Origin of the sequence: Pseudoalteromonas phenolica (assembly GCF_001444405.1) — a bacterium.
Lineage (GTDB): Bacteria > Pseudomonadota > Gammaproteobacteria > Enterobacterales > Alteromonadaceae > Pseudoalteromonas > Pseudoalteromonas phenolica.
Window position 1 is genome coordinate 461,372 of the sequence record NZ_CP013188.1, and the last position, 57,671, is coordinate 519,042.

Sequence of the window (57,671 nt, forward strand, 5' to 3'; positions counted from 1 at the left end):
GTATTGTTTTTTGAGTTCAGTAATATAATTCGTATCAGGGTGAAACGCATCTAGGTAAGTGAAAACTACATTGCCCTCAACCTGCCCAGGATCTTCAACTCGCAAGTGATTTGGGTCGGTATACATCGACTTTACCGCGGTACGAATATCTTTTTCACTTGCGCCCAAATTAATGGTGTTGCCCATGGTTTTAGACATTTTGTTTTTACCATCGGTACTTGGTAAGCGCGGCGCATTACTTAATAACGCGCGGCATTCATTTAAAATCGGTTTACCAGCAAGTGAATTGATTTTTCTCACAATTTCATTGGTTTGCTCAAGCATAGGTAACTGGTCATCTCCCACCGGAATAAGCGTGGCATTAAACGCGGTGATATCCGCAGCTTGCGAAATTGGGTAGGTTAAAAACCCTGCGGGAACACTGCGATTAAAAGCTTTACTTTGAATTTCACTTTTCACCGTTGGGTTACGCTCTAAGCGCGAAATGGTGACCAGATTACTATAAAACATCGAAAGTTCTGCAAGTGCAGGCAGTTTCGATTGCAAACAAATAGTGGTTTTAAGAGGATCGATACCCACAGCCAAATAATCAGCCACCACATTTAAAATGTTTTCGCTGACTTTTTTTGGTGTATGGGCGTTATCTGTTAAGCCCTGCATATCAGCGACTAAAATGGTTTGTTCGTGAATATGTTGAAGCTGGATACGTTGTTTTAGAGAGCCTACATAATGCCCCAAATGCAAAGGGCCGGTGGCTCTATCGCCCGTTAAAATAATTTCTTTTTGCTGCGATGTTGTTTGTTTCATTGTGTATCTCCAAGATAAAAATGGCTACTGGAGATACAGAAAAGACGCATTGCTTAAGCTACCTACCAGCAGCTTAAGAATGTAAAAATCCTGCGCCGCTCTATTGAGAGCGCCACCAAGGTGTGAATGATGTAATATTAGAAATGCGTAATGTATTTTTCATAACGCTCGTAACTTATCAAACCTATACAAACTTAACAATCAATGATTTAACCTAGCTGTCTTAAAAAATGGAACCGCGGTTCTGTATTGACTGTTAATAGCATTGGTTATGAAAAAGTAGAAAGGCAGATCTTAGATTAAATCGTTGCTTATAGATAAAAATGTATGTAAAGGTTACAGGCACGGTTCATAGTGAAAAATTAGTTTATTTAGCAAAATTTCAAGGAATTCAAATGCAAGTCGATGAAATTCGAGTATTCATACCGAGTAAAGATTACGCGGTAAGTAAACGTTTTTATCAAGCGTTGGGTTTTAACATGGAGTATGTTTCTGAAGACTTAACTCTGTTTGATAATGGCAACTGCTTTTTCTTTCTACAGCGATTTTATAACCAAGAATTTGCTGAAAATTTAATGATGCAGCTTTCGGTGCTTGATATTGAAGAAGTATTTGAACGAGTTGAAAGACTAGAGGGTTTTGATATTAAGTTTGAACCAATCAGCCAACAACGATGGGGTAAAGTGTTTTACCTATGGGGGCCATCAGGGGAGCTTTGGCATATTACTCAGTTTAATAGTCATACCAATCCTCAATAAAAATCCTCTAAGTTACTTAACTCAATCGAATTGTAGGTATTTCGCTGGCAAACCGTCACTTTGACGGTTTGATGTGCTGAAAGTAGGTGAAATTGCGCAGAATGTAATGAATAACATTTATATACTAGCCCCATAATAACAAGGGGTAACGAGAAATGAAAACAGATAAACAAGGTATCGGGCGCTGGCAAGGGGCGGGCATGATGGCCACCACTTTGTTAGGCACAGGGGTATTTATATTACCACAATTAACTGTGGCACAAGCAGAGTTCAGTGCGCTCTATGCTTGGATACTATTAACTCTGGCAATTGTTCCGGTTACGCTGATTTTTGGAAAATTGGCCGCACGATTTGCCCATGCGGCAGGGCCAGCGTATTTTGTCGAAAAAGCATTTGGCAAGGTTGCAGGCAGAGTGATTGGCTTAATGTTTATGTGTGTGGTGCCTATTGGCGCACCTGCTGCCATTGTCATGACCTTTATGTTTGTGCAGCAAATTGTGCCAGTACAAGGGCAAGCTTTACTTTTAGGTCAGCTCTCTACCTTACTGTTTTTATGGCTAATAAATTTACGCGGCATTCAAGTGTCAGCCAAATTGCAATTTGCGCTTACGCTAATCATTTTAACTTTGGTGATCTTACTATTTGGTAAAAGTAACCCAACTGCGGTCAATTTTAACTCCAGCTCATTCGATACCTATGCCATGCTTGGTGCTGCGGGTATCGCATTTTGGAGCTTCTTAGGTGTCGAGGCAATGTCGCATTTGTCGGATGACTTTAGAAACCCAGAAAAAGACATGATCCCAGCGATGCTCATCGGCACAGTATTAGTTGGTGCCGTTTACGTGGCCTGCACTTTATTAGTTATCGCCTATCCGAACAACGAATCGCTCAGTATGGTTGGTCTGTTCAATGCGTTCTTCGGCGAATTATTCGGTCACAACGGCCATTATATTATCGGTGTATTAGGCGTCGCTGGTGGACTGGCAACCGTTAACGTATATACCGCTAGCCTTGCCCGTTTGATCTGTAGCTTCGCTGAGCAGGGCGTATTACCAAGCTATTTGGCAAAACGAAACGAATTCAATGTGCCTTTAAGCGCGCTCACCACGCTTATGCTAGTCATTGCACTGGTTTTAATCGTCACATTTTATAGCCAACAAGACCTAGAAGACTTAATTAACTGGGTGAACGGCGTGTTTGTTGTGATTTACGCCGCGGCCATGTTAGCGGCATGGCGATTACTGAGTGTGAAAAACCGCCCAATGATTTTACTCGGTTTAGGGTTTTGCATAGCACTTGCCATCGGCATAGGCACACACATGATCTATGCATTCATTCTAATGGCCGTGATAACCCCATTTGTGATGCTGCAAAAGAAAAAGCAGCTTACTAAAGTGAGTAATGCTTAGCGTTGGGTTTGATGTTTAGAAATATTTAAAGTGATAAAGGCATGAGGTGAGCGCTTCATGCCTTTTTTGTAGTGCTGGAAACGATTTTATAAAAGTAAAATTTATCTACTTAATAAGGCTATTTTTATTATTTTTCATATTAAAAAATAATAAAAATGGCAATGACTTGGTTAATTTGGTAAAAGCATTTTAAAAATTTATTAAACCCTTATACGGAAAAATACAAATTACTCGTGTTTTTAATTATTGATATTGGGTTTCGCAAAAAATAAGGAAAAATTTTTTATGGCTGTAATTGAAACACTAGCAATTAAAGGTTTAACAACATTAACTTCAGGTATAGTTAAAAAGTTTGTAGATCTTGGCTGGAATAAAGTTGTAGATGAATTTGAAGCATCATTTAGTGATATTGAATTAAGGCGCTTTTGTTCTTCTTGTGATGAATATGTAAATATAAGAACACTCTATTCAAGTGATAAAGATGTGTTCATAAATGATGTATATGTTCCTTTGTTTATGCGTCCAAGTAATGGTGACCATGATAGATATGAGATATCAAACCTAAGTTATTATAGTGAGGGTATTACCAACATCATAGGAAAAGCAGGACAAGGGAAATCTACTTTCTTAAGGAAAATGCTTTTAAACGAGATAACTCAAGGAAACTGTATTCCGGTTTTTTTTGAGTTGAAATATCTAGAGACAGACAAAACATTATTAGAGCAACTATCAAAATGGTTTATTCGTCACAACCTTAAAATATCTGAGAAAGGTGTGGAGAGGCTTTTAAGATATGGTTATGTAAAGATATTTTTAGATGGGTTTGATGAGATTCATCCATCTAAACATGATGAGGCATTAATAACAATTAAAGATCTATCTAGGGCATTTCCAAAAGCTACCATTATCGTAACCAGTAGACCTGAAACTATAATTACGACTGAGCCATTTATTAGTAATTATACTGTGTTAGATCTTGAAATGGAGCATATCAAACAACTTTATTTAAATATATCTGGTAATAATAAAGAAAAAACCAAAGAGGCTATGGAGCAGATTGAGAAATACCCTAGCATTCAACAAATTGCTAGAACTCCAATTTTGGCAATATTATTATTCATGACATACAGAACATGGTCAAAAATCCCGGATAGTCTGTCAGATTTTTACAAAAAAATATTTACAACTCTTCTCACTCATCATGATTCTTTGAAAGCTGGAAAAAGGATTGATAGGGGTATCGACATACCATTAAACGATCATCAAATCGAAGACGTTTTTTGTGCATTTTGTTTCAGCTCCTTCAGTGATAATAAGAGTAATTTTAGTGCTAGAGAAGCTTCTGAATATATGCAGATAGCATTAGAGAGTGAATGTCAAGAAGATATAGAGCCTCAAAGTCTAGTAGAAATCATAAAAAAATGTACTGGCATTTTATGTAGTGACGGGTACGATCAGATCACATTCTCACACAAAACACTTCAAGAGTTTTATACAGCTGTTTTTATTTCAGAACAGTCAGAGGAAGATAAAAAAGAGTTTTATAGCTCTGTAAAATTTGCCCAAGAAGAAAAAAGGTATGAAGGAGTGTTAAAATTTTTGTCTAGTGTAGACAGAAATGATTATGTAGAAAATTATTATATAGCTTGTTTTAAAGAAATGTTTAATGCTGATAAAGTAACTACTTGCATAGACAATAGAACAATGATGATTGGCCTGAATAAAATCATAGACAGTATTAGTATTCCTTTTAACAACATTGAGAGAAAAGCAAGTGGAAATACGCTAACTGTTAGTTTAGGAATGAATCTTTCTGTAGATGATGAGAAAAGTTCATTTTTTTACTTAAAATTAACAAGACCTATTTTGAGTTGTCTAATTCAGAGTTCAATATACTTTGAATATCTAAAAAAACTTAAGGACTTGAACAAAGATAAGAAAGAACCAGATGATAATATTAAGGTTCCATTATCAGAAGTACTAAAATGTTCAGATAAAAAATTCGTTGATAAATTCTTTGAGTTAATGAAAAATTATTTCTTAAAGTTAGTTTCAGAAGAGCATGAATTTCTGATCGATTTTCATGAAAAGAAGAAGAGACCTAGCCTTTTGAGAAAAGTTTTTGTTAAGAAGAAAGAAGCAGAACCTTTAGTATAAAAATAATACTCCATTTGTATAAGCTAAGATGTAAGTTGTGTACTTTACATGACTTACTTTAGTGCCCTTTTAAAATAATATTAATAAGAACATTGAACTAAACAAGGCAACATTAATTTTGTTTAATAGTTCAAATTAATCATAAACACTACTCAAACCATCCCTTAACCTTCTTCATATTCGCTCGACTCACGGGCACTTTATCCTGATTTGATAACACCAATTCGCCTTCGCGATTCTTTCTGAGTAACTTTTCTGCATGATTGGAGTTCACCCAATAACTTCGGTGAGTTTGCCCTTCACTTAGTTTTTTGTCGATATTCGAGAGTGCTTCAATGGCATCTTTTAAGTTGTATAAGATCAGGTGTTGTTCTTGCTCTGTAACGACTTTCAAATAATGCAGTTCTGCTTTTAGGCAAATGAGTGAGTCTATGTTGCCTATTTTTGCGATTTTTAAAAAGTCATGCTCTGGCTGTGTAGTTGAATTGTCTTGTGGCTCAACTGTAGGCTCGGGAATATCAGGGTTAACCATTAAAGGCTCAATCGTCTTGCTTTTATTTTTATTAGCAATATTATCAATGGTTTGAGTGTCTTCTTGTGACGAGGAAGTCGTGTTGTCAGTGCGTTTTATCTGAAAGCCACTTAGCCAAGGTAAGTTTATCGCCACCCATGAAATGAGTGCCGCGGGTGCCATATTTTGCCACTCTTCAAACAGGGCATATAAGGTATACGCGGTTTCATGCTCTATATATACGTCGCGCAATAAAGAAAATGGCACATAAATAGTCACCGCTATCACTGAGCTGATGGCCAGTTTAACCAGATCGTTTTGTCTTGCTAATACGCCTTTCATTAAGGTGTGTGTGGCAATGAAAAACGCCAAACCAGAGAACACTTGCACTTGCCAAACGACAAAATTTAGCCAATGGGGCAGTGCATTGTCATCATCTGAGATACTTAAAAGGCATGCTAAAAAGAAGCCAATACAAGCAAAGTAGCGCCAAGGGCTAATGGAACCAATTGGAAATTGCCCATTCATACAAAAAACTGCCCATTCATACATAAATCAATGGCTTAATTAAACCAGAAAGCAACAACAGCGTAAATTACTGTCATTAAATAAACGCATATTGAGGATGCAAAAATGACTTTTATTAAATCCACCTTAGCTGTTTTAGTTGGAACCTTCGCGACAAACGCTTTAGCTAATACGCAAAATAACAATGACAACGACAAAACAAATATAGAAAGTATTACTGTGGTGGCTTCTAAGCCTGACGGCATAAAAATCAGTTCTGGTAAGTTATTGTCTTTACCCGGTACGGGTAACGACCCATTAAAAGGTCTTGAAGCCTTACCTGGTGTGGTATTAGCAACGCCCAGTACAGGTGGTCCAGTTGCTCAGCCGGCCATTCGCGGCAGCTCTGTGAGTGACAATTTATACTTAACTGACGGACTTGAGATGGGCTATGTGTTTCACAATGATGGGATCAGTGTCTACAATCCCTTGTTAATTGAAAGCTTTGAGTTAAAAACAGGTGCGTGGTCGAGCCAATACGCCAATGCAAATGGCGGTGTGATTTTAACAGAGCTGAGAGATCCTGATGCAGATAACCCAATCAATGTTTTAGATTTAAGTTTCTTTAGAAGTGGCTTTTTGTACGAGCAAGCCATTGCAAATAATGCAGCTTTTTATGTGTCTTTTAGAGAGAGTTTAGTGCATACCTATGTCGATAACTTTATTGAAGATGAAGACTTTTCTTTTGCGGTACCACCTCGAAATCGAGACTACCAAGCCAAACTGATTTGGGATTTAGACGACAACAATGTGATCAGAGCGACCGCCAGTGGTGCGAAAGATTACATCGAAATAGCCTTCGATGCGGATGGCAGAGACATAGGCAAAAACCCAGACTTGGCATCGGGCGAACGTTATCAAACGTATTTTCATAGCCAAGCAATAAGTTGGCAGAACTTTAATGGTGATTTCGAAACCACCACCAGCTTAAATTTACTGACGCAAAACCAACAAGAGCGAGAAGGGGATGTGTTTCGTTGGGATGCCGACATCACCAAAGTAATTTTAAAGGCTGACAGTCAGTATCAAGGAGAAGACGTTGACGTGCTATTTGGCGCCAAGGTGCAATCGACGGAAGTCGATTATGTCAGTAGTGGGCGTCTATTACCTTGTAACTTAGAGTTTGAAGTGTGCCCACCGAGTTATTTTAGCGATATGTTTGCCGAAGAAGGCACATTAAAATTTGAGCAGTATCACGCTTATGTTTCGGCGAACGGTGACTTAAGTGCAAATTGGGACTATCAAGTGGGTGTTGCGCTAATTGGTACTAATAACAACAGTCAAACTTATCTGGAGCCACGTGCACGTTTGGGGTATCGCTTAAACGACGCACATAAATTGAATTTAAGCGCTGGTATACACCATACATTGATTGATGATTATCAATACCTTATTGAAGGCTATGGTAATACTGAGCTCGAAGCCAGTGAGGCAACTCACATTGTACTCAATCTTGAATCGACCCTTGATGACGGGTTAAGCATGAAAACAGAGCTGTTCTATAAAGCGCTTGATAACCTAGTAGTTGCAAACCCGAATGCGCAAAAGCGCTCATTAGCCCAAGATGTGTCTGGTTTTACTCGATTTGAAGATGTTGCCAGTGGCACAGCCTACGGTATTGAGCTTTTGGTGAATAAGCAGCTTTCAGATGATTGGTTTGGTTGGGCGAGCATTGCCTACAGTAAAACTGAGCGAGACAACCCGCTGACGCAGCAAAAATTTAACTCTGAATTTGATTTGCCTTGGGTGGCAAATATCGTACTTGACTACAAGTGGGACGAAAACTGGCAAATAGGCGCGAAGTGGCGCTTCCAAAGTGGCCGAAGATACACGCAAGTAAACTCTGCAACGCCTTATGTTGAACCAAACAGCGCCACAAATGAGCCGTTATTCTATGTACCAAACTACGGCGAGTTTAACGCTGAACAGTGGGGTAACTATCATCGGTTAGATATTCGCGCAGACTATAAAACCGAGTGGTTTGGCTTAGACACCAACTTGTATATTGAAGTGTTAAACGTGTATGGCTCAAGAGCAGTGCAAGAGCTGGAATATAACGCAGCTTACACTGAGTTTGAAAAAGACTATCAATTTCCTGATATGCCGCTGCCATCAATTGGCATTAGTATGACCTTTTAAAGACATCTGTCATTTTGTGAAACGGTAAGAAAGAGGCTAAATCGCCTCTTTTTTTATTTTGTTAAAGTCAGTAAATGCTTGGTCTTCCATTCGTTTTATGTTGTTTTTCTAATGTAGAAATACGCTTTTCTTAGATGACGGTTGTAATAGAAATTGAGTATTTAAGTCATTGAACTGTCACTGATATTTAGCCTAACTTTAAAATAGAGCCTCTATTCTAGCCTGCGTTTTAAACCCAACAAACAACGTAGCAAGGTAAAAAAATGAAAACGAATGGATTAAAGCTCAGTGCGCTCACACTCAGTATTTTGGTTGCATTATCAGGATGTATCGACGGTGATGACGGTGCGCAGGGCGCGCAAGGTCCACAAGGTGAAACGGGTCAACAAGGTGTGCAAGGTGAAGTAGGTGAAAACGGAAACGTTGCGCTGATTAACTTAGTTGAGCTTGGCGAAAGTGCTGATTGTACTGACGGTGCAACACGCATTGATGCGGGTGTTGATGCAAACGGTAACGGCACATTAGAGTCAGGCGAAGTACAAAGCTCTACAACTATGTGTAGCGCAGCAGCACGTACATCAGCAATGCTAGCAGCAGGCGCACAAATTAAGTTTGACCCAGTTGCAGCACCTGAAACGAACTTTGAAAAGCGTCAGATCATGACTGGTCAGGCTAAGGCGGTAAACGGTGACTCTGTTCAACAGATTAATGCTTCTTATAACATCTTAGCGCGCTCTGGCGACCAATATGGCGATACCGTATTCGGTCAGCTAATCGACAAAGACGGTCAGCCTTTTTTCACTGAAGATGGCGAGCGTATTGTAGTTAATTCAAACGAATTCACGTCTCTATTACCCATTGGCGACCGTTTATTCTCTGTGTCACAAATGGAATCTCGCCCGGGTGCGATGTTCTTAATGGAACTAAACCAGAACAAACAAAACGGCGAATTAACCGTTAAAGATATGTGGCAGTTAGATATGTCAGATATTGATGGTGGTTGGGTACATTGTGCGGGTTCAGTTACACCATGGAATACTCATTTAGCGTCTGAAGAATATGAGCCGAATGCACGTAATACGACGCCAAGCTCAAGTATGGTTGCTTATTTAGGTGGCAATGATGCAGATTGGAACCCTTACTTCTACGGTTGGCCAATCGAAATTGCAGTTGATGCATCTAAAACAGTACCTGATTCTGAGTTAACTAAGCACTATTCAATTGGTCGTTTAGCGTACGAGTTAGAATACGTGATGCCTGACCAAAAAACTGTTTATCTTACAGACGATGGTACAAACGTTGGTTTATACATGTTCTTAGCAGATAAAGAAGGTGATTTATCGGCTGGTACTATGTACGCAATGAAGTGGAATCAAACAAGTGCTGAGGGCATGGGAGCTGCAGACCTTACTTGGATCAATCTAGGTCACGCAACGTCTGCTGAAATCGAGCCATATGTTCGTGGCAATAAAAAAGTTACTTTCAATGACATCTTCATGACTGAAGAGCCTGTTGATGGCAAGTGTTCTGCTGAATTTACGTCAATCAATGCGGGTGGTAACGGTCAAGAGTGTTTGCAACTGATTGAAGGTATGGACAAAGTGGCGTCTCGTTTAGAAACACGTCGCTACGCTGCAATGATGGGTGCTACAACTGAGCTTCGTAAAGAAGAAGGTATTACGTTCGCTGAAGACAAGGGCAAACTTTACCTAGCTATGTCGGCAATCGAGCGTGGCATGGAAGACGGTAAGAAGGGCGGTGTTGAAAATGATGCATACGACATCGGTGGTAGCAACGACATTAAACTCGACGGTTATAACAAATGCGGCGGTGTTTATCAGTTAGATGTTGCTGCAAATGCAGAAATTGGCTCTGAGTATGTAGCAACGAATATCTCAGGTTTAATTCAAGGTATTCCAGCATATACAGGTTATGGCCCTGAAAGCACAATTCAGAAAAACCCAGAAGCATTTGATAACGCACAAAATAAGTGTCACATAGACAGTCTTGCGAACCCTGATAACGTGACTTACATGTCGGGCCATAACACGCTGATCATTGGTGAAGATACAGGTAGTGGTCACCAGAACGATGTGATTTGGGCGTACGATTTCGACAAAGAAACCCTAACGCGTATTCAAACTACACCTTATGGCGCAGAGACAACGTCGCCTTATTGGTATCCAAACATCAATGGTTGGGCTTATTTGATGTCAGTCGTTCAGCACCCATACGGTGAATCTGATAGAGACATGAGTACTAACACTGGTGAAAACCGTGCTTATACAGGTTATGTAGGTCCTTTCCCTGCAAAAGCTGAGTAATCACGACTCTCAATAAATAGCCACGAAATACTAATTTTATTAACTAACTAATCATTCTAGCGAGCTAAAAATGTCACTAACTTCGTCTGAAATTTCTAATATAGAACAACTATATATCGAACTTTCATCCTCGTTATTGACATTTTTTCCTATCGCGATAATAGACTAGCAGTTTAATGCAATTGGTATAAGCCTTATCAAGTGGCTTCTTAAATTCATGCGATATAAATGTATTTTGGAGTTTTCCCAATGCAGAAAACACATCTAGCTTATAGTGTTGTTGGACTGGTCGTTTTAGGGGCGGCGTCTTTTTACCTATCTGAAAATGCACAAGCAAGTGCTGCTGAACAGTTTAAGATTGACACGCTTTCTCATCTTTCTCCATATATTCCAGCTCAATGTTATACCAAACCAGTATCTACTAACGGACAGGTGAATAACTCGTGTTTTGCCTGTCATACCGACAGCAAACGTCCAAACTTTTTAAATGATTCTGATGTGCAGTTGAGCTATAGCTTTCCGGGTGAAGCAGCGAAAAACCCGTGGTTGAACATGTTCAAAGACCGCACGACTGAGGTCGGACGAATTACAGACGATGAAATTCTAGCCTATGTCAGAGAGAGTAATTATTTCACACTTGAAGGTAAATTAGCGCTGGCAGATCATTTAGAAAAAAACCAAAGCAAATACGATTCGAATAATAATGGTCAATGGGATGGCTATGTTCCTGATAGCTATTTTAATTATGACCATCAAGGTTTTGATAAAACCCCAGAGGGTGATTACACGGGCTGGCGTACATACGCCTACTACCCTTTGCCTGGAGGCTTCATGCCAACCAATGGGTCAACCGACGATGTCAGTATTCGTTTGGCGCCAGCATTTCGAAACAACGAGCAGGGACAATTTGATTTAACCGTTTATACGGTGAATTTAGCCATTGTTGAAGCGTTGATCAAAGAGCAAGATATTCAAATAGAACCCGTTGATGAAGCGCACCTTGGTGTTGACCTAGATAAAAATGGTGAATTAACCACTGCGAACCTAGTGCGCTACGAATGGGCACCGCGTGACGGTAAGTTTATGAGTTATGTCGGCCAAGCAAAGCAGCAATTGGCTGAAAAAAAGGTGCATCTTGCGGCGAAACTCTTCCCTGAAGGCACGGAGTTCTTACACTCTGTTCGTTACCTAGACCTAGACGAGAACGATGATGTTGCCATGTCAGCGCGTATGAAAGAATTACGCTACGCGAAAAAACAGTTTTGGATGAATTATTACCAGCTAGAAGAGCTGGTCGAGAAAGAAATCAAAGAACGTTATGACTTTCCGGATAGAACCAAGTTGCTTCGCGGTAGCGCAGAAGAAGGCTTAACCGTTGCACAAGGCTGGACTTACCAAGGCTTTATTGAAGATAAACGGGGTGCACTGAGACCACAGACCTTTGAAGAGCAGGCATCATGTGTGGGGTGTCACAGTGGGATGGGCGTGTTGATGGACTCAAACGTGTCTTTCTATCGAAAGTTACCAACAGAGAGCTTTCAAAAAGGCTGGTATCACTGGCAACAAAAGTCATTTGCAGGTACGCCTGACAGAATTCGTGAAACAGACGGACAACCAGAATACAGCTATTACTTAATGAATAACCCAACAGGGGATGAGTTTAGAGCTAACCATGAAGTCAAAGCCAAGTTTTTTGACCAAGAGGGTAAGCCAAAGCCAGCAGCATTTGCACGTTTACAGCAAGACATCTCTTATTTGCTTTTGCCTTCTAAGTCTCGCGCGCTTGAATTAAATAAAGCGTATAAAGTGATAGTGGATGAACAAAGTTACATTCATGGTAAAGCGCCGATAGTAAAACCATTAGATGATGTGATGCATAAGCAGGTAGAAGTGGACCAAGAAACGGGGATCACTCAAACCTTAAATGCATTTTAAGTGGTACTGGGGGCGGTATGACTTTGATCTGGGAATTTATTTTAGCCTGTATTTTAATGGGCTTAGCAATCGGTTTAGATGTGGCCATTGTTACGGCTATTTATGCTAAACAGCTAAGTGTTAGCTCAGTTAAAAATCGCTGGGTTGTCGGTGTAACAGCAACCCATACTTTGTTTCCGATGTTTGGTTATATGCTGAGTTATTTTGGTTTGAAATGGCTACCGAGCATTAGCCCTATTATTGGTTTAGTTGCTTTCGCGTTTATTGCTTATTTTCTGTATCAAGAATTGCAAGACTATCACGAAGGTGAGGAGGCCAGCTTTACGCATAAAGCAATTTCATGGGCGTTGATCATCGCTGTGAGTTGGGATGCGCTTTGGTCAGGACCAGCGAAATCGGCGCAGATCATCAATTGGCCAGAATCATTGGTTTGGCTGTCGTTTTTTGTGGTTGGCGGATTAGTGTTATTGTCATCGCAAATAGGCTTATGGCTTGGTCGCTATCTAGTTGCGTCTCAGAAAGATCCTAAGGTAAATCGAGGCTGGCACTGGTTGCAATATTCGACCATAGCTTATTTCGGTTTGTTGGCATTATTTAGATATACCTTTAATAGCCAAGTTCATGACGGCGCGATATTTATGCTGGCGGCAACACTTGTGGGCAGTTATGTGTTTTATCCGGCGAGGCAAAATAGAGGATAGTCTAAAAGGCGGGTTCTTATTAGCAAAAAGCTATTTATTCGCTTAAAGCTTTTTATTCGCATGAAACAAAGGGGTTAGCGCACTTCTGGCTACCCCCTTTTATCTTGCAAAGGAAATAGGAAAATTCATATTTACTACTTGGTATAGAAAGTCAAAATCGCAACAACAATGACTATTTGATCTGACTTAAACTTAGTGTAGACGAAGATGTGCTATAGCGCTCAATAATTAAACCAATATCTTTTTCTAGCTTCTCAATTGCACCATTGATTTTATCGATGTCTTGTTCTGTAAACCGCTCACGATTAAGCATAAAGTGAATGGGGTTATCATTGATGACATAAGGGTGAAGTAGAATATTACCGCCTTGGTACGTAGAGAAGTAGTAAAGCCCGGCCATTTCATCTTCAACCAAAAATTCCACTCTTTTTAGATGCACCATGCTCATGCGCTGTTTAATGCTCTTCACAAAAGCAAACAGCGGTTTATTTTCTGGTTTTTGAAAATGCCCATCAAATTCATCGCCATAAAATGCCCCAGGGTTAATCACAAATGACATTCTTTGCTCGAATAAGGCTTCTAAGTTGTCGATAGGTTCAATTGGGAGGTGCGTGAATAATCGCATTCTTTCACGTCGGTATGGCGCTGAAAAGGCGGCGATCTTTTCTCGTTCTTGGTTAAAACTTGAAGAGGGAAGTGCATCAACTAAGCCAATACTGAGTTCTTTTATAGCTCTGTCAGTGGTCGGCAACCTGACAAATTCAACGCAATATCCAGCCTTTTGAAATACTTTTCTGCTTATATCGACTTCTAGTCCAAAGGCTCTGTCTTGTTGATACATCACATAGGGTGGCCAGGTTGCACCAATACCAACGTGCACAGTTTTGTCTTTGTCACATTGTGCAAACACGTTAAGGCTGAATAGCAATAGGAAAAGACGAATACTCAGTCGCAATATAAAGCTCACTCATTAAAGGCAGAGTTATTGATTGAGTATAGTCAGAATTTAAATCGTAAGGAATGGGATGAGACGAAAACAAAAAGATAAGATGTTTTTATGCACTTATCTTTCTGTTATTAACGTTTAAACACTTTGCTGCAGTATAAACTTATGGGCAGGTTGACATATCTTTTGATAATTCGCTGATGAAATTACCTGATTTATCAAGATAGCGATAAACCATAGTCACGCCATAGTCTTGAAATGCTTTTAAATCTTTATTGCTGCAAAGAGGTTTAATTACAATATCTTGAAGCAGCGTTGTAAATTGATTGGGGTCTAATTGCTCGACGCTGTAATTCACCATGGTGTTGTTATAGATGATATAGTTTTTGAATGTCGCAACCGAGTCTAATCGCGTTTCTTCATCTAACATCACAGGCCCATTTTTATTTAACATTGCCGCGGTTTTTGTGAGCTCAACAGATAAACTTCTTTGATCAACAGTTTGTGTGGCGAAACCGTTAGCACTAAATAGCAAAGTGGTTAACAGAGCGGGTTTGAATAAATCCATTTCATATCTTCATTATTTTTAAAAAATGAATAATACACTGAAATAGGGACGAAAATCTATGTCACAAGTTACTTTTGATAGTGAGAGCCCCAAAACACCGAATGCCTACAAGCTAGGTGCTTTGGGGAATATAGAGCATCTTTTAGAAGCGGTAGCGAATTTTCGCTACAAAGTTGTCGCCGGTACGATTGTCCCAGCCCTCTTTGAATAGCGAGAAGTTACTCTGATCTAAATCATCGATAGATTGTCCGCCACGGCTATACACCAAATAGATGTTTGAAAGTGGAGCAATCTCATAACGGTAGCGTATTTGAAGTCGCGTCGTTGAACGAGAAAAGTCACTTACTTGGGTGTTGGCATCGTATAAGTCGCCATGCTCATTAATGGCAAACTGGTTACCATTTTTACCCGTTACACTAACCCACTGGAAACGTACTCGAACTTCTTGCTTGTCATCGATGGTTGCGTCAAAGTCTAAGCTGTTTTCTAATTGTTTGTAGTCATATCGCGCCAACTGGTTGTCTATCCAATATAAGCTTTGCTTTTGCTGTACAGCCCATAAACTCCATGACACACGGTACTTATCGGTGAAGTAGTAGCTTGGGTGATAGTGGAAACGGCCACCATCGCCTTCACGGTCATAACTTTGTAGACCAAAAGCCACATGGTGACGGAATTTGTTCTGGCTACCAAAGTTGTACTCAGTGAAAAACTCACGGCCTGAACCTAAATTAAAGTCGCCATTGCCTCGGGTTGTTCTGTCATCAAGGCCTGAAGACGTATAGTCGAAACGCCAGAACCAGAAAGCACTGTCTTTGTACTCTTCGGTACCTGTTATTCCGATTTCAGTTCTTAGATGATCGCCATCACTGTTGTGATCTCGCATAAAGTACCCTTCAACGCGACGCTGTTTTAAGCTACTGCTTTCATCAAAATCGGTGAAGTAACGTTCGTTGTTATACCAAACACGTTGTAAATCTGAGCGTGATAAAAAGCCTAAATCATTGACTTGAAACTCTTCATCGTAAACCGTGAAGTTTAAGCGTTGTTGCCAGTTATCACTGAATTTATGCACAAAGTTCAGCCATGCACCATAACCATCAACCTGATCTTTATGTTTGTCAGAATCAACAAAACTGCCGTTTATTTGTGCACGAATTTGCAATGTATCAGACACGTCAGTACGGTAATCGATACTGTGAACCTGAGACTCTCGACCTTGGGTGGCTTTGTCTGCATAGGTAACTAGGTAGCCAACCTGAGAGTCCTCAAAACGATGCTGGGCTCTAGCTGTAGCAAATTTGTTTGATTCTTTGTCGTTAAAATGACCGTCATCTTCAAATACTGCCATCACGCCAAAATCATTATTCTGACCATTAGACGTATATTTAACAGCGGCATCAATATCGCCATAAACACCAATTCGACGAGTGTGAACTAGGCGCATACCGGCATTACCTTGAATATCGAATAAGGCTTGGTTTTCTGTGAAGAAAGGGCGACGCTCAGCAAAAAAAGTTTCGAATGGTGAAAAGTTAACGACTAAGCCATCAGATTCTACCTGACCAAAGTCAGGGTTTAATGCCACACTTAATTGTTGGCTTGCATCCGGACGCCAGAAGATATCTATGCCAATATTGCTGTCGTCAGTGTCGTTAAGCATATCGTTTTGATATGTTGCAGAAGCGAAAATATCTAAAGATGAGCTAGCGTGGTTAGCGACCTTAATTTGACTGAATTCACGCAAAAAGTCGGGCTGACTCGATGAGGTTGGTGCATGACTGTAGCTTTTGTTCGATTTTACATCATGACGTCGAACGTAAATGCCCATTTGACGATCGTTACCGTCGATTTTCGCCATTGGTGCAACGTTCCAAGGGATCAAATATTCAGCGATCCAGCCTGTGTCAGTTTGGCTGGTTTTACCAAACCAGGTGCCATCCCAATCACTTTTGAAATTGTTATTGTTTTGCCAAATACCGTCGCGCATTGAACCACCATTTCCTAGCGCAAAGCCATAAGCGGTGTTTTTACCATTATCAAAATCGATAATAAGTTCAATAAAGTCACTTTCTAAATCACTGTCACGCGCGGTACGCATCGAGGTTTGCTCACCGAGTGCTTGCGTGGCAATAACGGCAACGTGTATACCTTCTTCGCTAGAGAAGTATTTTACCTGAGTTTGCTTATCAGCTTGGGCAAGGGTGAATGGACTGGTAGTTTTATCTAAATTGATAACCTGAGCGTTTTGCCATTGAACTTCGTCGAGTATCCCATCGATTTGGGCTGCAAAGGTGTTTGGTAATACAAAGGCACTTGAAAGAGCGATGGTAACGGGGGAGCGCTTTAACCATGTTTTAAGTGTATGTTTTATTCTTTTCATTTCTTTTCCCTGTTTTTGCTGGTGGCATTATATAGAGAAAAACAGAATGAAAAATGAGAAGACCAACTTTTGCGTATATAAATTGTAAAATAATATTACTTTTTATAAATAGTTGGTCTTAGATTAGGCTAAGCGGTTGCCTGAGCAGCTTTTTCTCTGCTTTGGAATAGCATATTTGCAACTGCAAAAACGACTAATGTCGGCACAATCCAGCCAGCATTGTATTGATATAAAGGTAAGTAATTTACAAAAATATTATGCAGTTGCTCTGGCATATTGCCAAGGATCTTGAGCGCATCAATGATACCGCCGGTGATCGCGGCTGCAATGGTTAAACTGTAAACCAAGCCATTTAAAGGGCGCTTCAGATAGAATAGACCCAATAGAATAATACTGATAGCAACAGGGTGAAGTACGACAACGAGTGGCAATGTAATAGCAATCAGCAGGTCTAAGCCTAAATTAGCTACCAATGTTGTAATGGCGACAATCGTAATCGTACTTGCTTTGTAGTTAATGCTTTTGAAGTTTTGGCTAGTAAATTCTGCGCAGGCACAGGTCAAACCTATGGCTGTAGTCAAACAAGCAAGTGTTACAATTATACCCATTAATAAGACGCCTGGCGTGCCATAGATCCAATTCATGTAATTTGATAGCAGCGCACCACCATTGCTTTCAACAATGCCGTAATTGGCACCCACAAAAGCAATTGCGATATAAACGAAACACATCGCAACACTAGAAATCAGCACTATTTTTATTAGGTTAGGCACAACAGGCGCATTAGGGGCTGCACTTTTAAGTGCATTGATCACTAGCCAGCCGAAGCCCACAGCACCTAGCACATCCATAGTCATATAACCTTCTGATAGACCAGAGGCAATGGCGAAAGATTGATATTGCTCAGCGGTGTTTTCGAGTTGTCCGTGCGGGTATAAGAATGCACTGATTGCGATAAATAACAGCATCAGTAATAAAACGGGCGTTAGGATTTTACCAATTCTATCCATTAGCTTGCCAGGGCTAAGGGCAAAGAAAAGCGTGGTTGCAGCCATCACTAAAGAAAACGGCAATAAAGCCCAGTCGGCGAAAAATGGTTTGGCAATAAACTCAAATGACACGCTAAATGTTCTTGGCAATGAAAATAGCGGGCCAATTGATAGAAACAATACACCCCAAAATAGTAAATGGCCTGCGCGTGGTAGTTTGTTTGTCAGCGCCTCACTACCGCCCATGTAGCCGATGGCAATAAGGGTGAGGGCAGGTAATCCCACTGCGGTGATTAAAAAACCTATGGTTGCTGGCCAGAAAAACTCACCTGAACCTTGGCCTAATTGTGGCGGAAAAATAACGTTACCCGCACCTAAAAATAACGCAAAGGTCATAAACCCAAGCGTTAATAGAGAAGACTTTGACATGAAAACCTCGTAATAACCTGTCAGTCAATTGAGCGGCGCATTCTAGGGATTATCAGAGACAATGCAAATTTAAACTTTGCCTTTAAAAAGCACGTATGAGTAGGGAATCTAAACAAAGAAATAAATAAAAACGAGTAAGAAACATAACAGAGGTTTTTTGCATAAACTATTTATGAATATTGTAAATCTGATACTTTTATTTTTATTGCTAAAGTTTAGTTCTTTACACTTTTCTACAACTTTTCACGACATTTGACGGACTCTCACAGGTAATCGCGCTAACTTAGACTCATCAAAAACAAATACTTTAGGCACTTACGATGAATGCAGCGAAGACACTAATCTCACTTTCTTTAGCGACTCTATTAACCGCGTGTGCGCACCACAATAATGTGCGTCCTTCTGACAGTGGCGAACACTATGTAAAGCTCACTGCACAAACAAAATCTGAAGCTGGTAATGAAGCATTAAAACAGTCAAAACACTTTTGTGATGAGCAAGATAAAAAAGCATACGTACTGAATGAAAATATTACTTATGTTGGCAGCATGCCTGAAGAAGCATACTTACAGAATTTAAATATCGCCAGTGCAGTAGAAACAGCGGGTACAGTGCTTTGGGTGTTAGGTGAAAATGCCGTTGATGATGTGGGTGCAGCTATGTCGATTGGTGGCGGTATTGCTGAGGATTCAATGGGCCAACCTTATGAATTAGTAATGAGTTTTACGTGTCGTTAATTTGTTTACAATATATTACATGAAAGGGTTAGACTTTCAAAAAGAAGTCATTAGAATTGCGCCGAATTTTTTAAGGCTATTTTAAAAGGAAAAGAATGAAAATTCGTGCAATTCTTCTAGCAACCTCGCTTATTTCATCATCTGCTTTTGCAAGCACCTTAAACTTTGACTATGTTGAGGCTGGCTATGCAACAGTGTCGTTTGACGATTCCAGATTTGATCCAAAGGGTTTAGGGTTAAAGTTAAGTAAGCAAGTAGAAGAAAACTTTTTAATCAAAGCCAGTTACATAGGAACATCTGACTCAGATGATCATGATGATTATGAATTGGGTCAGTTATATGTCGGTTTTGGTTTTCTAAAGCAGTTAGAAGGAGATAAAGCTATTGAAATATCTCCCTACTATGGGAAATTAAAATCAGACATTGAATATACAAATAATATTAGAAGCAATAAAAGTTCATATGATACAAAAGCATATGGGTTGGAAGCCAATTATCACTTTGCATTTAGTGAAGCCGTAGACATGCTTGTTGGTGCAGGTTATGAGCGTCTGGAATTTGATTCAGAATCAGAAAATAATACTTTTTATCAAGTTCAATTAAACTACAACTTCTCTAAGCGCTTTACTTTTAATTTTTCCCACAAAAACGTGAAGAGTTACAAAAATACTGGTCTAAATATTCGTTATAACTTTTAATTTTAACCTTAGTTAAGATTAGATATGTTTAAAAAGGCAACCTAAGTTGCCTTTTTTAGTATTTAAATTAGTTGGCGTCTAATTTAAATACCGCGATTGCATCAGATTTCGCCCATGTTGAGATAGCATGGGTTGAACTAACAAACTCAAGTGCGGTGGCTGATTTTAGCCCACTTGGAGTAAGGCTCTTGGAGTGCTTGAGTGAAGCCCCATTTAGCTGAAATTCATCAATGCGATGGCTTTGCTCAGAAAAAGTTAAGACAGTGTTTTCGCTTCTTGATAGGGTTATTTTATTCAGGCCATTTATGCCATGCTTTGCTTCACTTACCACTTTTACGATCTCGAATGATTGCTCATGGTTTTTTTGAGCCAATACTATATCGCTAGTAATGGCATCTACTGCAATGAGATATTGGCCGTTATCAGCAAAAGTCACAGAAATCGGCATATCAAATTTATGTTTTAGCGTTTGGTAATAGTGAAATTTTCCAGCTGTACTGCGTTTGTACATAGATACGGCTTTACCATTCATACCTGCGACAGCCAAAAATTGGCCTGTATTATCGGTTGCAATAGAAACCGCACCTGAAAGGGCTGCATCTTTGTTTGCATGAATTCGCTGTGACAGTATTGGTTTTCCATCTTGATTCAAGTTAAATACACTAACACTATGGCTGACGGTTGCTGCGATAAACAATTGATTAGTATTGTGGTTAATTGCTAGCTCATATCCACCTAATATCCCAAACGTATCTTGTTCAGGTTTGATGGTTTCAGGCTGTTTAAATACGTGTGCAAAAGGCAGATTATCAGATAGGGTGTGCTGTAACGCCAGTCCCGAATTTTCAGAAAAACTAAAGTGTAAGAGTGCGCTGTGGTAATAACTTAACACATAAATGTTTTGGCCTCTTTGGTCGCTCACTACAGAAAGAGCGCCCTCGAGTTTGGTTTTGTTACTGCTTTTAATCGTTTGCCAGTGTGACAGCGATAAATCACGATTTACCTTAAATACAGAAAGAGAGTTATCATCAGCACTGACAACAAATGCCCACTTCTTGTCTTGGCTTAAAGCAATGTCGCGAGGATTATCTAACCCATCTACACCTTGAACATCATCAGTTAAAGTAAAACTTGGCGTTTTCGCATTAGAAAGGTTATTTCCATTTGCACCCCAAATAGTGATTGATAGAAAGATATAAAGAAAAAAACGTACTGCTTTCAAAACTCATGACCAAGCGTTTTAATAATGTGAGCTCATGATGTCACTTTTTATTTTGCCTTAACACTGAAATTTCATGAATCATTTCAAATTGTTCAAAATAAAACCCGGATATTAATTGATCTGAGTCAATTTAGTGTTTAGTATATTTTAAAGTTTCAGTAATTATTGAAACTTTAAAATCTTAGTTGATGAGGACTTCAACTGAGGCGTGCTTGGGTCGTGTTCGGAGGGGAACATGTTAGATACATTAATGCTGTCGCGAATTCAGTTTGCGGCAAATATCAGTTTTCATATTTTATTTCCTACCATAACCATCGCGTTAGGATGGTTTCTTGTTTTCTTTAAAGTCAGATTTGAGCAAACGGGTGATGCCGTTTGGATGAGAGCATATCGTTTTTGGGTAAAAATCTTTGCGCTGACTTTTGCATTAGGCGTGGTGAGTGGCATTACCATGTCATTTCAATTCGGCACAAATTGGCCGGGTTTTATGGAAAAAGTGGGCAATATTGCAGGGCCATTACTTGGCTACGAAGTCCTAACCGCGTTTTTTCTAGAAGCAACCTTCTTAGGGATCATGTTGTTTGGCATTAATAAAGTGCCAGTGCGAGTCCATACCATCGCCTGCTTTGTGGTGGCGATTGGCACAACCTTGTCGGCATTTTGGATCCTAAGTCTTAACTCTTGGATGCAAACACCCGTTGGTTTTGAAATGCGAGACGGCATTGCTTATCCGACCGATTGGTGGGCCATCATTTTTAATCCTTCTTTTCCTTATCGTTTTACTCACAAGTTGATTGCATCAGGTCTTACAGCGAGCTTTTTGATTGCAGGGATCAGTAGTTATCGTCTGTTGCGAGGCGATGATAAGAAGGCGCCAAAACTGACGCTTAAAGTCGCGTTGGTTGTGGCTGCAGTATTAGCGCCATTGCAAGCTTATGTTGGTGATTTGCACGGCCTCAATACGTTTGAACATCAACCACAAAAAGTCGCTGCGATGGAAGGTGTATGGGAAACCACACAAGGAGCACCTTTATTGTTATTTGCTATTCCAGATGAGGAACAACGAACAAATCATTTTGAACTCGCTGTACCGAACTTGGCGAGCTTAATTTTGACTCATCAACTCGATGGTGAAATTAAAGGCTTAAATGAATTCAAAGGTGAACATCCACCTGTAAAACCAGTGTTTTTTAGCTTCAGAGTCATGGTAGGGCTGGGGTTATTAATGATAGCTGTTGCATGGTTTGCCACCTTTAAGCTTTATAAAAAGCATGCTTTGCCAAACTGGTTGTTACGTACTTTGGTGGCAATGAGCTTTTCTGGTTGGGTGGCAACTTTGGCTGGATGGTATGTAACTGAGATTGGACGTCAGCCATTTATCGTTAGTGGTGTACTCACGGTAGACCAAGCAGCAACCACCATAGCGCCTGAAAATGTTGGATTTAGTTTAGTGATGTATTTAACGGTATACGCGTTTTTATTGGTTGCCTACTTACACACGGTATTTTTGATGGCAAGAAAAGCGGTGCTTATTGAAGAAATATCTCAACAAGAGCATGTCGGAAAAAAACGTTCAAGTATTGAAATCAAGGAGTCTGCGCATGTTTGAACAAGATACTTTAGCTGTTATTTATGCGGCATTGATGGCTTTGGCTGTTCTTTTGTACGCTATTCTTGATGGATATGATTTAGGTGTGGGCATTTTATTACCCACCAAAAACGACCATGATGCTGATAAAATGATCGCTTCGATCGGTCCATTTTGGGATGCCAATGAAACTTGGTTAGTTTTGGCTATTGGGTTGCTACTGATTGCATTCCCAACCGCTCACAGTTTAGTGCTAAAATCGCTGTATATTCCCTGTACCTTTATGCTGATTGGTTTGATTTTGCGTGGTGTTGCGTTTGATTTCAGAGCTAAAGCCATTGTGGATCATAAAAACGCATGGGATTTGGCCTTTAAGTTTGGGTCACTTCTGGCAGCTACATCACAGGGTTATATGTTAGGCCGCTATGTAATGGGGTTTGATGAGTCTGCCTGGTCTTATGGTTTTGCCCTTTTAAGTGCAGTGGGTGTGGCGGCTGCGTATACCTTAATCGGTGCGGCTTGGTTAGTGATGAAAACCGAAGGTGAGTTGCAGCAATATGCAATTAAAGTCTGCAAGCGCTGTGTGTATGTCGCATTAGTGGGTATCGCCCTCGTATCTGGCGCAAATTTGTGGCTATCGCCTGAGATCTTCTTGAAGTGGTTTAGCTGGCCGAGCATGTTGCTTTTATTACCGTTGCCGATTATCTGTTTCAGTTGTTTTGTATTAATTGCTCGAAAGCTATCGCTGCTAACAACCCAACCAGATCATAAAGCGCATCATCCGTTTATCTTGAGTGTGACCATTTTTACTTTGTCATTCTTTGGGTTAGCAATTAGCTTTTTTCCTGACATCGTGCCAAATCACCTCACTATCTGGCAGGCAGTGGCGGCGGCTGAATCATTGGCCTTTTTACTGTGGGGCGCATTACTTGTGGTACCAACAATCTTGGCCTACACCGCTTATTCGTATCGAGTATTTTGGGGCAAGGTTGACGACCTAAGATATTACTGATTTAACTTTACTAGCAAGTTTATGAACACTTTCCCAACCTCATAAACTTGCTACTTTTAAGTTGATATAGCAGACTACTAAAAGAGAAAAACTAAAAAACAATACCATAGAATGTCATGCGATTTCAGATAGACGACAAAGTGTTAGATACAGTAACAGGGATAGTTAGCAGCGTTGACTCTGAACATTCTATTCGCGCAAAAACCTTGCAGGTTCTTAATTACCTGATTGAGCATAAGAGCGATATTGTTAGCAAGCAGGCAGTTATAAACGCGGTTTGGGATGATGTTGTTGTTCAAGACCAAGTTTTAACTCAATCAATTAAAGAGATACGTGATTTACTTGGTGCAAAAGTAATAAAAACCTATTCTCGCAAGGGTTATCAGTGGGTTGCGCCTTTATTACCCGAAATTATTCAAACTGAATCACTTCAGCTAAATAATCTTCAAAATAAGATCAAAGCTAGGCCAGTTATAGATAAAAGCAAAGTTTGGATTGGTGCATCAATTACCGTTTTTTTGTTGCTTGTAATGGTCTTTGTGTTTTTATTTATTCGTTCAGAGCCACCTCTAAAAGTAGCATTTTTACCGGTGAAGAATGATGTGCAAGACAGTATTCACAATTGGGTGCCACTGCGTGGGCAGGAGCAATTAACACTTGGTCTAAGTCAATCAAGTCAATTAGCCGTCATAGAGAGCGAACATGTGCTTTTCGCGATCGAAAGGCTTAACACTCAACAAAGACGTGCTTATCAAAGTGGGGCGCTTTACCCTCTCCAAGAGAAGTTAGAAGCTGATTTAATCGTTGCCACTCGTTTAACGGGCTTCCCTGAAGATTTTCAGCTGCATTATCAATTACAAACGCCATTTGGTGTGGAGCAAGGTATTGAGTTCGCATCTTCTGTTGATGACGCGTTCAATCAATTAGTGAGCAAAATAGCAATGCGTTTCGATGAATATCAGCCTTCAAGTAATGATAAAAGTACCAGCCAATTTAGTAATGAAGCGTTTGCTAGAGGTGTTGCAAAATATTTAGAGCAAGATTTCGTTGCTGCAAAACCCTTGTTGCAAACTGCGTTAAGTACAGAGCCTGATTTATTGGCGGCCAAACGTTATTTGGCTGCGAGCTATGCAAACTCAGGGCAAATTACAGAGGCGATAGCGTTGCTTAAAGACAGTATTAATCTGGCTCAAACTCAAGGAGAGCAAGGTAGAGAGTTATTGCGCGCTTATTTAATGATTGGATATTTGCAAATAAATTGGCCACAGCAAACCGACAGAGAAAACGAATTGCTCAGTGCTGAGCAGTATGTTGAACAAGCGAAACAATTGGCTGAGCAGCAAAACGATGAGTTATTTATTGCGTATTCTCATGAAGAGCTTGGCAAAATCAAGCGTCTGCAAGGCGAGTTTGGCGCATCTGCACGCCATCTCACTGCAGCACTGCAATATCATAAGCAGTTTCAAGGTGATTATGGCCAAACTGCTGCGCTAATTGAATTAGCAAAGGTGTCAAATGCGCAGCAAAATAATGCGCTTGCAGAGCAATACTTACAACAAGCATTTGAAATCGCGACTCACTCACAAGCACCTGCAAACCAGATTTGGGTATTATTAGCTAGGGCTGATATTGCAAGGAGCCAGTTATTGCAAAGCAAAGCGGAACAGTTTGCGAAAAAGGCTCAGGTTATCGCCAATCACAGCGATAACCCTATGCTGATAGCGCGGGTTGATGCTTGGTTTAATGATTCACCGGTTTACACAGTTAATTAATCTAAACATAGAATAGTGATTAAACCAATTCCCACCTTATGATTGATTTATTTTGTGTATATATGCTTCTAAGGCTTCTTTATGTTCAGAAGCATCGATAAGTTTTTGGGCTTTGTCTGGGTTGTTCAAATAAATAGAGTAAATAGCATCTTGGAAAGCAGACAATTTAATTTTTGTGTCTTGTACTCTATCTAGGTTTGCGATCACAAAATCAGGATCACGATAACCAGCATTTCTTAAAATGTCATCTATTGCATTTTGAGAGTTAGCCATGTTTAAACTTTCAACCCATTCTAAAGCGGATTTAGGGTCTTCTCTAGCAAAATGAGTTGCGGCGATGGAAATTGCTTCGCTCTGCTGTTGTTCGTCAAATTGCTTAATATACCAATCAGATGCATATTTTGGTTCTGATTTGATCCAATTTTTTAGAGCGAGATTGAATAAACGCGGAGATTTTTGCTCTTCATCCAACATATTGACCCAAGCTGCTGCATCTTGAGGTGCTTTAGCAAACCATTGAGCAGTAACCTCTACCATACCGCTGTCGTGAAATTGCGAAACACTAAGCACATCTAATAAAGATCTAAATTCATTAGATTGATTAATACTCTCAGATAATCTTTCCATTGCAAAAGCGGTTAATTTATTTTGCTGTAATAGCTCGGAAACTTTAGTTAACGCTAGAGATTTATTTTTATTATAGAGATGATTAAGCACTGTGGCTGATAAAATATCTTTTGCAAAATGTAAATGTTGAGTTTGACTAAAGTCTTCGGAAGCGTACCACTCGAGTGCCTCCTCTGGAGAAGAGGCACTCCATATTGAAAAAACTGACTGTATATTTGCATATTTATCATAGTATTCGTCACTTATACTCATTGATATTTCAAGGGCTTTTTGAGGTTGTAACTCTGCGAGTGTTTCAAGTGTAATAACGAGTAGACGAGACGCTGCGTAGTTTGGTAGCTGATCAACTAAATTTTCTGCTTTTTGCTGCAACTGGTATTCGTCTAGCTCTGAAAGTAGTTGGTAAAAAGGCGCAACCATTTTGTTTGTAATGTTTAAAAAGTGAATGTTTTTATTGCGACTCAAAAAGTCGTCAACCTTATCAAGTACGACTTTTTCAGTGAATAAGTTTTGATTTCTAGTGTGAAGTTTTGTTTTTTCGTATGATTTCACGGCCTGTTCTGAAGGGGATTGTTGTGAAACAGTTCCATTTAAATCGTTTAAATTGCTAGAGTCGTTTATAGCTACCTGAGACCCTTTTAAATAAAACCCCGCACTAAACGAGACCGCGCAAGAAACAAGGCAAATCCCCCATGTTTTTGATGACATAATTATCCTTAACTTAAAACTCAGCTAATTATTTAACTAAATTAATTACTTCTCTGGTGAACTTATATTTGTAATGAAGTTATGTTCGGGTACAAGATTATCATGAGCTTCTAATTTAGCAATATCTATTAACTTTATTGCAGTGATAAGCCCTTTATTAATAATGGTTAGCTGCTCTTCTCTTTTGTTATCCGCGATTATATTACTTGCTTCGCCTGATATTTTTTCATCTGAGCATAATGTGATGGTGATCTGACTTTTTCTCATACAGACAATCTCAAAGTAATCATGTACATCGCAGCTAATCATTGTTTGTCCTAATTTTGTTTTGATAGTGAACTTATGAGCTGAGCCAAACGTAATTATTTATAAGCCAATTTCTACTGGATAAATACTTTGCTAAAGATAAACACTCTGTACTGGTTCACTCATGACCTAAGATTACAAGATAATCTATTACTGAATAATGTGTGTGATTTTTCAGATGAAATGTCGTTTGTTTATGTATTAAATGAGTCTGACTTCAAAGCTAACAACTTTCAGCAGCACGCAATGGGCAAGCAGCGTCTATTGTTTACCTTGCAAGCAATCTCAAATTTAGCATTACAGCTAGCCGCAAGAGGGCATAACTTAATACTTCTCAAAGGTAACCCTGTTTCGGCTATTAGCAAATTATGTGAGAAGCTACAAATTAACACACTAGCCGTCGCGCATCAGGTTGGCGTGTATGAAAGGCAATGGCTCAAAGATATTGAGCAAAACACGTCAGTTAGATTACACAGTGCGTGGCAACACACCCTTTGGCATGACACTGAGGTTTTAAGCCACCCAGCCTATCTAAATAGCTTTTCAAAATATCGCCGTTTTGTAGAAAAACAAAAAACGTCTGAGATTGCCGAGCCTTTAACGCTGAAGGAGCTGTTTCCGCCAGCGACAAAAACTGCATTAGATTTTATGAGTACAGAGCAGGTGATTGGCGACATTCTACAAAGTGAAGGGCTAAACGAAGAAAGCGATACCGAGTCATTATTTCAAGGTGGTGAGTATGCAGCATCAGCACACTTAAAAAGTTACTTTGATTCAACGGCACCAAGCACCTATAAAGAAACTCGAAATGAACTTGATGGCTGGCAACTGTCTACTAAATTTAGTCCATATCTTGCGCAAGGTAGTCTGTCACCTAGGCAGGTATGGCATGCAGTTGAGCAATATGAATCCAATGTAACCAAGAATGAATCAACCTATTGGATCAAGTTCGAATTACTCTGGCGCGAGTACTTCCAATGGTTGGCACTTTATCAAGGCGAAAGCTTGTTCTCATTTAAAGGGCAAGCGAATAGTAAGCCATTAACCAGCTTCTTCCCCGAACGGTTTAAAAAGTGGTGTGAAGGCGAAACTCCTTACCCACTGGTCAATGCTTGTATGAAGCAACTCAATCACACTGGATTCATGTCTAACCGCGGTAGACAAATTGTGGCTAGCTGTTTAGTAAACGAACTTTGTCTCGATTGGCGCTACGGCGCTGCATATTTTCAACAACAGTTACTCGATTATGATGTGGCATCTAATTGGGGAAATTGGCAATACATTGCTGGTGTCGGTGTTGATCCTCGTGGTGGTCGTCATTTCAATATCGAAAAGCAGCATGCTCAGTATGATCCTCATGATGTATTTGTAAATCATTGGCTTGGCAAACAGGATTTTCAACCACTCGACTCGGTTGATGCCGCTGATTGGCCCGTCGCTACGCGTGCACAGTAGTTTATGGCGATTTCAGTCGTTTGGTTAAAACGAGATTTACGGCTCACCGATCACGAGCCTTTACTTAAAGCCGCGCAGTCAGGTCATGCTGTTTTGTTGGTGTATTGCTTTGAGCCCATGTTGCTCAATGACCCGCATTACAAATCTCGCCATTGGCAATTTGTTTTGTCGTCTTTAAAAAATATAGCTGAGCGCCTGCCAGATGGGGCGCTTTATATAAGTTTTAAAGACGTGCAACAAACTTTTGCAGAACTTCACGATAAATACACCATTGCTGGACTCTATTCTCATCAAGAAATTGGCTTAAACAACACCTTTGAGCGAGATAAGCTGATTGCATCTTGCTGCGAAAATGCAGGCATTACTTGGCATGAGACCCCATATGGCGCTGTAATTAGAGGGCTAACGCATCGCAAAACTTGGGACGAGTATTGGCAAAAAGTCATGCGGGCCCAGACCGCAGATGCAGACCTTAATGCAGTTAATTGGTGTGTTGAAAATGAATTTGCAGACAGCGTAAAAAAGGCTTCAACTGATGAATACCCTGAATGGTTTTCAGAAGCAGGAGAATACCAACAAGGTGGTGAAAAAGCTGCCAAAGAGGTTTTAGACTCCTTTTTTGATACACGAGGGCAAGCTTATGCTTACAGTGTTTCGAGCCCGATATTGAGCCAAACTCATTGCTCTAGACTCTCTCCCTATTTAGCTTGGGGGAATATCAGTTTAAGGCAAGCTTATCAAGCGGTGTTACAAAATTGGCAAAAAAAAGGCTGGCGCAGAAGTCTTGTTGCATTTACTTCTCGACTACATTGGCATTGTCATTTTATCCAAAAATTTGAAAGTCAAAGCTCGATGGAATTTGAACCGGTTAATTTGGGCTACACACATTTACCGCGCGCAGATAAAGCACTCGCAGCTGAGCGACTTAATGCATGGCAACAAGGAAAAACGGGTGTGCCTATGGTTGATGCGTGCATGCGTTGTTTAATCGAAACCGGGTACATCAACTTTAGAATGCGGGCAATGCTAGTAAGTTTTTTATGTCATCATCTAGAAGTGGATTGGCGCCAAGGTGCCCCTTATTTGGCCAGTCTTTTCTTAGATTTTGAACCAGGCATTCATTATAGCCAAATGCAGATGCAGGCTGGGGTAACTGGTTTTAATACCATACGTATTTATAGTCCAGTAAAACAAGGTCTTGAGAAAGACCCTGAGGGGGAATTTGTAAAACGTTGGCTACCTGAGCTTAACAATATCCCTGCACCATTAGTACATGAACCGTGGCAGCTTTCACCTATGGAGCAACTTATGTATGGCGTTGAACTTGGCAAGGATTACCCAGACCCTATTGTTGATGTTGCAAAAAGCTACAAAGCAGCCCAAGACTTATTATGGAAGTGGCGCAAGCGCCCCGAAGTTCGTGCTCAAGTTGGTCACTTACTTGCCCGCCATGTAAGGCCTGATTAAAAAAGATAAGAAATTAAAATGAAGAAAAGCGAATTACCGACCAAACTTTGTCCTGTATGTGAGCGACCTTTTACATGGCGTAAAAAATGGCAGCGTGATTGGGAAAATGTGAAATATTGCTCTAGACGCTGTGCGGGCAATAAAGGCAAACAAGATAAGGAGTTGGTATGAATAATCAGTATCAAACACTCAGATTAGTATTAGGCGATCAACTCAATGCCAGTCACAGCTGGTATCAAGATAAAAGCGAAGATGTATTGTACGTAATGGCGGAATTACACCAAGAAGCCACTTATACGGTGCATCACATTCAAAAAGTACAGGCGTTTTTTGCTGCTATGCAAGGGTTTGCAGCAGGCTTAAAGCAAGCAGGGTTTCACGTTCTGCATTTAACATTAGACGACACTGCAGAGTTTAAAAACTTACCAGAAATGCTAACTCATTTAATTAAAAAGTTCGGTATACAGCAATTTGAGTATCAGCTTGCTGATGAAGCAAGGCTTCGTACTCAAATGAGCGAGTTTTGCCAAAGCCTAGAAATCAAAACCATGGGCTTTGAAGCCGAGCACTTTTACGTGAGTGACCAAGAGCTAGGACAATACTTTAAAGTCAACAAAAAGCACCGCTTAGAACACTTTTATCGTACTTTGCGTGCACGTTTCGATATTTTAATGCGAAATGGTGAGCCTGAAGGTGGGCAATGGAATTATGATAAAGACAATCGTGAGAAGCTTAAAAAACAAGATTTAAGTGACGTACCGCAACCTTTGTTATTTGCCAATGATGTCACTGAAATCAACGAGCGGATCGCTCGGCACAATATAAAAACAATGGGGAAAGGTGATAACACTTTACTCTGGCCTATAAATCGCAAGCAGTCTGTTGAGCTTCTGAACTTTTTTTGTGAAGTATGCTTGCCAAACTTTGGCCGTTTTCAAGATGCTATGACGGGACAATTAAAAGGTCTGGGTGAAGACCTAGGCTGGAGTTTGTACCACAGTCGAATTTCATTTGCCCTAAACAGTAAAATTTTGTCGCCGAAGCAGGTGGTTGATACCGCGATACATTACTATCGACAATCAAATGGTAAAATCAATTTGGCGCAAATAGAAGGCTTTGTCAGACAAATACTTGGCTGGAGAGAGTTCGTAAGAGGAATCTACTGGGCAAATATGCCTAACTACGCAACATTGAACCATTTAGACACAACACGTGTGCTACCAAGTTGGTTTTGGGATGCGAATACCAAAATGAATTGCCAACATCATGCAATCAGTCAATCACTTGATTATGCCTATGCGCATCATATTCAGCGGTTAATGATCACAGGTAATTTTTGTTTGATCGCAGGTATTCACCCTGATGAGGTAGATGCTTGGTATTTGGGCGTGTATATCGATGCCATTGAATGGGTAGAGATGCCGAATACTCGAGGCATGAGCCAGTTTGCTGATGGTGGTATCGTCGGCTCCAAAGCTTATGCTGCAAGCGGAAACTATGTGAAGAAAATGAGTGACTATTGTTCGAGTTGTACTTACAAAGTGACTGAAACAGTGGGGAGCAATGCTTGCCCATTAAATTCACTGTATTGGCACTTTATGCATCGGAACCAAGAAAAGCTAGGCAACAACCCACGTACAGCTATGGTATTTAAAAACTGGCTTAAAAAAACCGATGAGCAAAGGGCTGCGGTACTTAATCAAGCAGAAACCTACTTAGAAAATATTAATAATATTTAATAGAATCTTTATCGCGCTGGTTGTTGGCTCAATGATATCAAACGCCTACGATCAGCACTTTACCTTGTGCCATACCTTCGCGTTCGCAACTTAAGTCAATGCGACTATTGAGCGGATAATTATAAATTTGCTCAATTTTAGGGTGAGTTTGAGAGACGAATTTGCAACTCCTTACATACAAACTCATGCGGCTTTGATTATCTAAAAATGCATAAGCGGTTTTGTCTAAGGCTTCTTTACAGGCCTTCATAATATCTGGGTGTACTTCGTTGTGATGAATTGCTTTCAGTGCCTCTGCTTTATCAATAATTTGACAGCTACTGGCTAAAACACATACAGCATAAATATCTAATACCATGATCACCCGTATTTTTTGGGTAGAACGCTCAGCGTAAACTGCCATTACACTTGGTAGTTTTGATTCATCGAACTGTTGAGCTTTAATTGGTCTTAAAATCAGATCTTCACTGATATTCTTTTTCATTAAGCGTTCAAGCTGCTCGGTTTTAGGTAAAGGTAAACCTTCTTTAAGTGGCACAGCCTGTTCTGTTAAAAATTCTTGTTGCTCTAATGCTTCGACAATAGGTTGTAGCTGGGTAGTTAATTGTTTGTCTGTGAAGGGTTTTGATAAGAAAAAATTACACCCAGCGCTTTGGGCTTCAAGAATTTTTTCTTTTTCATCAATGGTAGAAATGACGCCAACGGGCAGTTCAGTATCGTTACTTCGAATGGCGGCTAACAACTCAAGACCTGTTTGCTCAGGCATATACCAATCAGTTAAGACAATATCAGGCTGCCAACTTTCTAACAATTTCATGGCTTCAGACACATTCTGAGCACAGCGAACAAACAGTTTACGATATTCAAACTGTTGTAGAGTACGCTTAATGATCTCTCGTGTTGCTAAACTGTCATCGACAACCAGAACCTTCACATAGTCTCCTAGATTAGATTAGTTTTATTCAGTATAGGCAGAATTTCTGATTAAAACTAAACTTATCATATTGATACTTGTGAGATTGGTAATGTGACGTTTAATTTTCCCCTAGAAGCCTATCAATACATAGCACTAAATTTTGGGTTACTGATATTAGCTGCATGGTTTTATATTTTGTTGCTTATTTTGAGAGAGTTCAGGAAGTTTGCGATATCTATGACTGGTCGCGGTCAAGGCTCGGGAGATAATGACGCACTCATTGCGATGTGCAGAGATTCTGTTGAGAGGGCAAGTCGCTTTTCAGATCAACATAGTAAAACCATCTCGGAATTGGTACAGGTTCAAGTTGCATTAGAGCAACAATTGGCGCAAATTCGTGCCTCAACGGCCGACCACATCACCAAAGAAGAACAAGCCTCAATCAATGATTTAAATAAAAAGCTGAGTCGCTCTCAAAAATTGATACGAAAATTAAAGGGGGACTTAGATGTCTCAGCCAAAAAGCTAAATGTGGCAAAAACAGAACTTGAAATGCAAACCTCTTCTTTTGAAGACTTGCAAAGTAGTAATCAAAAACTACAGAACGAAGTAATTGCATTAAGAGCGCAAAAAGAAGAATGGATCAGCGAGCCTATGGCACCGGCAAGCCAAAGTGAATCTGAAATGGCTGCTATGCTGAATAACTATAAGCGACAAATTGAAGAGCAGAATCAATTAATTGATCAGCTATCATTACAAACCGATGGAGAAGTATCGCCTGCTGAAGTTGCGGCTTTACAAAAAGATCTTGAACAGGCAAAACATAAAATTAAGCATCTAAGTAAAGAAAAGAAATTTATTGAAAGCCGCTATCTGGAAGCAGTGAATGCACAGAAACAATAAAATAGCATAATCTAAGGTGCTGATCTGTGTTACCTTTATGGTGTAACTGTGTAGAGCAACAAGAGGGCCATTTATTATATGAGCAAAACCAAATTAAGCCCTGATGAAAGCTTGTCTTTTAAACTGGTTACCCAGTTACTCCCAAAAGAAGCCAGTCAGCTAGATCTATATTTTTCAATCCCGACCGATATGGGAATTAATAAAGATACATTCAATGAAGTCGATTTTTTCAACGCCCATATAAAAACGCACTGTGCTTACTATTCTGAACAGCTCCATTTACCCTTAGTTCGAAGCCGATACATCAGCCAAAAAAAAGGTGAAAAAAGTGATTACAGAGTAAATTTGAATTTATTCTCATATCAAATTCGCATTGCACTTGATGCGGATATCAAAGTCACCCTGAAGCTAAAGCAAGCCGATGAATTTTATCCTGTCGCCTGTGAACTGGTTGAACAGGCAAAAAAGTTGCTAAAGAAACTGCGTCGTTATCAGCCACCAGAGCAGACGTTAAAGCCTTACTTTCAGAATGCGGATAATTACCTAAGCTGGCACAGTGAACAGGCATTTCTAAAACTTTTGGCAAAAGGGCCTAAATCGAGTGAATTTAGCAGTGAAAGAAATGAGATTTTAGTGTTTTGCAAAGAAGAAACCGCTTACAGAGAAAAGCACAATTACAACTCACAAGTGACACTTGAAGATCCAAATCGGATCACCAACAAAATGCGTTTATTACAACGTTTGATTGAGCATGGCGTGGTGTTTAATAAGAAGACGCAAGATTTAAACTTAAATTTGAAGCGTCTAGTGCGTGGCTTAGTAACTGGGGTCATTATGGCCTTTGTGATGTATCTAGTTTTAAACGCCCGTTCAAATTTTCAAGAAATTACCATTGCGCTAATAGCTTTATTAGGCGTCATTTATGGGCTTAGAGAAACATTTAAAGACGAAATTACTCAGTGGGCATGGCGTAAAATTCAGCATGGTCGGCCAAAGTGGCGAAATATCTTTAAAAACTCCGTCGATGACAAAGTTGTAGCGCGACAAACGGTGTGGTTCGAATTAATTAAAAGTAAGGAATTACCTGAGGATGTCGATGGGTTATTTCAAAAGCGCCGTCAGCAAAATAAGCAATCGGCAACCTTATTACACTTTTGCAGTAAAAACGAAGTTAAACAGCAAGAGTTTATTCCTGGGTATGAAGAAATCCAGCAACGCATCACCTTCAATCTGAGCTCATTTGCGCGTTATTTAAAAAAAGGCGCGGGCAAACTATATAGCCATGAAGGTAATAAAGTGTCAGGACAAGGGGTTGAGCGCCGTTATCAAATAAATCTAGTTTTAAAATACACCACAAACAGAGAAGACTCGGATAAGCAGCTAGAGCGTTACAAAGTGACCATGAATCGTTCAGAAATTGTTGCTATTGAGAAAATAAATTAAATGCAAGTTGGGTTTATAATTTAAAAGCAACCTAAGGTGACTCATACTTCTTGGCTTTTATGCAGGAATTGTAGGAGTCACTAGTTGATTCAAAACGTCTATTAAATCTGATTTTTTGTATGGCTTTGTAATAACAGAATCAAACAGTGTGCGAAGCTCTTTCTCTTGAAAAATATCTGCGGTCACAGCAACTTTAGGTTGTTTGCATTGTAAGGTTTTAAGCTTTTCTAATGCTTGTAACCCTGACATACCTGGCAAATTAATATCGAGTAAAAAGATATCAAATGTGTTTAAACTCGACATCTCGAATAGCGCTTCAGCGGTTTCGAAAATCGTATATTGTCCGCCAAGTTGTTGTAGCATTGCCCTGATTAACATTTGGTTAAGCGGGTTATCTTCGACAACGCAAATGTGAATATTTTCTAAGTTCTTTGCTTCGACAGGTGCAATTTCAGTGCACTTCTGACATTCGTCTACAGGCAGTGATATTGAAACTAGGGTGCCTTTACCAAGAGTGCTCGATAACTGTATTTTGCCTTTCATAAGTTCAACTAAGCCCTTAGAAATACATAATCCAAGCCCTGTGCCTTCTTTTCGTTGCATGCCAACTTGTTTGAATTTATCAAACAAAAGTGCTTGATCGGTTTTACTGATTCCAATTCCTTGATCAGCGACTTCGATGTGTAACTTATCTCTATTTAAATAAAAACGAACATTCACTTGTTTTCCTTGAGGCGTGAACTTAACTGCATTACCAATTATATTAACGATGATCTGCGTTAATTTTGTTTTATCAACATCAAAGAAACGTGTAGCAAAAGTGCTATCAATATCATAATTAAGCTCAATGTCCTCCTGCTGAGCTCTATTGCCCATCATGCTCATAATACTTTGAAATAACTTATCGAGGCTTATTGGTTGTTGTTTTAGCTCCATTTTTCCCGCATCAATTTTTTCTAAGTCAAGCACCGAATTGACTATTTCTAGAAGCTGGTGGCTACTGAACTCAATGTTTTCTATATATTCATACTGTTCTTCTGGTAGCGCTTTTATTTCAACAGAACTCTTTAAAATTTCGCTAAAACCAGTTATCGCATTGAGCGGAGTACGAAGTTCATGGCTTATTGTTGATAAGAACTCATCTTTAGCGCGGTTTGAATCTTTCAATTGTTTTACTTTTAAACGCAGCTCTAATTGAGCAATGACTTGTTTAGCAAGAGTTTTAAGTGCTAAGCGTTGCTCATTCGTTAACTTTTGTGGCTCGTCACTTATCGCACAAAGTGTACCCACAGCTTCTCCATTTGGAGCACGTAGAGGTGCGCCAGCATAGAAGCGAATTTTGGGTCCATCGGTTACAAGTGGGTTATCAAAGAAGCGCTCATCTTTGCGCGCATCTTCGATTTCGAAAACGTGCTCTTCTAAAATAGCATGGGAGCAAAATGCAATTTCGCGGCTGGTCTCATCTGCATCAAGGCCAACTTTAGACTTAAACCATTGGCGATTGCTATCAACTAGGCTGACTAATGAGATTGGCGTGTTACAAATAACTGAGGCCAACTTAGTAATATCGTCAAAACTCTGCTCAGCTTCTGTATCGAGTACTTCATACCTTTCGAGGGTTTTTAAGCGCAGAATTTCGTTTTCTGAAAGGGGGGCACTTTTCATCTTGAGTTTCCATGCAATTAGAGCTCTGAATTAACATTAGCATCAAGCTAAAGTTGTCGCAAAATTGTTTGCAAGCAGGGTAAAAAATGCTGATGAATATATCGAAATTATTAATATAATTTTCATGTAGTTAGTTGTTTTATTATGAGTGTTGAGTCCTAAGGTAACGATTCAAGATGTGCGTTTTTAACGCAAAACACTTGCATTTATGGAACGTTCCAATATGGTGTATCTAATTTAGCAACTTGAAGATTGTGGTTATGTTTAGAAAAAATAACTTGGTATTGCTTTTAGTCGCAGCGTTTTCACAAGCGGCACTAGCAAAAGATATTGTCTTATATGATATTACAGATAAAGAGTCGTTTACCTTAAAAGCGCAACATCCTACGTTTGTGGAGAATGAGTCCGTTGAACAATTATTTGATAGCTCAATTCACAGTAAGTTTTTGTCTGATAAGTCTCAAACTTGGGTGCAGATCGATTTTGAAGAAGCGTTCCAAATTCATCAATATTCTTTAACATCAGCGGGGGATGCACCTGCGCGAGATCCAAAACATTGGCAATTGAAAGGCTCTATTGATGGAAAAAATTGGCTTACTTTGGACAGTCAAAAAGAGCAAAGTTTTGATTCTAGAGCACAAACTAAAACTTATACAGTTGCAGATAGTCAACAGGTTAAACATGTGCGCTTTGAATTAAAACAACAGGGTAAAACGCAGTGGGGTGATAGTTATTTACAAATAGCCGATATAGGCCTGTTTGCAGCAACTGATTTACCGCTAGCATCGTTCGATCTTGATAAGCGTATTATTCGATTGAATGAAGTGATCACTTTAACGAATACCAGTGAAAATGAACCTGATCGCGTAGAGTGGATAATTCCCGGTGCAAAAATGAAGCATGACGGGCAAAATGCTCATGTTAGCTTTGATAAACCGGGCAGTTATTCTGTTACCTTGAAAACGAATAATAATGCGGGTAGCGACGTATTAACACAAAAGAATGTCATAAAAGTAATGGATATTCATCGACCTTGGGCGGGCTTACAGTTACCTAAAGTGGTGGTGAAACTAGAAGATACTGAATCAGCAGGAGCAAAAAGACTGATTAAATTGCTGCCAAATATCGAACAAGCGATCAATGAAGTTACCCGTGATTTAGTACCAATGTTGTATAACAATTTCACTGAAGTACCTGAATTTGAGCAAGTGACATTTAGATTAAAATGGATGGATACTCTTGCTTATCGCGCGGGTGATTATTCAAATATGGAAATCGCATTTAGTAGTAAATACATCACTGAAAAGTTAGCCGATCAACCTGACGAACAAGTGACTTACGAGTTGCTTGGTGTGCTCTGGCATGAATTGACGCATGGCTATCAGCTATTCCCACAATCAGCGACAGGCACGCCAGAAGAAACCCATGCTTTTATTGAAGGGGTTGCAGATTTAATTCGCATTAATGCTGGCTTCCACAAGACTCGTAGCCCAGAGCCTTCAGATACTTGGTTGGGCGGCTATACAAATACTGGCTTCTTTTTATCTTGGCTAAGTAAACGTTATGAAGCGTTTGAGCACCAGTTTAATGCTACGGCAACTGAGTTACCAGATTGGACGTTTGCTGCCGCCATAGAATATGTGACAGGCGAAAAGGTTGAAAAACTTTGGCAAGAATACCAAGCCGAGCTTACTAAATAATAAACCTTTCTTTTGTAAATACTCATTATCACTTAAAAGGAAGTGATAATGAGTATTTTTATTCACTTGAATATATATTCAAAACTTCCCTCAGCATTAACACTTCAATATTCGTTAAGCAATTTGTAATACATAGTTACAATTAGATGAATTTTTATTACCTAAATTGTTGACAATGATTAAATGATGCGCAATTATTGGAACGTTCCATGCTGTTGTGAGTTTGTTGATATTCGCTTCAGTATTTTTTTGATTCTAAAGTGGAACGTTCCATAAAAATAAATCTTAGAGGCTAAGATGAATAACAACAAAATTTTAATGCTATCGCCGTTGGCACTGGCCGTGTCTTTGTCGATATCTGCTTCTGCAAACGCTGCAGAGCAAAATCAGGTCGAAGAAAAAGTTGAACGAATTGAAGTGACATCTTCACGTATCAAGCGTACAGATATTGAAGGTGTAACGAACATTCAAACAATTTCATCTGCAGATATGGTCAGAAGTGGTTTTACTAATGTCTATGAAGCACTAAGTAGTGTAACTGCTGCTAATGGTCAGATTTTAGGTGAAGTAGAAACAGGCTCTTACACGCCCGGAGCAAAAGAACTAAAATTGCGAGGTTTGGGTCCTGAATATACGCTTATACTAGTAAACGGAAAACGTTTGGCATACTACCCTATGCCTTATGGTGGTCAAACTAACTTCGTAAACTTAGATATGATCCCAACAGCTATGGTTGACCGCATTGATATTCAAACAGGTGGTGCTTCAGCGATTTATGGCTCTGATGCGATGGCGGGTGTGGTTAATATCATCACTAAAAAAGGCATAGATTCGCACTATGTTGATGCCTATTATGGCCAAGATACTTATGGAACGGGCGCTAAAAAAGGCTTAACTTTTGTTGGTGGTTTCCAACAAGATGAGTTCACGTTCGACTATGCACTAGAATACAAGCATACCGATCCTTTGTTATCGGGTGACAGACCTTACCATGACAGTGTATGGGACAACCCAGATCCAAAAGCACACCACGAAACAAATCGTTCAATAACAGTTTGGGCTGACAATACCGAGTATAAAAACCAGTATTCAGCTCAGTACTGTAACTCTGAGCAAAACCCTCATCCAAGAGCTGTACAGCATTTTATTCAGCGTAATAACTATGGCGCAAGTTGCGGTTGGGATGAAACCAGCGATAAATTACTTCGAAATCAATCAGAAGCGTTTAGTGTTTACATCAACTCAGAATATCACCTGAATGATCAACACAGCTTGTTTGCGAATGGCTTCTATATTGATCAAGAGAAAAAAGGCCGTCGAAATACTTTCTTCTGGGGTCATCATGAGTCAATTCATGGCGGTACATTCTGGGATCCTGATATTGAAAATAAAGAGGGTACGCTTGGTGCACCGGTTAAATACATGTGGCGAGTGGTTGCTGATGAAGAATATACAGAAGATGGCTTAGGCCGTACATATAACGATAAGTCTCTGTCTTTTAATGTAGGTATAAAAGGAGAGATTGGCGATTATTATTATTCTGTAGGCTATAGCCGTGCAAACTATGACTTTAACGAACGCTATTTACATCACACCAATGAGGGTAACCGTTTACTGAAAGGGGAGCAATACGGTGAAGTAAACGGTATGCCAGTTTATCGCCCTAATTACGAGATGTGGTTTGCGCCGTTAACACCGGATACAGCGATGCAAATTGCTGATTGGGCAACATACGACGGTAACTCATTCAATAACACGTTTACTGCCGACATCACGGGCGACTTATTTGAATTACCAGCAGGGTCTGTTTCATTTGCAGCTTACGTAGAGGCGATGAATGAAGGTACACGTGCAACGCCAGATCCGCGTATTTTAAATAAAGAGTTTGTAGGCCTAACTGGTGTTATTACCGAAGGTGAACGTGACCGCTATGCTGCTGCAATGGAGTTTTTAATTCCTGTTACTGAGCAATTTGATGTAGAAGCAGCTGTTCGTTACGACCATTATGACGACATTACTGATGTAGGCGGTGCACCCACTTATCAGCTTGGCTTTACATATACGCCAGTTGAATCTTTAGTGCTTCGCTCTGCTTATAGCACGACGTTCCGTGGCCCGAGTATGTCTTCGGTTTATCAAGGTTTCTCAGGAAACTTTGGCTCTGGCAACGACCGTATTACTGCCGATGCGTGTGCTGTATTAGCTGCTCAAGGTGAGGTGTCAGGTTATGCAACTGACGCTTTAACTGCGACCTGTGAAAACGTCGATTTATCGAATCCACAGCTTGCTTCATTACAGGCAAGTTTCGAGACGGTATCAGCGGGCGACCCAACTTTGAAAGAAGAGACTGGCCACTCGTTTACTGCAGGTTTTGTGTATGAATATTCAGAGAACCTATCGTTTAACGTTGATTTTTATGACATCGTTATTAAAGACAAAATCAAAGTACTGAGTGCTGGCAGCATTCTTCATACCATGTGGGAGTGTAACGAAGGTATTCAAGATCCAAACTCTCAACTGTGTAAAAACACCGCCGCCCGTATTCAGCGTTACGATGAAAATGGTCAGGGCACAGATCGTCTAGGTAACCCAATCTCGGGTGATGCTTATACACCGTTCTCAGTTCGTCAAGGTTATATCAATGCCTCAGAAACTCAAGACGGCGGTATTGATCTAGGCGTGCGAGGTTTATTTGATACTGATTTTGGAACGTTCCGCTATAAGTTTGAATATAACAAAGTATTGAAGAAAAAAGAGCGTATTGAAGCAGGTGATCCGCTTAAAGACATTCTGGACGACCAGAATAATTACGATTTTAACGACACAGGAAGCTTTAGTTTAACTTGGCAAAAAGAAGATACTTCGATCTCATTATTGAGCCTTTATAAAGGAGAAATGTGGAACTTAGCGCCATATGGTGAACGTCAAAAGCTACCTGCTTGGTACCGTCATAACCTAACTTTTGGTCAGTTCATAGGTGATAACACACGTTTAATTTTCTCTGTGAAGAATCTGCTTAATGCGATGCCGCCACAAGACGAAACCATGGGTAACTATCCGTTCTATTTAGGTGGTAACTACGACAGCATTGGTCGCGAGTTTGTATTGCGTATGACTTACGAGTTCTAACAAGAATAATAAGGAACGAACATGAATAAATTTACTTTATCAGCACTGGCGTTGTCGGTATCGGCCATTCTGGTCGGTTGTAATGATGGCTCAGGTTTTACTTCGACACAAAGCGAAGCCGAGCAAAGCACGCAAGTGACGCCTGCTGCAGGTGAAAGTGCTTTGCGCAATATGTCACAAGACAAAGGCGCAGAAATTGAGGCTGTATTAGCTGAGGGTGTCACTTCACCAGATGGTGAGCAAGTTGGAAACTTAATCGACGGTAATCACAGCAGCAAGTTTTTGGCCTTTGATAAAAAAGCTACTGTGATTTTCAAAGCGGCGAAAGCGGCTGCATTGCAAAAGTACCACTTTGTTTCAGCGAATGATGAGCCTAAACGTGATCCTAAAAACTGGGTTGTATATGGCTCAAACGATAAGCAAGAATGGGTAGAAATTGACTCTCGTGCGAATGAAGCGTTTACAGGTCGCGCTGAATTAAAAGCGTACGAACTGGAAGGTGAACAAGCAGCTTATCAGTACTTTAAATTTGACTTAGAACACGGCGGTACCGACAGCTATGGCGCTGACATCACTCAGCTTGCAGAGCTTGAATTAATCGTGATTGCTGAAGCGCCTATCGTATCGTTTGGTGCATCTAACTTAACGCCTGAGGTGGGTGAACTTGTGGTATTTGAAGATACTTCATTAGTTAACCCAACAAGTTGGCAATGGACGTTTGAAGGCGGCACACCAGCAACCAGCACTGAGCGTAAACCGCTTGTTCGTTTTAACGAATTAGGCGCGAAAACAGTGACTTTAGTTGCTAAAAATGACAAGGGTGAATCTGAGCTAGTTAAAACTGACTTCATTCGTGTCTGGGATCCAGCCAGCCCTTGGGCAGGTTTCCCTAAGCCAACAGTGACATTTACTAAGAATAAACCAGAGCACCCTGGTCAAGCGGTACTTGAACGCGTCATGCCAGATTTAGAAGCAGAAATTCACCGAATTTCTGAGTTGATCGCTAAGCGTTTATTCAACAATGTAACAGAGATAAACGTCTTTGAATCGGTTGAATTTATAACTGATGAGTATGACTTCCCTGCAGCGAAAGGTGGTACAGATAAAAACATGCAATTGATGTTTGATCTTAACCATATTGCGAATTTAGAAGGCAAGGGTGACCAAGCTATTCGTGATGAGATAATTGGCGTACTTTGGCATGAGCTGACCCATGGTTACCAAAATGTGCCAAATTCTGGAGCTTATATTCAAGGCACGGACTATCACAGCTATCTGGAGGGAATGGCAAATTTCATTCGACTTGAAGCGGGTTATTTAGATCGGGTCCGTGAGGGTCGCTCGTGGTTAGCAGATGTGAACGATGACGCTTATAACCAGACTTCTCTTTTCTTGGAGTGGGTGGTAAATACAAATCGAAATATCGATTTTATGAAAGCGTTTAATGCCTCAGCCAAAACGATACCAGAGTGGTCTTTTGAAGCTGCATTTGAGCAAATTTTCGGCGAAAACCGAGGGCTCAATGTTGTACTTGGTGAGTATCAAGCCTATTTGAAGTCTTTAGGAATTGTTCCGCCAAATCCGACCCCCGTAGAAGGCTATAGCAATATTCTGCAACTAGAAGGCGTAAGTATGATAACAAATGCGACGCATCTGGGCCCTTACGGTGATGTACCTGAGAATACGTTTGATAACAGTGTATATACGCCATTCACTGGTGTTATTGAAGCTCCATGGTTTATTGAACAATACACGCCTCATCAATTACCGATTAATGAAATAGATGCGGTTGAAGTGGACTTTGCATTAGCCAATGAAGAGACTGTCAGTCAGTATTCAATTGCTATGAGTGATAAAAACGAAATACGTTGGCCTACAAGTTGGCAAGTATTTGGTTCAAACAATGGTGAAACATGGACACTCATCGATGAGCAAACATTTACAGGCATACCAGAGTTATTAACTACTTACACCTACGAGCTTGAAAAGCCGGTTGATGTGCAACACGTTCGTTTCTCATTTAAGAATGAGCGACAAGGTGATGGGATTGGCGGTGACAACGGTAGATTAGTGCAAATCGGTGAAATCGCGATTTGGACACAAGATTAACATTATCCCTAGATCCATAATAAGATTATTAATGTGAGAGTCAAAGCAGGCTAAATAGCCTGCTTTTTTTCAGTTAAATAGGCAAAAGACGACTTATATAAAACTGGTTGTACTGCACAGATAGATTAACCTCTTCCAATTATATAATCTAACTGTACTGTTGAAACCGCTTCTACAGGTTTGCCATCTTCAAATTTCGGTGCGTAACGCCATTGTTCAAGCGCTTCAATAGAAGCTTTTATAAAGCCTTTTTCAGAAGAGTCTATTACTTCTATGTCTTTAACAAACCCTGACGTACTGACGGTAAATTGAAGTTGTACCCAACCGCTTTTCATCTTGCGAGCCATGTTTTTTGGGTACTGTGGATTTGCTCTATACAGTGGCTCTTGTTCTTGTGAGTCTTTCCAAGGCACCATTTTCGCTATGGCTAAACAATGTTTGGTGGCTTTGTCACTTTGACGCGTTTTTTCGTAAAGGTTGACCAACTTTGAATGGGCTGAAAGTTCAAAAGGGTGGTCGAAGTCGAGATTAGAATCAAATATCTTCACAATATGCTCTAAACGCTCAATAGCAGCGCTTTTTCTATTTCTTGCTTCATCTAGAGCTGCAACCCAAATATCTGTTGAAAGGCGTTGAACTGAAGTTTCAGGCAAATGAGCTTGATTTATTTTGTCAGTCTTCCTGATAAGTTTTCTTGCCTTACTGATAGTTTTACTACTTTTAGAAGCAAGTTTGGCTGCTTCTAAATATGCAATTGAAGCAAATTCATAGTCTTGTTTAGCTTCAGCTTGTTCCGCAATGTCTTCTAAGCTATCGAGTGATTCACGACGGTTTTCTTTAAAGTTTAACTTTGCAAGTGGTAAGGTAATATTGAAAACGACATCAAGCTTGTCGGTATGATGCTCTTTGGTAATCTTGAGTATTTCTTCAAGTAAGATCTTTTTATCAGGGTTGCTGTTACCCATTGATGTTGCGTAGTTAATTGCGAGATTGATGGTGTTAATATCATGCTGACCGTAAAGTTCTTTGCCAACTTCATAGGCTTTTTGAGCTGTGTCTTTTAGTGCTTTTTTATCACCAGATTGAACTGCGGCTTGGTAGTCTGAATAGTATTTTTTGAATTCAGCATTTAAATCTGAGGTTGATGAAGCCGCAGATGAAAACGATAAAGAGAGTATTGAAAGCGCAATTATAGTTTTATTCATTTTTTATAGAGACCAGTTTGTTCTTGTTTTAACTTAGTATAATACAAATACTTATCAGTACCTAACTTAGGGTCTCGGCAGCCATGAAAACAGCCAATAAAAACATAATACTACCCGCTAATTTATCCTGCCAATTTACAGCGCTTTGCTTTACGCTTATTTTCTTCGATATTTTGCCTGATGTAATGGCGATAAATGTATCACAGAGCAAAGTAATCAATGTATAAATTATGCCCAGCACTAAGAGTTGAATTGAAATGGAAGTCGTATTTTCAGACACAAACTGAGGGAAAAAGGCGATAAAAAATAAAGCCGTTTTTGGATTTGTGATCTCGACAATAAAACTCTGCTTCATGATTCTAAGGTTAGACAGACTCTGAAGTTCATGCTTTTCAGAGCTGTGAACATTAGGCTTAAAATATTGCCAGCCAAGATAAACTAAATACAATGCTCCGATTATTTTCAAAGTAGAATAGAGAAGCGGGGCATGAGCAAATATCGCTGATAAACCTAAAATTGTAGCGATGACATAAGCGAATGACCCAATAGCCATACCAGATGCAGCGGCAACACCCGCTGATGGACCCTGACTTAGACTTCGAGCGGCAATATACAAAATAGACGGACCTGGCGTAATACTTAGCGCAAAGCAAACGACTGAAAAGGCAATAAGTGCTTCTAAGTTTGGCATAAATGTTCCTGTTTTAACCGGATTACTGAAAATCTTTGGTTTCTAAATATAATTGAGTCATGCCTATTTGAACGTGCAACCCTAATTGCATTATAGGTTCAGCATAGTCGGTTTTGATGAGCTCGACATAATCGTTTTGTTTATGACATGGATATGAAAGGATCTGATCAAAACTTGGCGTCTCTGCAATTTTATGGACAAACAAGCAGTGTTGCTCAGTTGCTTTAATATCGAAAAAATAACCATTTGGATTTTCTAATGTTATGTCTTTATTTAAAATTATTTTATTGATTTTAAAGCTGTCAGCTTCATGAATACGTGCTCCTCCACGTTCAAAATGCCCGTCATAAGTATCGGCTAAGAAACTCATAATACGGCCTTGTCTGAGTGCATTGAGTGATAATGTCTCAGGGAAAAGTGTAATCAATTTATGCTTCTTTAGCTTATCAAGTAGTTGTTTTTTTCGATGTTCAGCGACTTCTACATTAAAAATCAACTGAACCGCATGTTTGCCTTTAGGCATGGGCAAATGAGAAGCAAATAACTGTTCTTCAAGATTAAACAAAACCATACCGTGGGTACCGATAGAGTGATCGTGCTCACTGCTTTGTGCAAATAACGTAAAGCTGAAAAACAATAAAAGTAGGGTTGTGTATTTCATTTGTAACCGTAAATAAGTGGGAGTATTGCTTTAAGATACGGTATATTTAATTCTAAATCGTTTCTAATTTGTTTTATTAAAGTCCAAAATGGAAATAGCAGATCTTAAAAAGTTTTTGGTGATCGCACGTCATCAAAGCCTCCAAAAAGCAGCACTCTCTCTAGACATTACGCCAAGTGCTTTGTCTAAATCACTTAAAAGATTAGAAGCGTCTTTAGAAGTTAAATTGTTTGATAGGGTGGGTAAGACGTTACGTTTGAACGAGCAAGGAGAAAAACTACAGCCAAGGGCAATCGCACTTACTGACCTTGCTGAGGATACACATCAAGCCTTGAGAGCCAATAAGATGCCTTTGGTGTGTAAAGTCGCTGCGCCAAGCATTTTACAATTTAAATGGGCCTGTGTACTTGGCCGTAAAGCGGTTAAACAGCCACAAGTGTTACTCGAGTTCGATACAGAATATGAAGCGGAAGCATTACAAAAATTGGTAAATGGCGAGGTTCAGCTTGCTATCGTGACAGGAGAAATGTTGTCTCATCTTCCTGATGGGATTAAATCGATTGAACTTGGAGATATCCAGATGCAAGTTGCTATGGGGCAGACTCACCCTTTAGCTATGGATACTAACGCTTCTGTTGAGGAAGTTGTGGCACATCCTTTTGCAGTACCAAACACATCTCCGTTTTGTGGAGAGCAAAGAGGCGTTGGCTGTGATGGCTGGCAGTTAAGGCATTTAACCCGTCGAGTTCAGTGGGTAGTCAATGACTACGCTGTATTGAGTCAACTGGTAAAAGGTGGTCAAGCTCTGGCATTCTTACCTGATTTTATGATCAGAGAATGGCAACTTAAAACGGTTAAGGTGACGAGCGGTGATTTGTCTTACAAAGAGCGCGTTTTTTTACTGGCGCAGCAAGACTGTTTACCTTGGGTGAATGAACTTATAAATAAAGTATTGGGCAAGGATTAACGAATAAATCTTCATCTAAAGTTTAAAGTGATTTCTGTTCAGCTCAGGTAATCTCTAGTAACCTTGAAGCGCGGCTGCACAGCGCTATTTATTTAGCGATTTTAATCAATAATTAAAGAGAGAACTATGTATATAGATGATGTGCTTCCCAGCGATTATGCTGAATTGCTAAGCGTTTGGGAAAACTCAGTCCGAGCAACGCACAATTTTATAAGTGAAGAAGATATCGCGTTCTTTAAGCCAATTATCATTGAGCAAGCGTTTCCGAATGTTATTTTACATTGTATGAAAAATACGGCGGGCGCTATTGTTGGCTTTATCGGTATTCATTCAGAGAAAATAGAAATGTTATTTATTTTGAATGAATATAGAGGGCAAGGTATTGGCAAATCGTTATTGAAGAACGCATTGAATTGTCATTCCATCAATAAGGTCGATGTGAACGAGCAGAACCCTCAAGCTGTGGGCTTTTATGAAGCGATGGGGTTTAAAGTTGTTTCTCGTTCGCCTCTAGATGATATGGGGAAACCATTTCCTATCCTCCATATGTCGTTATGATGGGGAAATAAAGTTTATTCAAACAATTTAAAGTAAAGTGAGCTCGATGAAAGTTGGCAAATCAAGACAGAATTAACGCCCAAAGCCAATTTAACCTAAAATCAGATTAAAACGTTGAAATCTAGAAGACATTTTTCTCTCATACTGCGTCAAAAGAACTTTCAATAGCGCACTATTGATGCATTCCTTTTCTTTGTCTGAATGAAAAATTCCTAACTAGATTTATTTATAGTTTTACTAAGAAACGGGGTTGAAACAATCTAACGTTTTAACCCCATTTTAGGTTGTTGGACGTTTGCGTTTTAACCAAATTAAACGCTTTAGCCTTTATCGATTAGTACTGTAACTGGCCGCCACTATTTATAAAGTTAGCGTATTCATTCCATACGTCTTCGACACCACGTCCTAAGATCTGTCTAAATGACGCATCGAACGACCAAGTGTAATTCCCCATGTCTTTTGCCGACTTATTAAATTTATAGATAAAGTCATTATCTAAATGGGTTTTAACATAGTGTAAGAAGAAACCTGTTCCTTCATAGCCTGTTAACCACTTTCTCGGATCTAAGGTGCTTGGCGTACGTGTTTTGTGGAAGCCCGCTCCAATACGTACGGCATCAGCTAACCCTTCGGTAAACGCCCAGTAAGCTTGACCATCGCTGTAGTTGTCATGTGTGAGCGGTGAATTGTTGTAACCATGAGTTACTTCGTGGAATAAGATACCATCGATTTCGTCTGAAATCGCAGAGTCAGAATTTCCACCCTCACGATATAAACGCTCAAGGTGTTCGGTACTGACGACTATGGTCATTTCGCCCGAACCATCTTGACCCATTTTATATGCGACAAAGTCTTGGCCCCAATGATCTTTTGCACGCAACTCAAAACTTAGTTTTCTGAAACGTTCAGACTCAATTGGGTCTTTATATAGAATTTTAGCGACATCAACGCAGCGCTGTGCCATATGGCCTGCAGGGTCGGCAATGATACGTTTAAACAATTGTGAGCCGGTTGTTTCTGGATTCACATCTACAAAGTCCACTACAGGTTTTTTCCATAAACCGTCATTAGGATCAGTGACACCTTGCTCAGTAATGTTGATATTGACGTTTGTTTGCGAGTAACCATAAATCGAGACATACAGGTTTTGGCCAGATCCGTCACAGTTTTCTGTTGCGGTTGGGGTAATACTCTGGCAGGTGAAGTTTTGAGTGGTCGCAGGTGCACCTAAGTTGATATATAAGTCTGCATCACCGCTGCCAGACGTCGAGGCGCTTACTTTGCCTGCGACGTTGAAAGGACCAAAATGTTGCCATTGACCTTGGCCTAGGTTCAAAGATTGGTTGATTGGCAGTGTTGTTCCATTATTGTTATCTGCGCTTTTACCAAATAGTTCAACTTCGGCGAGTTGCACCAGGCTTGCGCCATGATTGGCTGAGATATTTAAGCGAATATGTTTATAGGCTTGATCACTCGATACAGAATATTGCTTGCTTTGATATCGACTTGAAAAGCTTTGGCCCGCTTGAGTATCAATTGTTTGCCAATTAATGCCATCGTTTGAACCTTGTAACTGCCAATTTTGCGGATCACGACTCGGCGCATCGTTTGCTGAAGTCAGCGTGTAGCCAGTGATGATTTTCGCCTCATTGAGCTCATAGCTTAGCCAAGCAGTAGGAGAAAACGCCAGCCATTTACTGTACTGGTCGTTATCAAACGCTTTGTCCGCAGTTTCGTATGGTGTGTTTTGCTCTGATGCGTTAATAATCCCATTTGGTACAGTGAGATCGGCACTCAATGTGGTAGATGCAAGTGTGTTAAAGCTTAGGCCTGCGAAAGCAAGTGCTAACGCGATAGGTGTTTTAAGATGTTTATTAGATGTCATAACTTGTTCCCATTGAAGTTTTTGTAACGTTCCAATTCTTAAGTTTTAAAAAAGCAAAATGACGTATTTTTATTTACTTTATCATTTTGGAACGTTCCTAGATGATTGACGTTATTTCGCAAGGGATCAACCTTTAATTCACAAAATTTTTACTTTTAGGCGTGTTTAAGGTACTAGAATGTTGAATCTATTGAAAAAATCGGCATGTATAAAATTTGGGTATAAGTTATAAATAATCGAAATGGCTAGGTCGTTCTATGCTAATGAATGAGGTTAGTGAAAGAGGGACGCTGTTGGATAAATTGAGAACAACACGTTTGAAAATAGAAAATAACCGGGGCCGGCTTCTAGTTTACACTCTATTCATGGCGCAATAATGGCGCCATGAATAGAACTTGGTTTGAACATTTATGAGCTGCGTTCTATTAACTCCACTGGCACTTGCGTTAATCCTTTTTGCGTGTCGTTTTTCAAGATATGACACACGGCTTTAGCGATATCGTTGGCATCAATTTTTACTGTGCTCAGTGGCACACTCATCAATTTGGAGTCGTCCAAGTCATCAAACCCGATCACGCCGATATCAGCACCAGGCTTTAAGTTTTGCTCGGCTAGATATTCAATCACGCCATAAGCCACAATGTCGTTAAAGCAGACCACAGATTCAACTTGCGGCACTTGAGCTAAGCATTCTGACATGGCGAGTCGACCACCGTGACGGTTTGTGGTGCTATTAAACACCCAAGTTTGTATGTCGCCTTGCTCTTTGGCGGCTTTGTTAAACCCAGCTAAACGTTGATGGTAATCCGATATTGCTGCGTCACCACCAATAAAGGCGATGTTCTTATGACCGCGTGCGATTAACGCTTTCGTCGCGTTATAAGCACCCATTTCGTTGTTTGGTAATACACAAGGTACTTGGCTGCCATCTACTTGACGCATGATGCTGACCACTTGCGTATGCGGCTTTTGTAATTGATTGAGCCAGCTTGCTTGGGTGTTTGGCGTCGGACAGATAATAAAGGCTTTTACACGGTACTCTTGTAGTTTGGCCACAATTTGCGTTTGTGTTAGGGCATTTTCGCTGGTGTTAACGAGCGTTGCCATTAAACCCAATTCTCGAATGTGTTTTTCAAGGGCAACCGCTAAATTTGCAGAATAAGGGTTGGTTAAGTCGTTGATCACAATAGCGACTAAATCTGAAGACTTACTGCGCATCGCCGCGGCTTCACGATTATAAACGTATCCTGTTTCTTCGATGGCTTTGAGTACTTTTTCTTTTGCGCGGTCGCTGGCTTTATCGCTGCCGCGTAAAACAAGTGACACTGTAGACTTTGACACACCCGCTACTCGGGCAACGTCATGTACAGTAACAGACTGCTTATTAGTATTATTTGTTTTCAAATTTTGGCTATCTATAGAATGTGATTGTGCCTGTAACAGCGCCAACCAGTGATTAAATTCATCGCAATGGGTTGTATTCTAGCAAATCGATCAGTATATTCAAATTATTCTTGGAACGTTCCATTTTACCTTTAATAGGAAATTAAAGGATAATCGGCTCATTCCAATACCAATAGCTAGGGCGCGTTTATCTTTGAAGTATGAATTTTGTTCAAATCAAAGGCTTTCAATACGCGAAATGAGCTACGCAGCATAATGGGTTATGTAAGTGGCGAATGACAAAGTAGTGGAAGCCTTTGGTTGAACTCTTCGAGCAGCGCGAGTTGAATATTTATTCGGCGTTATCGGCTGACTTGCATAGAATAACTATGCGTCGCAGCCTCTGCCTTGCCTAAATACCCAACTCACTGCTGCAAAAACAAACAGCAAAGGTCAACACGCCCTAAAATTGGTATCTATATTTATTTAGGCTATTTGGCAAAGAGGCAAACAATGAAAACGATAAGCCACGGGTGGCACAGTGCTAAACGCATGACTTACTCACTCGTCACGGGCGGTGTGATGATGTTAGGTGCGACACAAGTTGCAGCAAACACGCAATATGTAGACCCATTTATTGGTACTGGCGGCGACGGCCATACTTTTCCAGGTGCAGTTGTACCTTTTGGTATGGTGCAATTGAGCCCAGATACCGACTCAGTATTTAGAGGTATTGACCCACAGCCAGAAATTTACAAGCGTTGTGCAGGCTATCATTATGACGACACCACCATTGTTGGTTTCTCGCATACCCACTTTAGCGGAACGGGTCACTCAGATCTTGGTGATTTACTGATGATGCCAATTACAGGTGAAGTGAAGTTAGAACCGGGTAAAGCTGACAACCCAGATGAGGGTTATCGTTCTCGCTTTAGTCATGACAATGAAACGGCAAAGCCGGGTTATTACCAAGTTTGGCTACAAGACTACAAGGTGAATGCGGAACTGACTGCGACTACTCGTGTGGGCATGCACAAATACACCTTTAAAGAGCATGATAAAGGCAGCGTGTTAATGGATTTAACGCACAGTATTTATAACTTCAAAAACAAAGTAATTTGGAGTGATGTGCGCGTTATCGACGACCGTACTATCTTAGCTTATCGTGCGACTAATGGCTGGGCGAACAATCGTCAAATGTACTTTGCCATTGAGTTCTCAAAGCCGTTTAGCGATATCGAGCTGATTAACCTAGACAACACACGTTACCGCTGTAATGGCTGCTTGACCGAAGGTAATGGCAAAAAACCATCGACCATTGTTAACTACAAAATCCCAGAAGCGGCGGGTAAAGCTATTAAAGTTGTTGCAGACTTTGAAGGTCTAAAAGGCGAGCCACTAATGGTAAAAGTGGGGATTTCAGCAGTAAGTAAATCAAATGCACTTGAAAACTTAAAAACAGAAATTCCGCATTGGAACTTCGATAAAGTGGTTAAGCAAGCAGATGAAACATGGCACAAATCACTTGATAAATTTGAAGTAGAAGGCTCGCTGTCTGAAAAGCGTCAGTTCTTCACATCGGTTTATCACGCACTACAAGCACCGAGTGTATATCAAGACGTAAACGGTCAATATCGTGGTGTTGATGGTGAAATTCACCAAGCGAAAGATCACACGCACTACACGCTATTCTCGCTATGGGACACATATCGTGCACTGCATCCATTATTGACTTACATTGAGCCTGACAAAGTATCTGATATGATCTCTTCAATGCTTGATCATTATCAGCAGAGCCATGACAAAATGTTACCTATCTGGTCGTTCCAAGCCCATGAAACGTGGACGATGATCGGTTATCACGCGGTATCCGTCATTGCTGATGCGTATCTAAAAGGCATTCGTGATTTCGACGTTGAGCTGGCTAAAAAAGCCATGATCGATACTGCAAACCACCCGCATTACGATGCCATCCCTGAGTACAAACAATATGGCTATGTACCGTTAGACGTGCTACCTGAGTCAACGTCTATCACTTTAGAGTATGCGTATGATGACTATACGATTGGTCAATTCTTCACGGCGCTTGGTGATAAGAAAACAGCGGCTGAATACTACGAGCGTGCAACATACTATAAAAACGTGTTCGACCCAGAAGTACGCTTTATGCGTGGTCGCATGAAAGATGGTTCATGGAATCCAGACTTTGATCCGCAAGAAGCAAAATACATGGGTGCTTTCACCGAAGGTAACAGCTACCAGTACAGCTTCTATGTACCACAAGACGTGCACGGTTTAATTAAGCTAAAAGGTGGTGACAAGAAATTTGTTGAGCGTCTTGATGAGTTATTTGAAACTGAGCTGTCGTACGAAAAAATCAAAGAGCACGAAGACATTGCTGGTCTAATTGGTCAATACGCTCACGGTAATGAGCCAAGCCATCATATTGCCTACCTTTATAATTATGCGGGCGAGCCTTGGCGTACTCAGGCACGTATTCGTCAAATCATGGATACGCTGTCTTCAGATAAGCCAGATGGTCTTGCGGGTAACGACGATGTTGGCCAAATGTCGGCGTGGTATATCTTCTCGGCAATGGGCTTCTACCCAGTATCACCGGGCGATTTAACTTATGCATTAGGTGCACCACAATTACCTAAAATTTCTTTAGCATTGGCAAATAACAAGCGATTCACTGTGGTTGCAAAAGGCCTGTCTAAGAAGAATAAATTTGTAAAAGAAGTACGCTTAAACGGCAAAAAACTTGAGCGCAGCTATATCACTCATGATGACATCATGGGCGGTGGCAAGCTTGAATTCACTATGTCGGCTAAGCCTAACAAGTCATTTGGTCAATCACTGTCGGCACGTCCGCCGTCAATGAGTAACCCAGTGAACAACAACTTCTTAAAATAAGAGACAGAAGCATGAAAAAGACATTCTCTCGTTCATTGCTTCTTGTTACGCCTGCGGTTTCGCTGAGCCTTGTGCTTAGCGGCTGCGGCGATAACCGCAATGAAGATGCACAAGCAAAGCCTGCTGAGCAAGCAAACAGCAAAGCCGTTGCTTATGTGCAAGATCCAGCCAGTTTTGTAAATCCATTTATTGGTACCAAAGGGCCATTTAACCATCGTCAAGCGGCGAACGTGGTGCCGGGTGCGGTGCAGCCATTTGGTATGTTCAACTTTGGCCCTGAGCATGCTTACACCGAAGCGTTAATGAAAGAAAGCGAAGGGATCAGCAAGCGCATCAATGAAGACAACGTGCGTATTCCAGTCTCACCAGGTGGCTATAACTGGCAAGCGACGCGCTTAAAGGGTTTTTCTTTTACCCGTTTGTCGGGCACAGGGTGTTTAGGTGCGTCAGGCGATGTGCCAGTTTTGCCGTTTAATCAAGCCATTAAACACTCTCCTGCGACTGATAAAATTAACGCCTATTATGGCGCGAACTTTAGCCACGATGATGAAACTGCCATTCCGGGTTATTACCAAGTAGGTCTAGATTCTGGCATTGATGTACGTTTATCAGCAACCGATCGTACTGGTATTGCCGAATTTACCTTTGACTCGCCAGAGCAAGCGAAGCTTATTTTTAGAACGGCTTATTCTCAGCTGGGCAGTGGTGATGCGTTTACCCAAGTGGATTTAGAAAAAGGTGAGGTGAGTGGCTATGTCACCAGTGGTAACTTTTGCGGTTACTTAGGCGAATATAACCGTCGTGATTATTACACGCTACACTTTGTTGCGAAGATTGATGCGCCGATCACGGGCAGCGGTGCGTATGTTGATGACAAGGTAGCAGCCAATGCGACTTCTAGCCAAGGCGGTATGGGCTATGGTGAAACCGGTGTGCCAGAGTGGGGCAAAGGCTCAGGTCTATGGGTCGATTTAGACGTTAAAGCAAAACAACCTGTCACAATGCGTGTGGGTATTTCTTACGTAAGCCTAGACAATGCCCGTGAGAATCTTGCCAAAGAACAAGCTCAACAAAGCTTTGCGCAAATAAAAGACAAAGCCTATGCGGGTTGGAATGATGCGCTCAGTCGCGTGAAAGTGAAGTCTGACGATAAAGACTTACTGACGACTTTCTATACGGCCTTATTCCACAGCCAATTCCACCCAAATATTTTCAGTGATGTGAACGGCGAGTATCGAGGTTTTGATCAACAAATTCATACGATCACTGACAAGCAAACGGCGCAGTATGCGAACTTCTCAGGCTGGGATGTGTATCGTTCACAACTGCAGCTAGTGAGCTTAACACACCCGCAAGTTGCCAGTGATATCGCTCAGTCGCTATTCAATCAAGCCAATCAGTTTAATGGTATTTGGGACAGATGGACGCACAACAATGGCCCAACAGGGGTAATGAGTGGCGACCCATCAGCGATTGCCATTGCCAACTTTGTGGCATTTGGCGCGGATAAGTTTGATATCGAGGGCGCGTACGAGTCTTTATACAAAGCCTCAACAGTGCCAACAGAGTACGATTTATCAGACGTAGGCTGCCCTGTGTTTTGTCGTGGCCAAAAACCGTCTTTAGATGAGTGGCTAACGCTGAATTACTTATCTGATCAATCTAATTCGTGGGAAGGGGCGAGCGAAACCTTAGAGCAAGTTTCTGCCGATTTTGCCATGTCACAATTTGCAGCGCGCTTAGGTAAAGACGCACACAGTACTGAAATGCTTACGCGTTCAGGTTATTGGAAAAACCTTTATAACCCTAAAGCGACCGCAGAGCTTGGCTATATTCAAGGCCGTAATAAAGATGGTAGCTGGAAAGAAGAGTTTGACCCATTCAGTGGCCACTTATTTGTCGAAGGTAGCCCGGCTCAGTATTTATGGATGTTACCGTTTGATGGCCAAGGGCTAAGCCAAATATTAGGTGGTGATGAGGTGATGTCTGAGCGTTTAGATTCACATTTCCGTAAACCTGATGGTACTTGGGTGTTATACCGTGACTCAGCGCAATATGCAGACGTATCAAATCAACCGTCAATTGCCACGCCTTGGATGTATTTATACACAGGCGATGCGTATAAAACGCAGCAAACGGTGCGTGAGACCATGAAGCAACTTTGGCATAACTCAGTGTCAGGTATTCCAGGGCAAGACGATTTAGGTCAGATGTCATCTTGGTATGTGTTCTCGGCATTAGGCATGTATCCGTTCTACCCAGGTCGTGCAGACATGGTGTTATCAAGCCCGGCATTTGAACAGGCACAAATTGGTAACCTAACCATTCAAGCGCCTGCTGCAAGCGCCGAACACATTTATATTAAAGGGCTAAAAATCAATGGTAAAGACACGCTGAATAGCTGGATTGACGAATCATATATTCGTACCCCGCAGCGTCTAGAGTTTACTTTAGATACTAAGCCTAACACTGCGTTCGGTGGTGCACTTGAGCATCGTCCACCATCTTATTCTGTTGCCGCTCCTTCGTTAGCAACGTCTGAGGCGAATTAATCATGGCAAAACAAATTAATCAAAAAATGGCGTTTTATGCCATGACCAGTTTGTTTTTTATCTGGGGTTTTATTACCGCGTTAAACGACATTCTGATCCCATTCTTAAAAGCAGAATTTTCACTGAGCTATACCCAAGCTATGTTGGTACAGTTCTGTTTCTTCGGCGCTTACTTTCTAGTGTCGCCATTGGCTGGTCGTGTGGTAGCGAAATTTGGTTATCGCAATGGCGTGTTCATTGGCTTATCAACATTAGCTCTGGGCTGCTTGCTGTTTATTCCTGCAGCAAGCGTGAAAGAGTACGCGTTGTTCTTAGGCGCACTCTTTGTACTTGCAGGCGGTATTACCGTGCTGCAAGTCTCTGCAAACCCATATGTTAATTGCTTGGGTGAACCACAGCATGCGGCTAGTCGCTTGAATTTGGCGCAGGCGATTAACTCGCTGGGTCATACGGCAGGGCCACTGTTTGGTACCTTCTTTATTCTTTCAGCAACCAGCAGCACTGCTGGTGCCGAGCAAGTGCAATTACCTTATTTCTTAATTGCACTGGCAGCCATTACGGTAGCTTGCTCGTTCAAGTTTATCGAATTGCCTAAGCTGGATTTTGAACAGCAAAAAGACGTGGAAGTGAGCGGCTCAATTTGGCAGCAAAAGCACCTTGTCATGGGCGCACTGGGTATCTTCTTATACGTGGGTGCTGAAGTGTCTATCGGTGGCTTCTTAGTGAACTACTTCGAGCGTCCTGAAATTGGTGGTCTGACAACAAAGCAAGCAGGAAACATGGTGGCTTACTATTGGGGCGGCGCGATGATAGGTCGTTTTATCGGCTCAATCTTAATGCGTAAATATGCGCCTAGCTTGGTATTAGCTTTAAATGCAGTGATGGCGGTGGTGCTATTGATGGTCACAGTGTTTAGTACCGGCAAGCTTGCAATGTGGAGCGTATTAGCGGTTGGTTTCTTTAACTCAATCATGTTCCCAACGATTTTCAGTTTAGCAATTCGTGGTTTAGGCCAGCTAACAGCCAAGGGCTCG

Annotated in this window: 42 protein-coding genes (2 of these 42 running past the window's edge); 26 read left to right on the forward strand and 16 right to left on the reverse strand. The window is 40.6% G+C overall.

The features are described from left to right. A protein-coding gene (trpS, locus tag PP2015_RS19250) for a tryptophan--tRNA ligase (protein ID WP_058032124.1) crosses the window boundary here: on the reverse strand, positions 1–807 show its 5' portion. It extends 213 nt beyond the left edge of the window; only the first 807 of its 1,020 coding nucleotides appear in the window; it begins with the start codon at positions 805–807; the stop codon falls past the left edge of the window. A 395-nt stretch (positions 808–1,202) separates the two neighbouring features. Here trpS and PP2015_RS19255 point away from each other — a divergent pair, with 395 nt between their 5' ends. From PP2015_RS19255 to PP2015_RS19265, 3 genes are all read left to right on the forward strand, one after another. Beyond that, entirely contained in the window at positions 1,203–1,565 is a 363-nt protein-coding gene (locus PP2015_RS19255; RefSeq protein ID WP_058032559.1) for a VOC family protein, read from the forward strand. A 155-nt stretch (positions 1,566–1,720) separates the two neighbouring features. After that, positions 1,721–2,974, forward strand: coding sequence for an L-methionine/branched-chain amino acid transporter (yjeH, locus tag PP2015_RS19260; RefSeq protein WP_058032125.1), 1,254 nt, complete (start codon positions 1,721–1,723; stop codon positions 2,972–2,974). 285 nt (positions 2,975–3,259) lie between these two features. Next, a complete protein-coding gene (locus PP2015_RS19265; RefSeq protein WP_058032126.1) occupies positions 3,260–5,131 on the forward strand; it encodes an NACHT domain-containing protein in 1,872 nt (623 codons plus the stop codon). Positions 5,132–5,279: 148 nt separating this feature from the next. Here PP2015_RS19265 and PP2015_RS19270 read toward each other — a convergent pair whose 3' ends face one another. After that, the gene (locus PP2015_RS19270; protein WP_161568544.1) at positions 5,280–6,170 is read right to left on the reverse strand and encodes a LytTR family DNA-binding domain-containing protein; all 891 of its coding nucleotides are present in this window, start codon (positions 6,168–6,170) and stop codon (positions 5,280–5,282) included. Between the two features lie 105 nt (positions 6,171–6,275). Between PP2015_RS19270 and PP2015_RS19275 the strand changes: the two genes are divergently transcribed. The 4 genes from PP2015_RS19275 (at position 6,276) to PP2015_RS19290 (ending at position 13,308) form a co-directional block, all read left to right on the forward strand. Then, entirely contained in the window at positions 6,276–8,348 is a 2,073-nt protein-coding gene (locus tag PP2015_RS19275) for a TonB-dependent receptor plug domain-containing protein (protein WP_058032128.1), read from the forward strand. 263 nt (positions 8,349–8,611) lie between these two features. Beyond that, positions 8,612–10,672 carry an alkaline phosphatase PhoX gene (locus tag PP2015_RS19280; protein ID WP_211266334.1) on the forward strand — a complete coding sequence of 687 codons (2,061 nt, stop codon included), beginning with the start codon at positions 8,612–8,614 and terminating at the stop codon, positions 10,670–10,672. 249 nt (positions 10,673–10,921) lie between these two features. Continuing rightward, a complete protein-coding gene (locus PP2015_RS19285; protein WP_058032129.1) occupies positions 10,922–12,607 on the forward strand; it encodes a hypothetical protein in 1,686 nt (561 codons plus the stop codon). 17 nt (positions 12,608–12,624) lie between these two features. Next, positions 12,625–13,308 carry a manganese efflux pump gene (locus PP2015_RS19290; protein WP_058032130.1) on the forward strand — a complete coding sequence of 228 codons (684 nt, stop codon included), beginning with the start codon at positions 12,625–12,627 and terminating at the stop codon, positions 13,306–13,308. Between the two features lie 172 nt (positions 13,309–13,480). On the opposite strand, the gene PP2015_RS19295 is transcribed toward PP2015_RS19290, so the two are convergent. From PP2015_RS19295 to brnQ, 4 genes are all read right to left on the reverse strand, one after another. After that, positions 13,481–14,263: a substrate-binding periplasmic protein gene (locus PP2015_RS19295; RefSeq protein ID WP_157599118.1), complete on the reverse strand. Its 783-nt coding sequence runs from the start codon at positions 14,261–14,263 to the stop codon at positions 13,481–13,483. Positions 14,264–14,417: 154 nt separating this feature from the next. Beyond that, positions 14,418–14,822 (reverse strand): hypothetical protein, encoded by a 405-nt coding sequence (locus PP2015_RS19300; RefSeq protein ID WP_058032132.1) that lies wholly within the window; start codon positions 14,820–14,822, stop codon positions 14,418–14,420. Positions 14,823–14,964: 142 nt separating this feature from the next. Next, on the reverse strand, positions 14,965–17,205 hold the full coding sequence (locus tag PP2015_RS19305) for a DUF5916 domain-containing protein (protein WP_058032133.1): 2,241 nt from the start codon (positions 17,203–17,205) through the stop codon (positions 14,965–14,967). 128 nt (positions 17,206–17,333) lie between these two features. Next, a complete protein-coding gene (brnQ, locus tag PP2015_RS19310) occupies positions 17,334–18,623 on the reverse strand; it encodes a branched-chain amino acid transport system II carrier protein (RefSeq protein ID WP_058032134.1) in 1,290 nt (429 codons plus the stop codon). A gap of 320 nt (positions 18,624–18,943) precedes the next feature. Between brnQ and PP2015_RS19315 the strand changes: the two genes are divergently transcribed. Together PP2015_RS19315 and PP2015_RS19320 are read left to right on the forward strand one after the other, a co-directional pair. Then, a complete protein-coding gene (locus tag PP2015_RS19315; protein WP_058032135.1) occupies positions 18,944–19,360 on the forward strand; it encodes a hypothetical protein in 417 nt (138 codons plus the stop codon). A gap of 95 nt (positions 19,361–19,455) precedes the next feature. After that, positions 19,456–20,058, forward strand: coding sequence for an outer membrane beta-barrel protein (locus PP2015_RS19320; RefSeq protein ID WP_058032136.1), 603 nt, complete (start codon positions 19,456–19,458; stop codon positions 20,056–20,058). A gap of 67 nt (positions 20,059–20,125) precedes the next feature. Here PP2015_RS19320 and PP2015_RS19325 read toward each other — a convergent pair whose 3' ends face one another. After that, positions 20,126–21,280 carry a beta-propeller fold lactonase family protein gene (locus tag PP2015_RS19325; protein WP_058032137.1) on the reverse strand — a complete coding sequence of 385 codons (1,155 nt, stop codon included), beginning with the start codon at positions 21,278–21,280 and terminating at the stop codon, positions 20,126–20,128. A gap of 235 nt (positions 21,281–21,515) precedes the next feature. On the opposite strand from PP2015_RS19325, the gene PP2015_RS19330 reads away from it, so the two are divergent. The 3 genes from PP2015_RS19330 to PP2015_RS19340 all read left to right on the forward strand — a co-directional run bounded on the left by PP2015_RS19330 (position 21,516) and on the right by PP2015_RS19340 (position 25,652). Beyond that, positions 21,516–22,889: a cytochrome ubiquinol oxidase subunit I gene (locus PP2015_RS19330; RefSeq protein WP_058032138.1), complete on the forward strand. Its 1,374-nt coding sequence runs from the start codon at positions 21,516–21,518 to the stop codon at positions 22,887–22,889. Beyond that, on the forward strand, positions 22,882–23,880 hold the full coding sequence (locus tag PP2015_RS19335; protein ID WP_058032139.1) for a cytochrome d ubiquinol oxidase subunit II: 999 nt from the start codon (positions 22,882–22,884) through the stop codon (positions 23,878–23,880). Before PP2015_RS19330 ends, PP2015_RS19335 begins: the two co-directional genes overlap by 8 nt. Positions 23,881–23,996: 116 nt before the next feature. Continuing rightward, positions 23,997–25,652 carry a winged helix-turn-helix domain-containing protein gene (locus tag PP2015_RS19340; RefSeq protein WP_058032140.1) on the forward strand — a complete coding sequence of 552 codons (1,656 nt, stop codon included), beginning with the start codon at positions 23,997–23,999 and terminating at the stop codon, positions 25,650–25,652. A gap of 36 nt (positions 25,653–25,688) precedes the next feature. Here the strand turns inward: PP2015_RS19340 and PP2015_RS19345 are convergent, their stop codons facing one another. Both PP2015_RS19345 and PP2015_RS19350 read right to left on the reverse strand, forming a co-directional pair. After that, complete coding sequence (locus PP2015_RS19345; protein ID WP_058032141.1) at positions 25,689–26,987, reverse strand: hypothetical protein; 1,299 nt, start codon at positions 26,985–26,987, stop codon at positions 25,689–25,691. Positions 26,988–27,032: 45 nt separating this feature from the next. Further along, positions 27,033–27,296 carry a Rho-binding antiterminator gene (locus PP2015_RS19350; protein ID WP_058032142.1) on the reverse strand — a complete coding sequence of 88 codons (264 nt, stop codon included), beginning with the start codon at positions 27,294–27,296 and terminating at the stop codon, positions 27,033–27,035. Between the two features lie 87 nt (positions 27,297–27,383). Between PP2015_RS19350 and PP2015_RS19355 the strand changes: the two genes are divergently transcribed. Genes PP2015_RS19355 through PP2015_RS19365 form a run of 4 tightly spaced genes read left to right on the forward strand, consistent with a single transcriptional unit; the run spans position 27,384 to position 31,954 of the window. Next, positions 27,384–28,748 (forward strand): DASH family cryptochrome, encoded by a 1,365-nt coding sequence (locus PP2015_RS19355; protein WP_227009279.1) that lies wholly within the window; start codon positions 27,384–27,386, stop codon positions 28,746–28,748. A gap of 3 nt (positions 28,749–28,751) precedes the next feature. Then, a complete protein-coding gene (locus PP2015_RS19360) occupies positions 28,752–30,215 on the forward strand; it encodes a cryptochrome/deoxyribodipyrimidine photo-lyase family protein (protein WP_058032143.1) in 1,464 nt (487 codons plus the stop codon). A gap of 18 nt (positions 30,216–30,233) precedes the next feature. After that, positions 30,234–30,386, forward strand: a complete 153-nt coding sequence (locus tag PP2015_RS21740; RefSeq protein WP_083496691.1) for a DUF2256 domain-containing protein — start codon at positions 30,234–30,236, stop codon at positions 30,384–30,386. Then, a complete protein-coding gene (locus PP2015_RS19365) occupies positions 30,383–31,954 on the forward strand; it encodes a cryptochrome/photolyase family protein (protein ID WP_058032144.1) in 1,572 nt (523 codons plus the stop codon). The genes PP2015_RS21740 and PP2015_RS19365 overlap by 4 nt, the downstream gene beginning before the upstream one ends. A gap of 37 nt (positions 31,955–31,991) precedes the next feature. Here the strand turns inward: PP2015_RS19365 and PP2015_RS19370 are convergent, their stop codons facing one another. Next, positions 31,992–32,888 carry a response regulator gene (locus PP2015_RS19370; RefSeq protein ID WP_058032145.1) on the reverse strand — a complete coding sequence of 299 codons (897 nt, stop codon included), beginning with the start codon at positions 32,886–32,888 and terminating at the stop codon, positions 31,992–31,994. A 219-nt stretch (positions 32,889–33,107) separates the two neighbouring features. Here PP2015_RS19370 and PP2015_RS19375 point away from each other — a divergent pair, with 219 nt between their 5' ends. Next, a complete protein-coding gene (locus PP2015_RS19375; RefSeq protein ID WP_227009280.1) occupies positions 33,108–33,773 on the forward strand; it encodes a chromosome partitioning protein ParA in 666 nt (221 codons plus the stop codon). A 78-nt stretch (positions 33,774–33,851) separates the two neighbouring features. Next, positions 33,852–35,216, forward strand: coding sequence for a hypothetical protein (locus PP2015_RS19380; RefSeq protein WP_058032147.1), 1,365 nt, complete (start codon positions 33,852–33,854; stop codon positions 35,214–35,216). 57 nt (positions 35,217–35,273) lie between these two features. Here PP2015_RS19380 and PP2015_RS19385 read toward each other — a convergent pair whose 3' ends face one another. Then, on the reverse strand, positions 35,274–36,881 hold the full coding sequence (locus PP2015_RS19385) for a GAF domain-containing hybrid sensor histidine kinase/response regulator (RefSeq protein ID WP_058032148.1): 1,608 nt from the start codon (positions 36,879–36,881) through the stop codon (positions 35,274–35,276). Between the two features lie 260 nt (positions 36,882–37,141). On the opposite strand from PP2015_RS19385, the gene PP2015_RS19390 reads away from it, so the two are divergent. The 3 genes from PP2015_RS19390 to PP2015_RS19400 all read left to right on the forward strand — a co-directional run bounded on the left by PP2015_RS19390 (position 37,142) and on the right by PP2015_RS19400 (position 43,819). Continuing rightward, positions 37,142–38,581, forward strand: a complete 1,440-nt coding sequence (locus PP2015_RS19390) for a basic secretory protein-like protein (RefSeq protein ID WP_058032149.1) — start codon at positions 37,142–37,144, stop codon at positions 38,579–38,581. Between the two features lie 297 nt (positions 38,582–38,878). Then, positions 38,879–41,710 (forward strand): TonB-dependent receptor plug domain-containing protein, encoded by a 2,832-nt coding sequence (locus tag PP2015_RS19395; RefSeq protein WP_083496692.1) that lies wholly within the window; start codon positions 38,879–38,881, stop codon positions 41,708–41,710. Between the two features lie 21 nt (positions 41,711–41,731). Beyond that, the gene (locus PP2015_RS19400; protein ID WP_058032150.1) at positions 41,732–43,819 is read left to right on the forward strand and encodes a basic secretory protein-like protein; all 2,088 of its coding nucleotides are present in this window, start codon (positions 41,732–41,734) and stop codon (positions 43,817–43,819) included. A gap of 125 nt (positions 43,820–43,944) precedes the next feature. On the opposite strand, the gene PP2015_RS19405 is transcribed toward PP2015_RS19400, so the two are convergent. From PP2015_RS19405 to PP2015_RS19415, 3 genes are all read right to left on the reverse strand, one after another. Beyond that, positions 43,945–45,024 (reverse strand): energy transducer TonB, encoded by a 1,080-nt coding sequence (locus PP2015_RS19405; RefSeq protein WP_058032151.1) that lies wholly within the window; start codon positions 45,022–45,024, stop codon positions 43,945–43,947. A gap of 61 nt (positions 45,025–45,085) precedes the next feature. Continuing rightward, on the reverse strand, positions 45,086–45,715 hold the full coding sequence (locus PP2015_RS19410) for a LysE family translocator (RefSeq protein WP_058032152.1): 630 nt from the start codon (positions 45,713–45,715) through the stop codon (positions 45,086–45,088). Between the two features lie 22 nt (positions 45,716–45,737). Further along, a complete protein-coding gene (locus PP2015_RS19415) occupies positions 45,738–46,376 on the reverse strand; it encodes a hypothetical protein (protein ID WP_058032153.1) in 639 nt (212 codons plus the stop codon). Between the two features lie 88 nt (positions 46,377–46,464). On the opposite strand from PP2015_RS19415, the gene PP2015_RS19420 reads away from it, so the two are divergent. Both PP2015_RS19420 and PP2015_RS19425 read left to right on the forward strand, forming a co-directional pair. Then, positions 46,465–47,343 carry a LysR family transcriptional regulator gene (locus PP2015_RS19420; RefSeq protein WP_058032154.1) on the forward strand — a complete coding sequence of 293 codons (879 nt, stop codon included), beginning with the start codon at positions 46,465–46,467 and terminating at the stop codon, positions 47,341–47,343. Positions 47,344–47,469: 126 nt separating this feature from the next. Beyond that, positions 47,470–47,901 carry a GNAT family N-acetyltransferase gene (locus PP2015_RS19425; protein WP_058032155.1) on the forward strand — a complete coding sequence of 144 codons (432 nt, stop codon included), beginning with the start codon at positions 47,470–47,472 and terminating at the stop codon, positions 47,899–47,901. 334 nt (positions 47,902–48,235) lie between these two features. On the opposite strand, the gene PP2015_RS19430 is transcribed toward PP2015_RS19425, so the two are convergent. Next, a complete protein-coding gene (locus PP2015_RS19430; RefSeq protein WP_058032156.1) occupies positions 48,236–49,786 on the reverse strand; it encodes a basic secretory protein-like protein in 1,551 nt (516 codons plus the stop codon). Positions 49,787–50,194: 408 nt separating this feature from the next. After that, positions 50,195–51,190 (reverse strand): LacI family DNA-binding transcriptional regulator, encoded by a 996-nt coding sequence (locus PP2015_RS19435; protein WP_058032563.1) that lies wholly within the window; start codon positions 51,188–51,190, stop codon positions 50,195–50,197. Positions 51,191–51,682: 492 nt separating this feature from the next. Here PP2015_RS19435 and PP2015_RS19440 point away from each other — a divergent pair, with 492 nt between their 5' ends. The 3 genes in view from PP2015_RS19440 to PP2015_RS19450 are tightly spaced (at most 11 nt apart) and all read left to right on the forward strand, a layout consistent with a single transcriptional unit that may run on beyond the window. Beyond that, positions 51,683–54,085 (forward strand): GH92 family glycosyl hydrolase, encoded by a 2,403-nt coding sequence (locus PP2015_RS19440; protein ID WP_083496693.1) that lies wholly within the window; start codon positions 51,683–51,685, stop codon positions 54,083–54,085. An 11-nt stretch (positions 54,086–54,096) separates the two neighbouring features. Then, positions 54,097–56,637 carry a GH92 family glycosyl hydrolase gene (locus PP2015_RS19445; RefSeq protein WP_058032157.1) on the forward strand — a complete coding sequence of 847 codons (2,541 nt, stop codon included), beginning with the start codon at positions 54,097–54,099 and terminating at the stop codon, positions 56,635–56,637. 2 nt (positions 56,638–56,639) lie between these two features. Next, a protein-coding gene (locus tag PP2015_RS19450; protein ID WP_058032158.1) for a sugar MFS transporter crosses the window boundary here: on the forward strand, positions 56,640–57,671 show its 5' portion. It continues 177 nt past the right edge of the window; the window shows 1,032 of its 1,209 coding nt (coding positions 1–1,032); it begins with the start codon at positions 56,640–56,642; its stop codon lies beyond the right edge, outside the window.

What these genes read in the sequence shown, in the direction of transcription:
- PP2015_RS19255 (WP_058032559.1), top strand. Translation starts at nt 1,203, where the DNA reads ATGCAAGTCGATGAAATTCGAGTATTCATACCGAGTAAAGATTACGCG.
- yjeH (WP_058032125.1), top strand. Translation starts at nt 1,721, where the DNA reads ATGAAAACAGATAAACAAGGTATCGGGCGCTGGCAAGGGGCGGGCATG.
- PP2015_RS19265 (WP_058032126.1), top strand. Translation starts at nt 3,260, where the DNA reads ATGGCTGTAATTGAAACACTAGCAATTAAAGGTTTAACAACATTAACT.
- PP2015_RS19270 (WP_161568544.1), bottom strand. Translation starts at nt 6,170, where the DNA reads ATGAATGGGCAATTTCCAATTGGTTCCATTAGCCCTTGGCGCTACTTT.
- PP2015_RS19275 (WP_058032128.1), top strand. Translation starts at nt 6,276, where the DNA reads ATGACTTTTATTAAATCCACCTTAGCTGTTTTAGTTGGAACCTTCGCG.
- PP2015_RS19280 (WP_211266334.1), top strand. Translation starts at nt 8,612, where the DNA reads ATGAAAACGAATGGATTAAAGCTCAGTGCGCTCACACTCAGTATTTTG.
- PP2015_RS19285 (WP_058032129.1), top strand. Translation starts at nt 10,922, where the DNA reads ATGCAGAAAACACATCTAGCTTATAGTGTTGTTGGACTGGTCGTTTTA.
- PP2015_RS19290 (WP_058032130.1), top strand. Translation starts at nt 12,625, where the DNA reads ATGACTTTGATCTGGGAATTTATTTTAGCCTGTATTTTAATGGGCTTA.
- PP2015_RS19300 (WP_058032132.1), bottom strand. Translation starts at nt 14,822, where the DNA reads ATGGATTTATTCAAACCCGCTCTGTTAACCACTTTGCTATTTAGTGCT.
- PP2015_RS19305 (WP_058032133.1), bottom strand. Translation starts at nt 17,205, where the DNA reads ATGAAAAGAATAAAACATACACTTAAAACATGGTTAAAGCGCTCCCCC.
- brnQ (WP_058032134.1), bottom strand. Translation starts at nt 18,623, where the DNA reads ATGTCAAAGTCTTCTCTATTAACGCTTGGGTTTATGACCTTTGCGTTA.
- PP2015_RS19315 (WP_058032135.1), top strand. Translation starts at nt 18,944, where the DNA reads ATGAATGCAGCGAAGACACTAATCTCACTTTCTTTAGCGACTCTATTA.
- PP2015_RS19320 (WP_058032136.1), top strand. Translation starts at nt 19,456, where the DNA reads ATGAAAATTCGTGCAATTCTTCTAGCAACCTCGCTTATTTCATCATCT.
- PP2015_RS19330 (WP_058032138.1), top strand. Translation starts at nt 21,516, where the DNA reads ATGTTAGATACATTAATGCTGTCGCGAATTCAGTTTGCGGCAAATATC.
- PP2015_RS19335 (WP_058032139.1), top strand. Translation starts at nt 22,882, where the DNA reads ATGTTTGAACAAGATACTTTAGCTGTTATTTATGCGGCATTGATGGCT.
- PP2015_RS19340 (WP_058032140.1), top strand. Translation starts at nt 23,997, where the DNA reads ATGCGATTTCAGATAGACGACAAAGTGTTAGATACAGTAACAGGGATA.
- PP2015_RS19345 (WP_058032141.1), bottom strand. Translation starts at nt 26,987, where the DNA reads ATGTCATCAAAAACATGGGGGATTTGCCTTGTTTCTTGCGCGGTCTCG.
- PP2015_RS19350 (WP_058032142.1), bottom strand. Translation starts at nt 27,296, where the DNA reads ATGATTAGCTGCGATGTACATGATTACTTTGAGATTGTCTGTATGAGA.
- PP2015_RS19360 (WP_058032143.1), top strand. Translation starts at nt 28,752, where the DNA reads ATGGCGATTTCAGTCGTTTGGTTAAAACGAGATTTACGGCTCACCGAT.
- PP2015_RS21740 (WP_083496691.1), top strand. Translation starts at nt 30,234, where the DNA reads ATGAAGAAAAGCGAATTACCGACCAAACTTTGTCCTGTATGTGAGCGA.
- PP2015_RS19365 (WP_058032144.1), top strand. Translation starts at nt 30,383, where the DNA reads ATGAATAATCAGTATCAAACACTCAGATTAGTATTAGGCGATCAACTC.
- PP2015_RS19375 (WP_227009280.1), top strand. Translation starts at nt 33,108, where the DNA reads ATGACTGGTCGCGGTCAAGGCTCGGGAGATAATGACGCACTCATTGCG.
- PP2015_RS19380 (WP_058032147.1), top strand. Translation starts at nt 33,852, where the DNA reads ATGAGCAAAACCAAATTAAGCCCTGATGAAAGCTTGTCTTTTAAACTG.
- PP2015_RS19385 (WP_058032148.1), bottom strand. Translation starts at nt 36,881, where the DNA reads ATGAAAAGTGCCCCCCTTTCAGAAAACGAAATTCTGCGCTTAAAAACC.
- PP2015_RS19390 (WP_058032149.1), top strand. Translation starts at nt 37,142, where the DNA reads ATGTTTAGAAAAAATAACTTGGTATTGCTTTTAGTCGCAGCGTTTTCA.
- PP2015_RS19395 (WP_083496692.1), top strand. Translation starts at nt 38,879, where the DNA reads ATGAATAACAACAAAATTTTAATGCTATCGCCGTTGGCACTGGCCGTG.
- PP2015_RS19400 (WP_058032150.1), top strand. Translation starts at nt 41,732, where the DNA reads ATGAATAAATTTACTTTATCAGCACTGGCGTTGTCGGTATCGGCCATT.
- PP2015_RS19405 (WP_058032151.1), bottom strand. Translation starts at nt 45,024, where the DNA reads ATGAATAAAACTATAATTGCGCTTTCAATACTCTCTTTATCGTTTTCA.
- PP2015_RS19410 (WP_058032152.1), bottom strand. Translation starts at nt 45,715, where the DNA reads ATGCCAAACTTAGAAGCACTTATTGCCTTTTCAGTCGTTTGCTTTGCG.
- PP2015_RS19415 (WP_058032153.1), bottom strand. Translation starts at nt 46,376, where the DNA reads ATGAAATACACAACCCTACTTTTATTGTTTTTCAGCTTTACGTTATTT.
- PP2015_RS19420 (WP_058032154.1), top strand. Translation starts at nt 46,465, where the DNA reads ATGGAAATAGCAGATCTTAAAAAGTTTTTGGTGATCGCACGTCATCAA.
- PP2015_RS19425 (WP_058032155.1), top strand. Translation starts at nt 47,470, where the DNA reads ATGTATATAGATGATGTGCTTCCCAGCGATTATGCTGAATTGCTAAGC.
- PP2015_RS19430 (WP_058032156.1), bottom strand. Translation starts at nt 49,786, where the DNA reads ATGACATCTAATAAACATCTTAAAACACCTATCGCGTTAGCACTTGCT.
- PP2015_RS19440 (WP_083496693.1), top strand. Translation starts at nt 51,683, where the DNA reads ATGAAAACGATAAGCCACGGGTGGCACAGTGCTAAACGCATGACTTAC.
- PP2015_RS19445 (WP_058032157.1), top strand. Translation starts at nt 54,097, where the DNA reads ATGAAAAAGACATTCTCTCGTTCATTGCTTCTTGTTACGCCTGCGGTT.